The organism is Proteiniphilum sp. UBA5384, assembly GCF_002410825.1.
Lineage (GTDB): Bacteria > Bacteroidota > Bacteroidia > Bacteroidales > Dysgonomonadaceae > Proteiniphilum.
In genome coordinates this window covers 90,088-147,758 of record NZ_DHOS01000034.1, presented here as the reverse complement: position 1 = coordinate 147,758, position 57,671 = coordinate 90,088, and the positions used below count along the sequence as shown (strand labels likewise).

Sequence of the window (57,671 nt, the reverse complement as noted above, 5' to 3'; positions counted from 1 at the left end):
TCGCCATAGCAGCCTTCCTTTCATGAATAGTTGCCGTGACAATCATCTCGGTAAGACGTTTGTGTCCCCAACCGGCATCCACCATAAACTGTGGAATAATACCTTTCACTTTTCCTCCATTTTCCAGTACCGCATCATTCAATGCACCCATCAGTCCTTCGCTTCCGGCACCATTGACACAGGTGATACCTTCTTTGGCAAGCAGTTCACCCAATTTCGATGCAGCATCAAAATAGAGCTGATCGATCTTCCCGCTGGAGGCACAATAGACCACCACCTCCTTGTTTCCGTTTTCCATCTTTTCCTTTTAGAGCCAAGAACCAAGACTTATTCACTTAACCACTTATCCTACAATCCAAACTCTCTCCTGATTTTATCCACATAATCCAATTTTTCCCAAGTAAACAACTCCACCTCAACCCGTACCGGCTCAAGCATATAACGAGAATTGAACTCCTTCTTTACTATTTTCGGTTCACGTCCCATATGTCCGTAAGAAGCAGTTTCCCTGTAAATAGGATTTCGCAGTTTCAACCGCTGTTCAATGGCTTTAGGACGTAAGTCAAACAATAGTCCGATCTTCCTGGCGATTTCTCCGTCGGAAAGCTTCACATTACTCTTTCCGAAAGTATCAACATAAATATTCATTGGTTCTGCAACTCCTATGGCATAAGAGACCTGGATCAATATCTCCCGGGCGATACCTGCTGCCACCATATTTTTTGCGATATGCCGTGCTGCGTAGGCTGCCGAACGGTCTACTTTTGAAGGGTCTTTTCCTGAAAAAGCCCCACCTCCATGAGGGGCTTTTCCTCCATATGTATCCACAATAATTTTCCGGCCTGTCAATCCGGTATCACCATGGGGTCCTCCAATTACAAATTTCCCTGTCGGGTTTACATGGAGGGTGAACTCACCTTCAAAGAGACGATGCACATCTTTTCTTCCTTTGTACTGTGCCTGCACGCGAGGAATAAGAATAGTCTTCACATCCGACCGGATACGTGACTGCATTCTCCTATCGGCTTCAAGCACTGCTTCTTTCGTATTGTTCTTCGGCATTTCAAACTCATCATGTTGTGTAGAGATCACAATAGCATCTATACGTAGCGGGGTTCCCTCCTCATTGTATTCGATAGTTACCTGCGACTTGGCATCGGGACGCAAATAAGGCATTAGTTCCGGTTCATTTTTCCGGATATTGGCCAGTTCCTGTAACAAAGCATGACTCAAATCGAGTGCAAGAGGCATATAATTTTCAGTCTCATCGGTTGCATAACCAAACATCATTCCCTGATCACCCGCACCCTGATCCATAGGATCGGCTTTTTGATCTACTCCACGGTTGATATCATCCGATTGTTCATGTATACTGGAAAAGACCCCGCACGATTGTGCTTCGAAATGATATTCACTTTTGGTATAGCCTATCGAAGCAATCACATTACGCGCCACTTCGGCAACATCTACATAAGCTTTTGATTTTACTTCACCGGCCAGCACAACCTGTCCGGTTGTCACCAGCGTTTCACACGCCACTTTAGAATCACGGTCGTATGCTAAAAATTCATCGACCAACGCATCCGATATTTGATCAGACACTTTATCGGGGTGTCCTTCCGACACCGACTCGGAGGTAAAAAAATAATTCATTTTTAATCTGATATAAATTAGATGAACCGAAGCAATGAAGAGAAGGAAAATGCAATAAAGCGTTTTAGCATTTTTTTCTGTGGTTGCAAGCAGTTCAAATCTTTCCACACTTATTCTGTCGGGGCAAAGGTAATAATAAAACAGGCAGATAGTCTTGAATAAACGTTAAAATATAGTATTGATTCTTTCTATAAGACTATTAAACGAAATAAAATAATTATTTTTGGCAATGATCCTGTCAAAACATTTTCACAGCTCTGTTATTATCTTTTCATCACAGAATGAAAATATTGTATTTTGTATATGAAAGTTTATCTTTTTGGAAATATCCTATGCTTATTGTTATTGGGAACAACCTCTTTGGTCGCACAAGACACGGCCTATCCGAAGGCGGGGGATGGCATCCACTCGTTTCTGCGCCGATACGACAGGGTCGGGGATTCTTATGTGAAAGCGTTCAGGGAGCTAAACACAGGGAAGTTCACCGCCAAGGGAGGATTGATAATGGGCAGGAAATACATAATTCCTCCATTTCATCCGGAAGATAAACGAATAGCTGCTACAGAAGAGGGACTGATGATACTGCCGGAAGAGATGCAAGCGGTTCCCGCAGAAGAAGTACAGCCGGATTCCATACAAGAGGAACAACCGCTTTCCCCGGAAGAGATACAACCCATACCAGCAGAAAAGGCACAATCATTACCCCTTGAAGCAATATCCCGGGGAACCGATCCTTCTATTTTCGGAAAAAAACTGAGCAACATGCAACCGCAATCGGACCGGTTAAGAAATACTTGTTTCTATATTATCAGCGGTCACGGCGGCCCCGATCCGGGGGCTATCGCACGCGTAGGGAACAGGTTTCTCCATGAAGATGAATATGCGTATGATATTGCCTTACGGTTGGCTCGTAACCTGATGATGGAGGGAGCCACCGTGTACGTAATCATACAGGATCCCAAAGACGGTATCCGGGATGAAATGTACCTGAACAACAGCTCGAATGAAACATGTATGGGAAAAGCCATACCTCGAAACCAACTCGAAAGACTAAAACAACGAGTGGACAAAGTGAACGAATTCTATCAACGGGATAAAAATAAATATGATTATATCCGCGCCATCGACCTCCATGTGGACAGTCGCAGCAAGGGCAAGCGTATTGATGTATTTTTCTATCACTCCAATGATAACCAATCAAAAAAATTAGCCACTACCATGCGGGACTACTTTCGCATGAAATATGACACACATCAGCCGGGGAGAGGTTTTGGGGGATTCGTCGAGCAGCGTAACCTCTATGTTCTCCGCAACTTGCAACCACCCTCTATCCTTGTGGAAACAGGAAATATTCAAAATGACTTCGATCGTCGTCGCATTCTACAAAGTGATAACCGTCAGGCGCTGGCTAACTGGATGGCACAAGCTTTTTACGAAGATTATAAGAAGAATAACCGGAAATAGAGAAAATATATTATGGCAATATACTAAATTAAAACTGCTCTTTCCCTGAGATTTTTTTCGAGATTCATGCCCTCCGTCAGATGGATGGTCTGAAATCCTAATCGCTGCGCCGTCTCTACATTTGCATAGTTGTCATCGATAAACAACGATTCCTCTGCTTTTATCCCATAACGTTCCATTAATATCCTGTAGAGTTTCGGATCGGGTTTTATCGTTTTTTCTTCCCCCGAAACGACCATACCATCCAGATCGTTGAAAAAATCATAGCGCTCCACGGCAAGAGGAATTGTTTCTGCCGACCAATTGGTAAGACCATATACTTTATAATTTCCTTTCAGCAATTTAATCAACCTCACATTCTCGTCAATCGTTCCTCCCAACATCTCCTGCCATCGCCCGTAATACATGGCGATCTCTTTTTTATACTCCGGATATTGTTCCTGCAGGATCCTTGTTCCTTCGGCCAGGGAACGCCCCGCATCCTGCAGTATATTCCATTCGTAACGACATATATGTGCAAGAAACCAATCCATCTCTTCTTTGTCGAAGACCTTTCTATAAAGATAAACCGGGTTCCAATCGATTAGCACTCCTCCAAAATCAAAAATAATATTCTTTAATGGCTTCATTCTTCACTGCTTTATTTTTTCATCGATAAACCACTCTTCTCCAAAACCAGATTGGCTCTGGCAGGTTTCAAAGATACAATTTTTTATTTCCCTACCCTCCCTGCCGGCAGAATGATGTTGTTAAAAAACAAGAAGTACATCTGCTACAAGAACGATTTTGCTTATTTTTGTCTTTTAAATATGTCACTCTATAGCGTATTTTCTACGATATATAAAAATAACAGCCGGGTAAAGGTCACCTCCCTGGCTATTATATTACTCATCCTGACCTCATGCGGCACGGGAAAAACCGTTGTCTCCGATAACAAAACTTCCACCACGTTACAGGATGATATCATTCAATATGGAAGGCAATACCTTGGCAAGCCATACCGATATGCGGGAAAAGGACCCAACACTTTCGACTGTTCGGGTTATACCTCTTTCGTATTCAAAAAATTCGGCTACAGATTAGGCTCCAGTTCATCGGGACAAGACAGGCAAGTCCCCTCCATTACCCGGCGGGAAGAACTTCGAAAGGGAGATCTTGTATTTTTTGAAGGAAACAGGAAAAACGGGAATGTCGGACATGTGGGAATAGTGACAGAGACATCCACCAACGGTCAATTCAAGTTCATCCATGCCTCCATTACCAGTGGAGTGATTATATCATCTTCTACTGAACCCTATTACGCATCACGTTATTTGCGTGGAGGTAGGGTATTAGAAGAAAATGCATCTTATGTAACGCAACAAAAACCATCAAGCAGTAACAAACAACAGATATCCTATCCAACCTCAAAAACTAAAGCGCAAAACTATCGGGATATTCCGGAAATAAATCCCGCCAAAGAAGGAAAGACAACAAATGCCATCGTTACTGCACAACAGACAGAGAGCCATTCAGGGAACGGTGATGATCCTATTATTCTCGTACAGACCAATTCAGTCAAGAATCAACCAATCGACCCTGTCCCAAAGGGGAAAGAAAATAAAGATACGCTTCGGCAGGCAAAAAGAGAAATGGTGCTGAGGGAGGAAGAAGTCATGATTATCTCTTCTCCCACCAGAAGCCATACAGTACAAATGGGTGAAACGCTCTATTCCATTTCAAGACAGTATGGCTGTACAGTAGATCAGTTGAAAGAATGGAATCCGCAGTTAGGCGCGGTATTAAAAGCCGGAGAAAGACTCGATATTTTCAAATAATTATGGATATCCGTCAGACTAGACCCTATGCTGTCGAAATTTAAGGATCTTTTCTTAACTTTGCATCCTAAATTCAAAAACTGAAAAAAATCAATATGATAACGGCAGACCAACTAAAAGATGTGTTGGAGCGCGAGCACGCGCTGAGGGGGTATCTTTGACGTCGATGCAAAGCATATCCAATTAGAAGAAGAAGAGTTACGCACCCAATCCCCCGATTTTTGGAATGATGCCAAAGCGGCAGAGCAGCAAATGAAGGTAGTGCGTGAATTGAAATACTGGATCAACTCCTATCAGGAAGTGAAATCTGCTGCAGAAGAATTACAATTGGCATTCGACTTCGCCAGGGAAGGAATTGTATCGGAAGAGGAAATAGATGCCAATTACAACCATGCACTCCAGTTGATAGAGGAGTTAGAGTTAAAAAATATGCTCCGTCGCGAAGAAGATCAATTAGGCGCGGTATTAAAGATCAACGCCGGTGCCGGCGGTACCGAGAGTCAGGATTGGGCTTCGATGCTCTTCCGCATGTATCAGCGGTGGTGTGAAGGAAAGAATTACAAAACCACTGTCAGCAACTGGCAGGATGGTGACGATGCAGGCATTAAAACAGCTACCCTACAGGTGGAGGGCGACTTGGCGTATGGCTTCCTGAAAAGTGAGAACGGGGTACATAGGCTGGTACGCGTATCGCCTTTCAATGCGCAGGGTAAACGAATGACCTCGTTCGCCTCGGTATTTGTGGTACCACTGGTGGATGACTCTATCGAGATTGAAGTAAATCCGGCCAACCTGAGTTGGGATACTTTCCGTTCATCCGGAGCAGGAGGACAGAATGTAAATAAGGTAGAAACAGGCGTCCGCCTGCACTACCAGTATAAAGACCCTGACACCGGCGAAGAACAGGAGATTGTGATTGAGAATACCGAGAGCCGTTCGCAGATGGGAAACCGTGAAAATGCACTTCGTTTACTCAAGTCGCAACTCTATGAAATTGAACTGGAAAAGCGTCGGGCCGCACAGGCTGCTATAGAAGCCGGCAAGAAGAAAATCGAATGGGGGTCCCAAATCCGCAGCTATGTATTCGATGACCGTCGGGTAAAAGACCACCGTACTAACTACCAGACATCAGATGTTACTGGTGTGATGGATGGCGATCTCGATGGATTTATCAAAGCTTACCTGATGGAATTTGGGGGAGAGGCAAAATAATTTTCCAAAGACAACCCGAAAAGTGCAAAATCATATTTTACGGGATCATCAGGATCCAGAAGAGAAAGGTTTCGGGTAAGTTCCAATGCTGTTTTCCAATCGGTCTGTTTACGGGTAATCAGTCCCAACTGGCGAGCCGCCCTATCCACATGCAGATCGATAGGGCAAACCAGTGCATGTTGTGGAACCCGCTTCCAAATGCCAAAATCCACACCCTTGTCATCACTTCTCACCATCCATCTGAGAAACATATTGATCCTCTTACAGGCAGAATTACGAAACGGTGTAGCCACATGTTTACGGGTACGATGGGGTGTAGCCGGGTGATTAAAAAATCCTTGTTCGAACCGGATCAGTGAGTCCTCTATAGAATTAAAAACGCCTTCGTTCAGAAAAGCGTCTTCCAGCGTATGATGACGGGAATAGTGCCGATGCAGAAAATCCACAAAATAGAGTAAGTCGATATCATTAAAAGTACGATGTTTAAAGCCCAACAGACCTTTCAGGTCCTCATCGCCATGCTCCATAATGAAACGATAGGGCTCACTTCCAAACCTATGCACTAACTCATTACATTTGGCAATAATGGTTTTCCGCTGTCCCCATGCCAGAGTGGCTGCAAAGAAACCCATAATCTCCCGGTCCCGATTTTCCAGAAACAGGTGAGGAACAGATATCGGATCATTTTCAATAAATGAAATTTGATTATATTGATCTGCTTTTTCATCTAAAAAGCTTTTCATTCCATTCAATGGCATCTTCATCGCTTCTACGCTACTTTATGTAAATAATTTAGTGCAAATTTACTTCTATTCCTTAAAAAACCTTATATTTGCAATAGCTATTTCATTAAGCCAATTAAACAACATTCAAACATGTTTGAATGTTTTCATTCAATTGATTCCCATTCATGAGAAATGTTATCTCTCCTTTCCGGTTTATTCTGAAGAGTTGTCTTCTATTTATTTGCTCCGTCCTACTACAAACGGCAGTAGGACAGATTAGTTACGGTGGGAAACCACTACCCCTTCACGCAGGCATGGGAGCAAGATCCATTGGACAGCACACAGATATCTTTGTAGAAATGCCTGCCATAGACGGACAGGCGGAATTGCGGCGTTCGCTTCAGAATCAGACAAACTTCAAAAGTCTGGAATTTGCCTATAAGTTCCATCCTTTTCTTCGACCGGATAATTCAGGCGTTACTTTTATTACCGGCAATATGAGAGTATGGCGTGTAGGCATCCGTTCTAGCGGCGCATTCTCACTGAATATCCTCTTTTCTAAATTCAGATTGCCCCCGGAAGCTAAGCTGTTTGTTTATAATTCCGACCAGTCGGAAATACTGGGCTCCTATACAGAAAAAAACAACACCGAGTTGAACATGTTGCCAATACAGCCTATCACAGGTGATGCGCTGATTGTAGAATACCAGGAACCCCTGGAGCCTGGTTTTAAAGGTGAAATTGAAATAGGTGAAGTGAATCACGATTTTGTGGGAATCTTAAGAGCTTTAGAACCTAGGGACCCGGAACAGGATTGTCATCCCAACCTGATCTGTTATCCCGAAGATATTCAACCGGGAAGTGGTGTAGTGGGATTAATCATCAATGGAACATTCTATTGTACCGGAGTGCTTGTGAATAACACGGCGGAAGACGGCACTCCTTATTTGCTGACGGCCACTCACTGCCTGAATAACAACTATAGCTTCGGGTCAAGTAATCCGTCCTTATGGCAAAAATACGGGCAACGCGGAAGCTGGCATTATGATAAAGTAGCCGGAAGTATTGTTGCTTTTTTCAACTACCAATCTCCATTGTGTGATATGGATATCCGCGGCCCTATACAAATGACGATGGCTTCTGCAGATTCAGTGTTAATCAGCGAAAATCACGATATTTCTCTCTTAAAACTGAAACTGCAACCGGAGGAATCGGCCATCCCTGCGGAATACCAACCTTATTACCTGGGATGGAATGCAAATAATCCGGCTCGTGAAACGCCTTTTCATGGATTGCACCATCCCAATGGAGGAATTAAAAAAGTAGCCATTGAGGATGATCCGTTAACCATTGGCTCTTTCGACCTCCCCAATTATGATCAGGAAGCACCCAATGCCCATTGGGTGGTAAGAGCCTGGGATACCGGAGCCACGGAAGGAGGATCTTCAGGTTCTCCGCTGCTCGACAGGGAGAAAAGAGTGGTAGGCACTTTAACCGGAGGAAGTTCATATTGCTCTTCTCCAAAAGGTCCGGATTATTATGCCTCTCTTTCCAAATTCTGGAATGTGCAAGATACGTTACCCTACAATACAAACCCTATCAGCTATTACCTCGATCCGGAAAACCTGCAGACCAAACAAATAGGAGGGTTTAATCCTTATGCGCAAGATCCTTATAAAAAAAGTCATAATTTCAAGGAAGGTGACAAGGCAGTAAAGTATCATTTCCAATCGGTACCATTTTTCTCCACTAATAATACTTTCGGATATTCGGAATTTGCGGAACAGTTCGATGCCAAAAGCAAGGTACAATTGAGAGGCGTTTTCCTCTCTTCCCCATCCATCAACAGTATTGCGCAAATGGACATCCGCATAAGGGTTTACTCTGGTGAAAATGGGCCGGAACAACTCCTATACGAACAATCCTATAATTATAATTATGCGTATTACACCAATACAGGCTTCCCTACAGCCCCACGTGATATGCGCCACAGTGTAGAGAACTATATCCGGTTTGATGTTCCTGTAACTGTTTCAGGAACATTCTATATCTCCTATTATGATAAGAACGGGGTTTCTTCCGGTTTTTCCACATTCAATGCAGATCCCAGAAAGATCGGATCGGGATGGGTTTCCACAACGTGGATGAAAAACACGTTGGGATGGGTAAAATCTTCGGAGAACGTTGAAAATCCAATTAACACAGCGTTACTGATTTCACCTTATGTGATAGGGAATCTTGCCACTTCAGTAGAGTCAGAAAAGAAACAACCGAAATTATCAGTCTACTATTCCAAAGAGATGAAGAGGATATTTATTGAATCGAACTATGAGTTGGAAGAATGGGAAATATACTATTCGTCAGGAATTAAAATCCATCACGAAACTACTGATATAAGTCTGAACAGGACCTCCTATTCTTCTGCACACTTGCCTAAAGGCATATATATTGTACGAGTCAGGACCAATGATGGCATCACGTCTACGAAAAAGGTACTGGTAACATAGTTTATTCAGCGGAGCCTTCCTCTTTTTCCATTATATTCCTCTGTTCAGCTTTTTCAATCTGGCTTTTCAAATAAGAGGAAATGATGTCATTTCCCCCCGACGTTTTGTTACGGTTGTACTCCCGGGTTCCGGCTTCCAATTCGAGTTCTGATTCAGTCTCAACCGCTGATCCAGATGAAAGTTCGTTTTTATCTGCCGGTGGGGGTGCAGGTGTCCTCTTTTTGCCTACAATCAACTGTTTTCCTATACTAAGATTACTGGAACGAAGTCCATTCCATGATTTAAGCCGCGCTACTGTGGTACCATGCCTTCGGGCGATCGTGGAGAGGTTATCACCTTTCTTTACACGATAATAGATATCGGCTGTATTTCCCGATCCCGCTGAGACAGAACCATCCAGAAAAGCATCTGTCGTGGCCCTGTGGGTAAGGTAACGATCTTTCTGATAATTCAGGATGGTATCGTTTTTATCAATAAAAGCATACATTTTTTCCGATGGTAATACCAAGGCATACGGTTTGAAATCACCCGGTATCACATCTTTCCGGAATTGAGGGTTCAATCTCTGCAGTTCGCTCAATGGCACATCCAGGACTCCGGCAACCTGTTCGAGGTGCATCCGTTCTTTTACATGCACTGTATCTATCGCAACGGTAGTCAGCGAAGGAGAATAGGCCGGACAGATATTATGATCTGTGTAATGATGCATAATATAGTTGGCTGCAATAAATGCCGGCACATATCCTCTCGTTTCCCTCGGCAAGCGGTAGTAAATTTCCCAATAGTCGTGTTTGCCTCCACTTCGGGCAATGGCTTTATTTACATTTCCGGGACCACAATTATAGGCGGCTATCACCAGATTCCAGTCGCCATAAATGGCATACAAATCCTTCAGATAACGCGCAGCTGCATCTGTAGACTTATAGGGATCGCGCCTTTCATCTACAAGGCTGTTCACTTCTAACCCATAGCCTTTTCCTGTACGCAGCATAAACTGCCACAACCCTGTAGCACCGGCACGGGAAACCGCCACAGGGTTCAGAGCAGACTCAATCACAGGCAGATATTTTAGTTCCAATGGAAGTCCATACCTGTCTAATGCTTGCTCAAACATCGGGAAATAATAGTCGCCCAGTGCCAGCATATACCCGACCTGTTCTCTTTTCCGCACAGCGTACATCTCTATATAATTCTTGACTACGCTATTGAATGAAAGTTCCATCTCGGAGGGCAGATTGTGTAGTCTCTTAGTATAAATTGAATCGTGGAAGGTTACATTTTGTCCCCTTTTGCAATCGATCTCAGCATTCGAAAGGTCAAGTTGCCAATTGCGCAACAAATCGCTCAGTTTTTCCGTCATACTTTCGGGATAAACGATTGCGTTATCATCAATATTTTTTGTTTCGCCTGGCGAGATTTCCTGTCCTGTAAGGCTTAATCCATACCATACAGTTATCAATACAATCAAAATAATTCTTTTCATACCAAATAATTACCCACTCAGAAGATGAGCGGGTGATGTTCTTACTGCTAAAAATTAAAACTCCACTGTAATCCGTAGGACGAACTTCCAAGTTTATTACCCCGCTCTTCCCTGATAATCACAGGGGTCATACGCATTGATAAATCGGGGCTCATATTAAAATCGAATAACTGTGCATCTACATAGGCATCTATGATGGTAATCAAATAAACACCAAATGTGATGATAATACTCAAATCCCTATAATAGCGATAACGGTCTTTCTGCCGTTGTAAGACACTTGTAATCTGCTGGATATTTGCCGTCTCCGGATCCTGTCCATAGGGCAACATGCTATGCCAGCGGTTAGTTGCGGGATCATCATCCATAATATCTTTATAGCCTCCCAGATAATATTGATAATACCCATTATTCCATGTGATAGCATAGGTTAACCCTGCAACACCACCATACAAGATAGGCAGTTTCCAGTACTTACGGTTATAAATCTGCCCCAGGCCGGGAAAGAGAGCCGAATAAATAACCGCTTTACGCGGAGAAGGGCTAAACATATAGGAAGGAGCGAAAAATTTATCGGAAGTAATTTCAACGGGTAGTTTATCCTTTTTTGTCAGGACAGAATCTTGTTTCCCGGTTTCTTGTTTACTATCTTTCGCATTTATCGAGACGGAATCAGTCGCCTGCAAGAGCGTGGAATCTTCCACCAATACGGGAATAGAGTCCTGCAACTGTTGCAGTGACTGGATCTGCGCCTGGGCATTAACCGTACTAAAGAGGATCAACAGACAAATAATGATTCCGGGCACATTCATCATCGGCGATTATTTTTGCATTTTATCAAACATAACAATAAGACGCTCCAGATCCTCCGTAGAATCAAAAGGAATGGTAATCTTCCCTTTCCCTCGCTTGTTGCAACTGAATTGCACATCAGTCTGGAAATAGGAGGAGAGATGTTGTTTTAACGCATCAAAGTCGTCAGACAATTGTTGTGTAGCAGAAGTCTTCGTAGTTTTGTTTTTTTTGCTGCCGGCACCATTCAATTGTTCAATAGATATGCCTTCTTCTAAACCTTTCACTATCGACTCCACTTTCCGTACCGACAATCCTTCTTCAAGGATGAGGTTATATAATGAAAGTTGCTTCACCGGATCGTTCATGGTGATCAAAGCACGTGCATGCCCCATGTCGATCTTTTTATTTTTTACCCCCATCTGCACCTCGGCCGGAAGTTTTAACAAGCGCAGGTAATTGGTAACAGTGGTACGTTTCTTACCTACCCTCTCGCTCAATTGCTCCTGGGTAAGGGACAGGGAGTCAATCAAATTCTGATATGCCAGGGCAATTTCAATAGAATTCAGATCCTCACGCTGAATATTTTCAATCAGCGCCATCTCCATCATCTCTTCATTGTCGGCTGTCTTGATATAAGCCGGGATAGTGTCCAATCCGGCTATCTGAGAAGCACGATACCTACGTTCACCGGCAATGATCTGGTAGGTATCATCTTCTAATTTCCTTAATGTGACAGGTTGAATTACACCAATCGACCCGATGGATATCGCCAATTCCCGCAGGGCCTCCTCATCGAATGCCCTACGTGGTTGATCCGGGTTAGGAACAATCTTGTCAAGGTCCACCTCACTGATGGAAGAAGAGCCTTGAGTCTCACCGTCATTAAAGGTGATCAGAGCATCCAATCCCCGTCCTAATGCATTCTTTTTCGCCATAATCTATACCGTAAGGAATACAAAGTTACGAATTTTTTTCTATCAATTCCTGTGCAAGCTGTATATGATTTGTCGCCCCACGTGAATCGGCATCGTACATGAGTGCCGGTTTGGCATGACTCTGTGATTCGCTGAGGGTAATATTACGCTGCACAACCGTGGTAAATACCAATTCTTTGAAGTGATGCTTCACCTCTTCGTAGATTTGGTTATGAAGACGCAACCGGGAATCATACATCGTAAGGACAAAACCCTCTATCTCGAGCTTCGTATTCAGTTTTGACTTAATAATCTTTATTGTATTCAATAACTTGCTCAATCCTTCCAGTGCAAAATACTCGCATTGCACGGGAATCAGGACCGAATCGGCAGCGGTAAGTGCATTTACCGTAATAATGCCCAATGAGGGGGAACAATCTATCAGGATAAAGTCATACCGATCACTTACCGGATGCAAAAGATTTCTCAATCTCTTCTCCCTGGTTTCCATCTGTACCATTTCCAGCTCAGCGCCTACCAGGTTGATATGAGAGGAGATGATATCGATATTTTCGAATGGAGTATGCTGTACCGCTTCTTCGGGGGTACACTTACCAATCAGGCCTTCATAAATGGTGTTGGTTACCTTTTTAATGTCAAGGCCTAATCCCGAGGAAGCATTCGCCTGAGGATCGGCATCAACAACCAATACTTTTTTTTCCAATGCGGCAAGCGATGCTGCAAGATTAATTGTGGTGGTAGTTTTCCCCACTCCTCCCTTCTGATTTGCCAGAGCTATAATTCGACCCATAGTGTTTCTATTTTCATACAACAGTTGTCATGCTCGTTTCAAACCAACAAAATAAGTAATAAATCAGCGAATTCAATGTTAATTATTTAAAACATTGAGTTTTTTGTTGATAAATAGAAAAAAAGGAATGAATTCAGCCTCTATTCCCACATAAAATCATCATCTCTTTCATGCCTTCCCAACAGATTATCTTTCTGGAAGAAAAATTCTTTCTCTCCAAACGCCGGAGAGAGTTCATCAAACCATGTCGCTTTTTTATCGTATCTCGCAAAGAAAGGTATATCCACCAAGTCTGGATTACGGCACTGAAGAAAACGCAACACAAACACTTTCTCCCCGTTTACCTCTGTCACACCCAGGATTTGTATCTTTCCCGGATTGGCACTCATACTGGGTCCGCGGACAGTACGGCAAATACCGCTCACACTACGATAAGCCTTCCTGAAAATATTCCATGCTTTTTCCAGCGGCACTTCAAAGAAAGTTTTGGAACCGGTATCCCGTGCTACAAACATATAATAAGGTATCAAACCTTGCCTGACCTGCTCTTTCCACATATTAGCCCATGTCTGGGGATTATCATTGATATGACGCAGTAAAGGCGACTGGGTCCTAATCTGTGCTCCGGTATTGAGTATTCTCTGGATAGCTTGTTGCACTGCGTCGGTTGAAAGTTCTACCGGATGGTTAAAGTGCCCCTGGAAAGCAAGGTGCTTACCAGCCTTTTTCACCTTCTCAAACAAACGCAACATATCGTCTGCATCTTTGTCTGTCAGAAACCGGTATGGCCAGTAAGCCAAAGTCTTCGACCCGATACGGATATTCCGGATATGAGAGAACTCTTTTGTCAGAAGCGGCTCGATATAGGTTGCCATAATACTGGCCTTTGCCGTCAGCGGATCACCGCCTGTAAAAAGGACGTCCGATACTTTGGGATGTTTCAGCAGGTACTTGTGAAGCAAAGCAGCTTCTTTCATCGCAAATTTTAACTCATTCATACCTGAAAATTGCGGCCAACGGAAACAGAAAGTACAATAAGCATGACAGGTCTGTCCCTGACTGGGAAAGAAAAGGACCGTTTCCCGATATTTATGCTGCATACCATGTAATTTTACCCCGTCTACCGTCGGCACATTATGCTCCTGTCCTGCCGGATTGGGGTTCAACTTCATCCTGATATCGTATACTTTTTGTTTTAATGCCGTATCATCCCCCGCATCAATCAACTTCTTCACCTGCGCATAATGGGTTTTCGAGAGCATTTCCTCCCGTGGAAAAGTGAGCGTAAAAATAGGATCTTCCGGCACATTGTTCCAGTTAATCAATTCCTCCACCACATAATTATTTGCCTTAAAAGGCAGCACCCTGCCCACAACACCTATTGCCTCCCTTTCCTGATCGGATAAGGCACTCAATTGAGGTAAATCATTATAATTACGCAAAATGAAATTTCTATACTTTTTATTTTCCATATCAATTTGAATTATGTTCTGCTTGGTGAACCACAGGAAGTAAATAAGTGCCCGCGAAACGGGAAGTGAGGTCTAGATTGCAGTTCCAACTATGCAAAAATAAGACAAAAGTATCAAAAAGACAACTCAATTAATACATTTTTGTATTTTTTGTGGAAATAAAAAAACAGTTTGCCGTTTATAAAGAAAAAAACAATTATTTCGTTAAGTAATGGGTAGAAATAAATTTCTCATTCATTTGAATGCATCAAAGCCGATGTCAGGCATAAAAATAATGCAAAAGGACTGAAATAGTCTGATTTTAGTAAGTTTTTCACAGAAAAGAGTAACAAATACAAATATAATGATTACTTTTGCAGCCTGATGAAGATATACTTTTCACATATCCACTATCCCCAAGCAGCAGTCTTAGTCCGACGATGCTTTTGAATTATGCGTGAACTTCGGGTTCCGCACCTTTCCCCTTTTATCTTTTTGCCCTCGGGGCAACACTTTACAATCAACTCTCTAATTATTTTATTGTTTTAGGATGAATGTAATTATTCATATTGCCAATAGCGGCTACGTAGACTATGCGCAAGAGATTTGCGATCTTATTTACGAGTCTGCACAAGCACGCGGCACAGGTATTGCCAAACGCAGTGCTGAGTATGTAGCTGAAAAGATTGAAGCAGGCAAAGCGGTGATCGCCCTCGATGGTGATAAGCTAGTGGGCTTTGCCTATATCGAAACTTTTAGTCACAAGCGTTTTGTAGCTAATTCCGGACTGGTAGTACATCCCGATTATCGTAACCAGGGACTGGCCAAGAAAATCAAAAGAAAAATTTTTGATCTTTCCCGTAAACTCTATCCGAATGCCAAAATATTCAGCATCACGACCGGTCTGGCAGTAATGAAAATGAATACAGAACTGGGATTCAAGCCTGTCACATTTTCTGAATTGACCGATGACGAAGAGTTCTGGAAAGGATGTCAGGGATGCAGGAATTTTGATATCCTTCAACGTAATAACTACAGGATGTGCCTCTGCACAGGTTTACTCTACGATCCTAAGGTACAGCCGGCGATGCAGGCTAGCCCTTTCGCAAAGAAGGTGGTAAAACCGGTCATCAAAATAAAAAAAACCAATAAATTACATAAAAAATGAAGAAAAAAGTAGTATTAGCGTTTAGTGGAGGCCTCGACACCTCGTTTTGTGTGCCTTGGCTGATCAATGAAAAAGGACTGGAAGTACATACCGTTATTGTGAACACAGGCGGTTTTTCAAACGAAGAAGCAAAGTCAATCGAAGCACGTGCATTACAATTGGGCGCCTCCACCCACACTTGCATCGATGCTGTGGATGACTATTATAGCAGAGGCATCAAATACCTCATTTTTGGGAATGTATTAAAAAATAACACCTATCCGTTATCAGTCAGTTCCGAGCGTTTCTTTCAGGCAATGGCAATACTGGATCATGTAAAGGAAGTAGGTGCTGATTTCGTGGCACATGGGAGTACGGGTGCCGGGAATGACCAGGTACGGTTCGACCTGGTATTTGAAGTATTGGCACCGGAAGTACAGATTATTGCACCGATCCGTGAGTTATGCCTTTCCCGTCAACAGGAGATTGATTACCTGAAAGAAAAAGGGTTCGACTTTTCATGGGAAAAATCGAAATATTCCATTAACCAGGGAATCTGGGGAACCAGCGTAGGAGGCGTGGAAACACTGAAATCGTCCGGCGTACTGCCCGAAGAGGCATATCCCTCACAGGTAACCGACAGGGGAACGAAACGCATCACTTTAAAATTTGAAAAAGGCGAACCGATCGCGCTCAATGGTGAAAAGATGGCTCCCGTTGCATTAATCCATACGTTACACAAGATTGCTTCGAAATATGGTATCGGGCGTGATGTACATGTGGGCGATACCATTATCGGGACCAAAGGACGTGTCGCTTTTGAAGCTCCGGCTCCACTGATCATCGTCAAGGCGCATCACCTGTTGGAAAAACATGTACTGACCAAACAACAACTCTATTGGAAAGAGCAGCTCGCCAATTGGTACGGTCAACTGATGCATGAGGCACAATACCTTGAACCGGTAATGCGCAATATCGAGACATTCCTTAACGACACCCAGCATTATGTAACGGGTGAAGTAGAAATAGAATTACGTCCTTATCACTTCGCTGTATTGGGATGTTCCAGCGAATACGACCTGATGAATTCCAAATTCGGCGAATACGGAGAGATCAACAAATCATTCTCCGGCCAGGATGTAGTAGGATTCACAAAAGTAATCGCCAACCCGTTGAAAATTTATTATACAATTCACGACAATGATTAATGTAAGCATAGCCGGCGGAACAGGGTATACAGCAGGAGAACTGCTCCGTATCCTGCTCCATCACCCTGAAGTAAACATAGAGTCGGTGATTAGCACTACATCGGTGGGAACGCCGGTAGCGGAAATACATCGTGACTTGTTGGGCGACACAAATCTGGTCTTCAGCGAAACCTTCCATCAACCCGATGTGATATTCCTTTGTCTGGGACATGGGTTATCACGGGCTTTTCTAAGTGATAATAATATTCCCTCATCATGCAGGATTATTGACCTTGGCAATGATTTCCGTAATAATCCGGTGTTCAATAACCGGCATTTTGTATTTGGACTCTGCGAACAAAACCGGGAACAGATCCGTACCGCTATGAATGTAGCCAACCCAGGCTGTTTCGCCACGACGATTATGCTGGCGCTATTGCCCTTGGCATCCCGGAATCTGTTGAAAGAAGAAATACATGTGCATGCCATTACAGGTTCTACCGGCGCAGGAAAAAAACCGGGTGACACTACGCATTTCAGCTACCGTGACAATAATATTTCAGTATATAAACCCTTCACGCATCAACATCTGGAAGAGATCGGTAATACATTGAAAAGCGCAGGGAATAATAATCTGCCACAGGTCAACTTTGTGCCAATGCGGGGTGATTTCACCCGTGGTATTTTTGCCAGTGTCTATACGAAATGGAACGGCTCTCTGCCTGAACCGGAAGTAATCGATCTATATAAAGGATACTATCGATCCTCCCCGTTCGTGTTCATATCTCAACAAGCTATCAGTCTGAAAGAGGTGGTAAATACCAATAAAGGTCTATTGCATATCGAATTCCATAACGGCTATATCCATATCACCTCTATCATTGATAATCTAGTAAAAGGAGCATCAGGACAGGCTGTGCAGAACATGAACCTGATGTTCGGGTTGGATGAAACAACGGGGTTGCGATTGAAGGGAAACGCGTTCTGATGTAATGATGTAATGATAATTTAATCAGCTAATCTACAAATCAATTTTATCTTGTCTCGGATTTAATTTTTTATTTTTAACTTAAAAGGATGAACCTATTCGACGTATATAGTTTGTGGGATATTGAGCCTGTACAGGGTAAAGGTTGCCATGTATGGGACAATGAAGGAACGGAATACCTGGATCTTTATGGGGGACATGCTGTCATTTCCATCGGACACTCTCACCCTCATTATGTAGAAACGTTACAGCATCAGATAGAGAAGATCGGATTCTACTCCAACTCGGTACAGAACTCTTTACAGCTGGAACTGGCTAATAAACTGGGTGAACAATCCGGTTATTCCGATTATTCACTATTTCTTTGTAACTCCGGTGCTGAAGCCAACGAGAATGCATTAAAACTGGCCTCTTTTCATACTGGAAAGAAACGTGTGATCGCTTTTCGAGGTGCGTTCCACGGACGCACCTCGGGAGCAGTGGCAGTCACGGACAACCCGGCTATCCAGGCTCCTTATAATAAAGGACATGTAGTTACTTTTGTTCCGCTCAACGATATAGAAGCGGTAGCCACCGAAATCAACAAGGGGAATGTCGCCGCTGTCATTATCGAGGGTATCCTCGGAGTTGCAGGTATCTATACCCCCGAAAATTTATTTTTGCAGCAATTATCATCCCTCTGCAGCGAGAATGATGTAATATTAATCCTCGATGAAATACAGTCGGGATATGGTCGTAGTGGCCAGTTCTTTGCTCATCAATCAGCCGGCATACGACCCGACTTAATCACGATAGCCAAAGGGATGGGAAACGGTTTTCCAATCGGAGGCGTGCTGATCTCTCCCAAATTCGAAGCAAAAAAAGGAATACTCGGCACCACCTTTGGAGGAAACCATCTTGCCTGTGCAGCAGCCATTGCGGTGCTCAATATCATAAAAGAAGAGTCACTGGTAAAAAACGCAGAAAAGGTGGGTAGTTATCTCCGGCATAAGTTATCAGAAATTGAGGGCATTACAGAACTTCGTGGGCAGGGATTGATGCTCGGCATAGAGTTTCTCCCTGAATTTGCAGATATCCGCAACCAACTTCTCTTCGAAAGTCATATCTTTACCGGAGGGGCAAAGAATAATGTAATGCGACTATTACCGCCACTCTCGATATCAAAAGAAGACGTTGATTTTTTCATCACCGAACTAAAAAAGAAATTAATATGAGGAACTTCATATCCGTACACGACATCGGTAACCTGAAGAGTGCACTCGAAAAAGCCAGGCAGGTCAAAGAAAATCCTTTTGCCGACCAGGAGTTGGGCAAAAACAAGACTTTATTGATGATTTTTTTCAACTCGAGCCTGCGTACACGTTTGAGCACCCAAAAAGCAGGGCTCAACCTGGGGATGAACGTGATCGTGCTCGACATCAATCAGGGTGCATGGAAATTAGAGACCGAAAAGGGTGTTATTATGGATGGCGATAAACCGGAACATATCCTTGAAGCAATTCCGGTAATGGGATCCTACTGCGACGTGATTGGAGTGCGCTCATTTGCCCAGTTCGAAGATAAAGCATCTGATTATAACGAGGTTATCCTGAATCAGTTCATCCAATATTCCGGAAAACCGGTATTCAGTATGGAAGCAGCCACCCGCCACCCGTTACAAAGTTTTGCCGACTTGATCACGATAGAGGAATATAAAAAAACGGAAAAGCCGAAAGTGGTACTCACCTGGGCTCCTCATCCCAGGGCACTGCCCCAGGCAGTTCCCAATTCATTTGCCGAGTGGATGAACGCCACCGGATATGACTTCGTGATCACCCATCCCGTCGGATATGAGTTGGACGAGAAATTCGTTGGCAATGCCATGGTGGAATATGATAGGGAGAAGGCATACAAAGATGCCGATTTTATCTATGCGAAGAACTGGGCAGCTTTCAAGGATCCAAACTACGGAAAGATATTAAGCACCGATCGCACGTGGACAGTAGACCGAAAAAAAATGGCACTGACCAATAATGCATATTTCATGCACTGCCTGCCGGTACGACGTAATATGATCGTCAGTGACGAAGTGATCGACAGCCCACAATCGATAGTAATTCCTGAAGCAGCCAACCGCGTGGTTTCGGCCCAAGTGGTACTGAAAGAGATATTACTGGGACTGTAGTTAATGTAATGATTTACTGATGTGATTTGTTGATTTAACGATTTAACAAAAAGATGGCAGAGAATAAAAAAGCAACCCTTTCGATTGTAAAAATCGGTGGAAATATAGTAGATAATCCGGCAGCATTGGAATCCTTCCTGTATGACTTTCACCAATTGGATGGACATAAACTACTGGTTCATGGTGGAGGAGTGATGGCTTCAAAGATGGCAAAACAACTCGGCATAGAGACAAAAATGTTAAACGGACGACGTATTACCGACGAAGAAACGCTTAAAGTAGTCACAATGGTATATGCCGGATGGGGTAATAAAAATATAGTGGCATTACTGCAAAAAATAGGCTGCAACGCTCTCGGCCTTTCAGGGGCGGATGCCAACACTATCCCGGCAATACGACGCTCCTCTGTGCCCGTCGACTTTGGTTTTGTCGGCGATCCCGATCCGGATAAAACCAATACCGGCTTCATATCAAAATTGATCGAAAGCAATATTACTCCCGTTTTTTGTGCTATTACTCATGACGAGAACGGCTCACTGTTGAACACCAACGCCGACACCATCGCCTATACGGTAGCTACAGCGCTCTCGGAAAAATATAATGTTACGATCTATTATTGCTTTGAAAAAGAGGGTGTATTAGGGGATGTAAACGATCCGGACAGTCTGATACTTACCATGAATAGGGAAGAATATGCGGTTTATAAACAACAGGGTATTATCGTGGATGGAATGATTCCCAAATTGGATAACTCTTTCAAGGCGATCAACAATGGCGTATCACAAGTAGTGGTATTACATGCAAAAAACCTGTTATCCGGAAAAGGGACGAGTTTAATGTGATGATTTACTGATGTGTCAAATTAAAGGAGAAGTCTGAAATTGAGAAATGAAGAATTCATTGTCAATTAATAAAGTCTTATTCCGGATATCACTTTTAACTTTTAATTTTTTAATTTCTTAATGGATTCTTATATACAAAACGCAGTTGAGTTGCTGAGAAAACTGGTTTCTATACAATCATTCTCCGGAGAGGAAGGCCCTCGGAGTAACTTTCTGACAGGATATTTCAGTGAAAGAGGAATTTCCATAGAACGCATCGGCAATAACTTGATTGTTCGCCAACTTCATCACAACATATCAAAACCAACGTTAATGCTAAACTCGCATCTCGACACCGTACGCCCGAATACCGGATATACTTTCGATCCGTTTACCCCACCCCGTTCCAATACTCATGTCTACGGGTTGGGCAGTAATGACGCGGGCGCCAGTGTAGTCACATTATTACAAACATTTTTATACTTTTACGAGAAGGAATTACCTTTCAACCTCTTGTTGGCATTGTCGGCAGAGGAAGAGAATTCCGGTACCGACGGGATGAGATTGCTTTGGCAACATCTCTCCGAAGAAGTAAGTATGGCTATTATCGGTGAACCAACCGGCATGAAGGCTGCCATAGCCGAAAGGGGACTACTGGTGATCGACGGAGAAGCGAAAGGGGTAAGCGGACATGCTGCCCGTAATGAGGGAGTGAACGCGCTTTACATTGCGATCGATGATATCAACATACTTAGATCGACGAAGTTCAGTAAAATATCACTCACAATGGGAGAAGTGAAATTGACTGTCACCCAGATCAATGCAGGTAGACAACACAATGTAGTTCCCGACCGGTGTAGCTTCGTGGTGGATATCCGTCCGACAGAGATGTACACCAACAGCGAAATCATGGAGATCCTCCGGCCTATAGTGAAAAGTGAACTGAAAGCACGGTCACTAACCAATAGAAGTTCGGCCACACCTACTGGTCATCCGTTGCTGCTGTGCGTACAACAATTAGGTATTGAAAGCTACACCTCCCCTACTACTTCCGATTGGATGCGAATTACCTGCCCGGCCCTGAAAATGGGACCGGGAGAATCAGAACGATCCCATCGTCCTGACGAGTTTGTGAGGATCAAAGAATTGCAACAGGGAATTGAGGGATACATCCATTTTATAGAAAAATTGGCTGAACAACAATAATCACTTTCAACTCCCCGAAAAGAAATGTAAATTTGCAACCAATTATGCAAGGCTGTCTGAGGTTATACGAGATTATACGAAAAAATGCAGTTTCGGACAGGCAATAAAAAACATAAAAGAAAAAGAGATGGCAAAAATATGGGATAAAGGCTTTGATGCCAACAAAAAAGTAGAAGAATTCACCGTGGGGAACGACCGCGAACTCGACTTACGTTTGGCCAAACATGATATTCTGGGATCAATGGCACATATCAGGATGCTGGTCGGGATCGGCCTTCTGGAGGTGGAAGAAGAAAAGGCGTTGAGAGCTGAATTGAAAAACATCCTGAGGGAGGTTGAACAAGGCAATTTCAAGCTTGACGATGACGCCGAGGATATCCATTCACAAGTAGAAGCCATGCTGACAGAGAGATTGGGTGAGATGGGCAAAAAGATCCATTCCGGCCGCTCCCGCAATGACCAGGTATTGGTCGATATCAAGCTGTATCTCAAAGAGGAGATCCTACAGATCAAAGAAGAGGTCCTGGCTTTGTTTGACTTGTTGCAATCCCTTAGTGAACAACATAAAGAGGTATTATTACCCGGTTATACGCACGGACAGGTGGCGATGCCCTCCTCTTTCGGGTTATGGTTTGGCGCTTATGCCGAAACATTGGTGGACGATATGCATACACTTGCCGCAGCATGGCAAGTGGCCGATCAAAATCCCCTCGGGTCCGCGGCAGGTTATGGCAGTTCCTTCCCACTGAATCGGGAGATGACCACCCGGGAATTGGGTTTTGCCTCCCTGAATTACAATGTGGTCGCCGCACAGATGGGACGCGGCAAGACCGAGCGTATCCTCGCACAAAGCATGTCCAATATCGCCTTCACACTCAATAAACTGGCCGCCGACAACTGCATGTATCTTTCAGGAAATTATGGTTTTATCTCCTATCCCGATGCATTGACCACCGGGTCGAGTATTATGCCACACAAGAAAAATCCCGACGTATGGGAATTGATACGGGGTCATAGCAACCGACTGCAAAGCCTGCCCAATGAAATCACGCTGATGACCACCAATATGCCCCATGGATACCATCGCGATTACCAATTATTGAAAGAAGTACTATTCCCCGCACTGGAAACGCTCCATAAGCTTTTACAAATGACCTGTTTCATGCTTGAGAATATATCCGTCAACAAAAATATCCTCTCCGACCCACGGTATGAATACCTCTTCACCGTAGAAGAAGTAAACAACCGCGTATTGCAGGGCATCCCGTTCCGCGAAGCCTATCAGCAAGTAGGGAAAGAGGTACAGGCAGGTACTTTCCATGCACCCAAAGAAGTGCATCACACCCACCCCGGCAGCATCGGCAACCTCTGCACTAAAGAGATCAAAAAGAAAATGGAAAAAGCTTCAGCCCCCATCTAATAACTTCATGGATATAAGTAGTATGGGGATACTTACCCTGGCAGCAGTCAATATTGTGTCTTACTCTTTATCAACCACTTCCACTATCTGCTCATATAATTCAGGTATCTTATTTCTTATCACATCCCAGAAAATCAAATAGTTTAACCCATATAATCATGGATTAATCGGTTCCTTAGACATATTTCACCTCATTTAAAATTTGGGGACCAATATATGGGCTTAACCCATTTCTTGTTACTTTCTCAACACGCTGATCTTTATCAAGCTTTAATTTTCAACATACGTTCAATAGTTCCGATGAATTTTATCGTAATTATCTAAAAACTCTTTTGAAAAAAAATTGGTATCCTCCATTTTTTTTAGACTTCTACTGTGTTCATCCATATCAAGCCCCAAGTGGAAACGGGCAGTATCATTCTTACGTGTTGGCAGGTAACTCAATGAACTCTCCTCATCAGCCCACTTAATCACCCGACGAATCAATTGTTGAATTACTTCCTGATCTTTCTCTTTTGCGGAAGCAACTCGCTTTTCACTTTTCATATCAACCAATATACTGGTATAACTATAGCCTCTAAAGGCTAATACATTAGAGCTCCCAATCTTAATGTCTTCATTCAATTTATTTTATTCATCAAATTTATACCCGCTATTATCAAGCGGGGCAAAGAACTCCACCTTGCCACATTTGGGACATACATATAAGTCAAATGCTTCCCGATTCACAAAAATCTCAAATAAATCTCCTAAAATCCCCATTCTGGTTCCCTCATGAAATTTGAACTTTCCTGAAAACAGCATAGGCACATGACACCTTAAGCAGTCAATCAATCTTCCCCCATCATCCATGTCTTTGATATCAACTATTCTTTGTTCATTAAAACTGTAATTACAGTTCCAACATAACTCGAAGTTATTTTCAACTTCAGCATTGCAGTTTGGACAATTTTTCATCATTTCTTTATATTTAATCTATTTTTCAAGTAATCTAAACCTCATTTCTTCTTTAACAGATTCACACCGATAATTCCTACCAGTACCATGATGCCTCCGATAATATGATAAAGATGGAGCGTTTCATTCAAAAATAGCACCCCGGCGAAAACGGCTATCACAGGGCTGAAGTTATTGAAGATCGAGACCTGCGACGCCGGAATCACCTTCAAAGCGTTGTTCGTGAGGAATGAAGTCAGGAACGAAGAAAGCACTCCCAGATAAAGTATGGTCCATAAAAAGTCGATATTTTTGAAAGCATCAAAATAAAGCGGTAACGTGCCTGAATTCAGGTGATCTGTTACCGCAAGCAGGTTGAATACAACGCAAGCAACCACCGTCATGAAAAAAGTAATATCCATGGCATCGAACTGCTGGGTGACTTTCCTGCCCAACACAAAATAGATAGCCATCGATACCACAGACAATAAGATAAAAAAATCACCTTTCAACGTCTCACTGCTTATTTCCCCTAATCCATTTTTGTACATGATGTAGGCAATTCCTCCCACTGATAATAGCACAAAGATGATTTGCCAAAATGAGCTTCTCTCTTTAAGGAACAGTGCCGCAAGGATAATCGTGAAGATGGGAGTGGTCGCCGATAAAATGCCGGCTTCGGATGCAGTAGTAAATTGTAACCCCACCGTCTGCATCGAAAACATCAGCAACGGATAAAAAAGGGATGTCACAAGCAAGGGAAGCATCTTTTTCCCGCCAAGTTCAGGCCATCCCTTTTGCCGGAACAAGTAAAAACACAACAAGCCTACTGTGGCTGCTGTAAATCGATGTGCCAACAAATCAGTGGTGGATGCATGACGCAATGCGATCTTGACAAAGATAAAAGAAAACCCGATAATCACAGTCATCAACGTGAGACCTGCATACGCCGCCACTTCTCTTTTCAACGGTTTCATCCTTTTGCTTAATTAATTACTAATTATCAAATCCACCACCCCTTCTTTCCCCTAAAAGAACAAAGGTAACATACAAGTTTTCATATCCAAAAACAATTGACATTTTGTTATTCTATATGCTCTTTTTTTTGTACTTTTGCCGGAAATGTTGGATATTCTGCAATCGAAAATTGATAAGAATTAAAAGACCAAAACATACTTTTTACAATGAACTTACTTGATGATCTGATCAAAAGAGCTAAAGAGAACATACAGCGTATCGTTTTTCCTGAAGGCACCGAACAACGGACTCTCGCAGCAGCCGATCGACTGCTTCGCGACGGCGTAGCGAAAATCATCCTATTGGGAAGTACTACTGAAATACAGAAAGTTGCAAAAGAGTTGGGCCTTCTTCATATCGGAAAGGCTAAAATCATAGACCCAAAAGAACATGATAAAAAAGAGATTTATACTCAACTCCTTACAGAATTGCGTAAAAAGAAAGGAATGACTTATGAACAAGCATCCCAACTGGTGGAGGATCCGCTATATCTGGGTTGTCTTATGATCAAAGCGGGCGATGCAGACGGTGAGATAGCCGGGGCAAAAAACACGACAGGCGACGTACTCCGGCCGGCCTTGCAGATTATCAAGACTTCACCCGGCGTAAAAGTTGTATCGGGTGCTTTTATCATGTTCACCCAAACGCCACAATATGGGGAGAATGGCCTGCTCCTCTTTGCCGACTGTGCCGTGATGCCCAATCCAAATGCAGAAGAGTTGGCATCCATCGCTATTGCCTCGGCACAAACGATGAGGAGCATGGTGAACGTGGAGCCGCACATAGCTATGCTTAGTTTCTCCACCAAGGGAAGTGCCGAACATGAGATGGTAGACAAGGTTCGTGAAGCGACCCGCATCGTCAAAGAGAACAATCCGGAATTACAAATTGACGGGGAGCTGCAGGCAGATGCTGCCATTGTTCCCTCTGTCGGTGCAAGCAAAGCCCCGGGAAGCCCCATCGCTGGAAAAGCCAATATATTGGTTTTTCCTACGCTCGAAGCGGGAAATATCGGTTACAAGCTGGTACAGAGATTGGGCAATGCAGAAGCCGTCGGACCGGTGCTGCAAGGGATGGCTGCTCCGGTAAATGATCTTTCACGGGGTTGTTCAGTAGAAGATATTTATAATATGGTAGCCATCACAGCCAACCAGGCTATCGGGTTAAAACAAAACAAATAGTCTCCGGATATGAGCGAAATAATCATAGAACCTATTGATAAATACGGGCTTACGATTTCATCCGAAAGTAAGAAGAAACAGTTATTTTCAAAGATCGGAGTAGTCGGTGCCGGCAAAGAGGGTAGAACCATCATCAACATGGCCGCTACAGCCGGCATGGAAGTAGTTTTTCTGGATGAGTCACAAGAACGGATCGATTACGTGATGGGAGAATTACAAAAAGTCATGGATCAGAAGATTAGCAGCTGGGGGTTGACACCTTCAGAAAAAAAGATCATCATGAACCGTATCACGCCCACTCTTGTATATGAAGATTTTAAAGGCTGCGATTTGGTTATTGAATGCACCCGGTACTCAGAAAGCGGCCGGCGCAGTACTCCGTTGCGAAAAAATATCTTCAAACGACTGGAAGAGATTCTCGATGTAGATGCCATTATTGCATCCAACGGATCCACAGTGATTATTAGCGAATTAGCTGCCGACCTCGATCATAAGGAACGCTGTGTGAGCCTTTACTTCCCCGTGTCACATCCCGATGCCCGCATTCTGGAAATCGTGAGTGGTATGTACACCTCGGAAGAGGTTTATCACAAGATGGAGGTCTTTGCCAGACTGATCAAATACAAACCCCATCGCATCAATGAAAGCAATGGTAACGTAAGCCTGCGGATGCTGGGGGTCATGCTGAATGAGGCATGCCAGATCCTGCTGGAAAGGGTTAGTTCAATAGAAGATATTGAAGAGACTTTCACTATCATCTACGGACAACGGTACGGGATTTTCCGAATGGCTGACATCGTCGGTATCGAACGGCTTGTCACCCTTATGGAAGCTATGTTCAACGATTTCGGGGTGAAGCATTACAAGCCCAATCCTATTCTATGGAAGCTGTACCGGTCCAACCAATTGGGGGTCCGTACCGGTAAGGGATTCTATATTTATGATAATGACGGAAACCCCGTTTCCTTCAATAAAAATATTGTTTAATTAAAAGAACCAAGAGTCAAGATCCAAGAATTTTCTTAGGAACGAGTGCAGAGTCAAGTTTACTTGTTCTATGCCGAGTGACGACAGAAAATGGACAAAGTCAACCTAGACTGAAAGTCGGGACTATTTTGACGACATAAAGAATAAATAAGATGAAAATATTAGTCCTAAACTGCGGAAGTTCATCCATCAAATACAAGCTTTTCGAAATGGAGAGCAAAGAGGTGATTGCCCAGGGCGGTGTAGAAAAAATCGGGATGAAGGGTTCTTTCCTTAAGTTCACACTTGCCGACGGACAGAAAGTTATTTTAGAAGGGGAGATTCTGGAGCATCGTGCCGGCATTGAATATATCCTGGGTGTACTGCTGAGTGAAAAATATGGTTGCATTCAATCGTTGGACGAAATAGAGGCTGTAGGACACAGGGTAGTGCACGGCGGCGAACGTTTTAACGAGAGTGTACTCATTACCGACGAAGTGATTGAGATATTGAATGAATGCATTGAGTTGGCTCCTCTGCATAATCCTCCCAACCTGAAAGGTATTTACGCCATTCAGGAGCTGATGCCGGAAACTCCCCAGGTAGGCGTTTTCGACACTGCTTTCCATCAGACCATGCCCGATTATGCCTACATGTACGGAATACCCTATTCGTTGTACGAAAAATATGGTATTCGCCGCTACGGATTCCATGGCACCAGTCACCGCTATGTCTCGGAAAGGGTATGCGAGTTCCTGGGTGTCCCCTACGAAGAGCAACGCATCATTACCGCCCATATCGGTAACGGTGGATCGGTTACCGCCATCAAAAACGGGAAGTCCATGGACACCAGCATGGGGATGACCCCCGTAGAAGGTTTAATCATGGGCACCCGTTCGGGCGACGTGGATCCCGGCGCCATCTCCTACATTATGGAGAAAGAACACATGGGCACCAATGGGATATCCACCTTGTTGAATAAATTCTCGGGAGTGCTCGGTATTTCAGGAATATCTTCCGATATGCGGGAAATCAGTGCCGCCATTGAAAGTGGAAATGAGCGTGCAGCCCTGGCGATGGAGACCTACAACTATCGTATCAAGAAATATATCGGCTCTTATGCAGCCGTACTGGGAGGAGTGGATATTCTGGTATTCACCGGAGGTGTAGGAGAAAATCAGGCTGTCACCAGAAGGGATGTCTGCCGAAATATGGAATATATGGGAATTGAACTGGATGAAGCACTGAACGACGCCGTCCACGGCAAAGAAGCAGTAATCAGCAAACCCTCTTCCAAAGTAAAAGTAGTTATCATCCCCACCGATGAAGAGTTGACGATCGCCAACGATACGATAAAGATTTTGGAGAAAGGATAAAAGTATACACTACCCTTATTTATAGGATACCTGTGAAATGAACTGTATCGGGATTAATCTTGCGGAATTGGTGTAGCAGGGTGATCGCTTCAGGATACTTTTCTTCATCAAAAAGGACAATAGCCATATCATTGATAAATTTCGCTTCCATTCTTTTATTACCCGTACTGCGAGCCAATTCTTTTCCTCTTTGCTATATACCAATGAACTGTCGGCATTACCGGACAACAGAGAGGATTGTGCAACACGATGTAAACTCACAAGTTCTTTAGCGGGATTATTTACATATTTATCAACTGACTGTTGATAATAATCCGACGCTTGGCGGAAAGCTCTTTTATCAAAATAAAGCCCGCCCATATTATAAAACACCAGAGCTTGTTTCTCATCATCGTTGTGAAGCTGAGCCAATTCCAACGCACGTTTATATTCGGCTATGGCAAGGTGGCCCCGTTCCTGTTCTCGATAGACACATCAAAACAAGGAGATAAGCAATATGTAGTGTATGTCTCGCAAGATTGATCTATATTGATCAGGCAAAGCTATGCAAAGAAAGTGTATAAAAAAAGCTTCGGAAAATTCCGAAGCTCTTTCATATATGATGTGCAAATTCTTATTCAGCAATCACCTCAAAAGGAACATCTACTGAAACTTCCTTGTGCAATCTTACCACTGCATTGTAATTTCCTACCTCTTTCACTTGGTCTTTGATCACGATCAGCTTCCTGTCTACTTCAAAACCTTTTTCTTTCAATGCATCAGAAACCTGAATACTGGTGACCGAACCAAAAATAGTGCCGGTAGAACTGGTCTTTGCACCGATAGTCAAGGTAACACCTTCTATTTTTTCGGCAAGGGCTTGTGCGTCCGCCTTCATTTGTGCCAATTTATGGGCACGTTGTTTCTGGTTCTCAGCCAACACTTTTTTGGCAGATTCAGTGGCGATAACTGCCTTACCCTGGGGAATAAGGAAATTACGGGCATACCCTTTTTTTACATTCACCACATCATCCTTGTAGCCTAAACTCTGTATATCTTCTTTTAAAATTACTTCCATTTTTCTTCCTCCTTTTTATTTCATTAAATCGGTTACGTATGGAAGCAAAGCTATATGACGCGCTCTCTTCACTGCTTGTGCGATTCGTCGTTGAAACTTCAACGAAGTACCCGTAATCCTTCTCGGCAAAATCTTTCCCTGTTCGTTCAGGAACTTCTTCAGGAATTCAGGATCTTTATAGTCAATATACTTGATGCCATTTTTCTTGAAACGGCAATATTTTTTCTTCTTCACATCCACCGATAGCGGGGTAAGATATCTGATTTCTGTCTGTTTAGCCATTTCTTAGTCCTCCTTTTCTTTAAGTTCTACTTCCGCTTCCACAGCTTCTGCTTTTTCTTTCCTTACTGTCTTTGCAGTCTCACCGGCGGCATGTGCTTCATGTCTCTTGCCTCCCTTGTGGTTTCTTCTCTTTTGAGCATATTCCAGCGCAAATTTATCCTGTTTCACAGTCAAGAAACGGATCACACGCTCGTCACGACGGAAATTCACTTCAAGTTTTTCTATTACCGACGGATCGGCATTAAACTCCAGGAAATTATAAAATCCTGTCGTCTTTTTGTCGATGGGATATGCTAATTTGCGTAAACCCCAATCTTCCTCGTTTACAATTTCGGCCCCTTGATCCGTAAGGAGGGATTTGAATTTTTCAACCGCTTCCTTCATCTGAGCATCAGACAAAACGGGAGTCAAAATGAAAACGGTTTCGTAATTGTTCATACTAATTTAATTATTAATTCGTTATTGAAAAAATTTTGAGCGGCAAAGATACGATAAAATATCCAAACTTCAAACACTGAAAATAATAAATTACAGGTAATCATTATATCTATTTGACACTCTATATAATCCGGCCAAAATGAAATGAAACGTATACGATCAACTTTTTAGACCCATAATTGTTATTTTGATATCATCGAAACCCTATTATAAAATGAAGAAAACGACCAATCAGGCGCTGGTAATTTTTGGCGCATCGGGAGATCTCACATATCGCAAACTAATCCCCGCCGTATTCGACCTGTTTATGAATGGTTCCCTGCCGGAAGGATATGCTATTCTAGGAGTGAGCCGAACCGAATTCACCAATAAACAGTTCCGCAAAAAAATGAAAGAGGGTATCCGACAATTTGCCCATTCTAAGAATACAGATGAAAAGAAAATCAATAGTTTCCTTTCTTTACTCTTTTATTTGAGTATTGATACAGCAAAAGGAGAAGAGTATATACAGGTAAAAAAGAAACTGAGCGAACTGAATAGGCAATTCAACTTGGAACATAATTATATTTTTTACCTCTCTACTCCGCCCTACTTATACCCTATTATTCCTAAATTTTTATATGGGCAGGGGCTCACATTGCAGCAAAAAGGCTTTCGTAGAATTATCATTGAAAAACCTTTCGGGCACGATCTCTCATCAGCTATTGAATTGAATAAGCAACTGCTGGAATTTTTCCATGAAGACCAGATTTACCGGATAGATCATTATCTGGGTAAGGAAACGGTTCAGAACATGCTAGTGACACGTTTTGCAAATGGTATTTACGAACCGCTATGGAATCGCAATTATATTCAACATGTCGAAATTACAGCAGCAGAGAGCGTGGGAGTAGAAGATCGCGGCAGGTATTATGATGAATCGGGGGCCTTGCGGGATATGATTCAGAATCACCTGCTCCAAGTATTGTCGATAGTGGCCATGGAACCACCTAACAAAATAACGCCGGAAGAAATCCGATATGAAAAGATGAAGGTATTCCGCTCATTGCGTCCCCTAAATAAAACCGACTTGAAAAAAAATGTGATTCGTGGACAATATACCGAAGCAACCGTACGGGGAAAACATTATAAAGGGTATCGTGAAGAGACAAACGTAAAAACAGACTCCCGCACAGAGACCTATGCCGCAATGAAAGTCTTTATCGATAACTGGCGATGGGAAGGCGTTCCCTTTTATATACGCACCGGGAAAAGGCTCCCCACACAAGTATCGGAGGTAGTCATACATTTCCATCCATCACCTCAAAGGCTGTTTAAATCGGCCGAGGGAACGGTCCATTCAGATAATCAACTGATTCTACGTATCCAACCTGATGAAGGAATCTTGCTGAAGACCGGAATGAAGGTGCCGGGGAACGGTTATGAGGTGAAATCGGTCAACATGGATTTTCATTATTCGGAATTAAACGACCACTACATACCCGGTGCTTATGAAAGATTGATACTCGACTGTATGGGAGGCGATAATATGCTCTTTATGCAGGGTGCAGCAGCAGAAGTAACATGGAAATTCGTACAGCCTATCCTCGATTATTGGACAAATGACGCTGAGGAGGTACCACTCCATGGTTATCCCGCCGGTTCCTGGGGACCGGACGTGGCGGATGCCCTAATAGAAGGGAAAGAAAATACCTGGCGCTACCCATGCAAAAATCTGGCGGAAGATGGGATTTATTGTGAGTTGTGATGGAACAATGGAAAATGAATGATCAGATGATCTGTAATTGGGTAATAGGTAATTGAAAAAGATGGATATACAAGTTTTCAATACAAAGGATGAGTTGAACCGTGCATTTACCGAAAAGGTAAAGGAAATGGTATCCAACAAAAAAAAAGACGTGGTGACGATTGCCCTTTCGGGCGGCTCTACTCCAAAATCATTATTTGATTATTGGGCGCAACTACCTGAAAACGAAATAAACTGGGAAAAAGTCAAATTTTTCTGGGGTGATGAACGCTGTGTGCCGCCATCCGACGATGAAAGCAATTACAAGATGACCAAAGAGCATCTCTTTGATTTTGTGCCAGTACCCGAAGAAAATATATTCCGCATTCTGGGAGAAAATGATCCCGCAACGGAAGCCGGAAGGTATGGCGAATTGCTTAACCGGGAATTAGAAACGATGAATGGTATGCCTTCTTTCGACATCTTGATGTTAGGCATGGGAGACGACGGACATACTGCATCCATCTTCCCTCACGAAATAAATCTCTGGAATTACCCTGACAATTGTGTGACAGCCACTCATCCCGTGAGCGGACAGAAACGGGTGAGCCTCTCCGGAGAAGTAATCAATGCGGCAAAAAATGTATTTTTTCTCGTAACAGGAGAAAACAAGGCGGATAAAGTGAAAGAAATCATTGAACAACCGGATACGGCCAAGAAAAAATATCCGGCTGCGCTGGTACAACCGGAATCGGAAAATCTCCACTGGTTTCTGGATGGTGAAGCAGCCAAACTCCTCTCCCAGCCTACTTCACCAGACTGATCCTATAAGTGTAAAGTGCTTATATATTAGCAACAGGTAGCTTTAACTCCGTTGTTATTCTTTAGATGAAAGGTTTCTCTAAAAAATATGAACTTAAGACTTCATATTCAGTTATATTTATTATCTTTGAGTTGTATTTGATCCCGAAATTTTTGCGTTAAGATACAAGAAATTATTATCCCAAAAGGAAGCGCCTGACAATCAACATTCCCGAATGATTAGTGGGAAAAAGGTAGAAATCATTGTAAAGGAGGCAGAAAAAAGAAAACCATTAGGTTCGTTACCCGAAGATTTGAAAGATAAAGTATTTTGGGAGGACATTGCATTGGACACATCTTTTCCTTCTGTTGAAGAAAAACGTTCCACTGCTTGGCCCGCATACTACTTGACACCAACATCCTAATTGAAATTATCCGTAAAAACGGAAAAATAATTCGCAAACATGATGATTTGAGGCCAAGCACTCCATTACTCTTGCCGTCTTTATACGCTTAACACAAGGGATTTTCGCTTTATTCCCGGCATACTGCTCGTCGCTCAATATCGTTCTTATAATTCTCTTCCCCTCTTTCAAACATCTCAAGGACTCTCGAACAACCGAATCCGGAAGATTTCCTCTGACTCCTGAATAAAAACGCCTATACTTCTCATAGATAAAGAAGCTTCTATTGTTTAGTAGTAAAGCTTGAATTACCAATAGAAATTTCCCCATAGCATCGTGGATTTTCACAAAAGCCCCATCTAATCACACAAAACAACATCATTTCATTTTATTTAAATTAAAAAATAGATTTCTAATGCCCCTATTCTTATACTTTTGCATTGTGAGACATTTGAAAGACAAGTTCCTTGCCTATTGTATTAGCTTTTTCGCCAGATGGAAATTTTGAAGAAACCGACGACATGCCTTTGTGTGTAATTCAATGGATGAATGATACGAAAGAAATGGTAGATGCAGTGCGCTCAGGAGAAATTGAACCATTGGCATCGCCAATTAGACCTTTACTAGAGACAGAGTGGAACCAGGACGGAGCATTTAACGATCAAGTTCCTCTTTCCTGTGGCAATGACGAGGCTCCTGCCGGCTGCGTTGCTATTGCAATTGCTCAAGTTATGTATCATCACAATTATCCTGACGAATTTGATTGGAATGCAATGGATTTGACAGTTGGAACAACGGAATCCGCTCGTCTTATAGTCGATATTGGACAAAAAATAGGGATGAATTATGATTGTGCGGGCTCTGGTGCAAAGACAAAAGATATTCCTAATTTATTAAAGACGAATTACAACTATAGCTCAGCAACTTATTCAAGCAATATAAATCTTACTACTATGCAATCTAATATATCAGGGGGAAAACCTGTAATTTTATCAGGATTTTCTGATACCGTAGGCCATGCTTGGGTTTGCGATGGATATATCTCAACTAATATGTGTACATATACCACTATAAGATTTCACATGAATTGGGGATGGGGAGGCTCTAACGATGGTTGGTTTATTCTCGAAAATTTGAATCCCAAAGGAGGGAAGGGATATTATAAAGATAAAGCCATGGTATATAATATAAACAAATAGCACATTATGAAAACGAAACATCTATTTATTGTATTATCTTTTTTCACAATTCTTTCTTGTAAAGATAATTGTAAAGACACAATCTGGGATTTTATGAACTACGAGTTTTTTATTTCGGTAGTCAATGAATCAGGAGAAAATCTCCTTGACCCCGAAACAGAAAACAACTTACTGGATGGAGGCGTGTGGATTACTTATAAAGATAAAACTTATGACATAGTGGAAATCCAACCAATTGAAACTCGTGCGACTATGCCAGAACCCTTATCCTTAAGGCATTACCCTGAAGATGAAGAAAATCCGCGCAGTTTACTGTTAGGTTTTGGAGAGTTCAGTCCCACCGATGAACATAAAAGAGAAGAATTCACGATACATTGGGAGGATGGGACAAGTGACAAGGTTGCATTTGATTGTTACATCACAGGAAGCAACTGTAATCCCAAAGTGCAGAAAGCGCTTTATCTCAATGATAAGCTTATCTCCAATAAGGAATATGACGAACTTGTTTTCACTAAAAAATAAGACAGGTCAAATCATTCCCCTCGCTTTTATTTCCAGGTATTTATTGATACTGTCGATCGTGAGGCTTTCGGGAGAAGAGAGCACACATTGAATACCGTGCCGCGTTAGTTCACGCACAATCAACCGTTTCTCAAAAGCAAATTTTTCGGCAATAATCTTATCGTACACATCGTTCAGGTTTTCCGCTTTTTTATCAATCAGCCGGTTCAGTTCTGTATTTTTAAAAAATACCACTATGAGCAGATGATTTTTGGATATGGCTTTCAGGAAAGGGAGTTGCCGTTGCAACGCATCGGTCGTTTCAAAATTGGTATAAAGGATCAACAGGCTTCGTTGTGTAATGATTTGTTTGATTTCTACATACAACCGGTTGAAATCACTCTCCAGGAAGTTGGTTTCTATGCGGTACAATGCATTCATGATCTTTTGCATCTGTCCCGCTTGCCGATTGGCAGGAACACGGTCTTCCACTTTCTTCGAAAAAGTAAGCACGCCCGCCTTATCCTGTTTTCTGATAGCGATGTTGCTGAGCGCCAATGTAGAATTGACGGCATAATCCAACAGGCTCATCCCGTTGAAAGGCATTTGCATGCTTCGTCCCTTGTCGATAAGGAGATAAACCGGTTGCGATTTTTCTTCCTGGTATTGGTTCACCATCAATTGTGCTTTTTTGGAAGTCGCCTTCCAGTTGATGGTACGTATGTCATCACCCTGCACATACTCCTTGATCTGCTCGAACTCCATGGTATGGCCGATCCGGCGGATTTTCTTTAATCCATACTCAAAAGGGTTATGGGAAAAAGCAATCAGGTCATATTTCTTCATCTGGATGAAGGAAGGATAGGCTGCCACGGCCGCATTATCCGAAAAGACAAACCGCCTCATCACCAGCCGGAGCGGTGAAAGCACAAATATATTGAGTTTCCCGAACTGGTATTCTCCGCGCTGTACAGGACGCAACGAGTACGTATAGTCTTCTTCGGAGAACGATTCTATACGGCTCTCTATGAGGAAATCCCGTTTCTGATATTGAGCAGGAATTTCATCGATGATACGCAAACGGACGGGGATGCGATAGTTGCTCGCGACCTTTATCCGGATATAATTCTCATCACCATTCGAGAGCATTTCCGGCAAAACCCGTGATGCCGAAATACCATCCTTTCCTGAATACAACACAAATATATCTACCGTGAGAAATAATAATAAAACAATTAACAACCCCACCGCCACAGGATATAACCAACCCACGAAGAAAGAAACGAAGGAGCACACTGCCATACCCAGCAGCCACCAATAAAACAGTTGGTTTATGTATAATGATTTCAATATTTGCATAGAATTAAATATAGAGACAAAAATCAAGATACAAGATATCTTAATCATATTTCCGTATGGCACAATTCTGTTTGTTTTATCAGAAACATGAGGGGAAAATATTCTTACTATCGCGGAACTTCTATATGGGAAATTATTTCCGAGATGATTTGTTCAGCTTTGAGTCCTTCCATCTCCTTTTCAGGGGATACAATCATGCGGTGGCGCAATACCGGAATAGCCATTTCCTTGATATCTTCCGGTGTCACAAAATCACGGCCATGAAGGGCCGCCATTCCCTTAGCTGCGTTCAGGACTGCGATCGAGGCACGCGGAGAAGCGCCCAAGTAGAGGAACGGCGTCCGGCGCGTTTGCTGCACTATATTAGCGATATAAGCCATCAAGTGGCTTTCTACCACCACTTCACGCACAAGTAGTTGATACTTTACAATATCTGAACCGGCCACCACACTATTGATATTTTCAGTCTTGTTAAAACCCTTTGTTTCATGCTCCCTACGGATGATCTCAAACTCCTCCGCGACATTGGGATAATCGATAACGATCTTGAAGAGGAAACGGTCCAGCTGCGCTTCCGGCAAGCGGTAAGTCCCCTCCTGCTCGATAGGATTCTGCGTAGCAATCACAATAAATGGGTCCTCCATCCGGTAGGTAGTGCCATCGAGTGTCACTTGTCGTTCCTCCATGACTTCAAACATGGCTGCCTGTGTCTTTGCCGGTGCCCGGTTCACTTCATCCACCAGGATAAGATTGGCAAAAACAGGGCCTTTACGGAATTGGAAATCGGACGTTTTCATATCAAAGACCGATGTTCCCAGGATATCGGAAGGCATTAAATCAGGGGTGAACTGTATCCTGCTGAAAGAAGTATCCACCGCTTTGGCCAACAATTTTACGGCAAGCGTTTTGGCAATACCCGGTACGCCTTCCAACAGCACATGCCCGTTAGCCAAGAGTGCCACCAACAGATAATCAATTAATTTATCCTGCCCCACAATCACTTTTTGCAGCTCCGCCCTTACGGCATCCATTTTGTGCTGTAATCCACTCAAATCGATCCTCGATTCAAACCGGATATTCTCTTCTACCTTTTCGTTCGATTCCATATTTTATTCATTTTTAAAGACTTATTTAATTGAGAATGAAAGCTGCCTAAGGGGTGAAGTGATTGATCACATTGGCACATTAGTCCCATTAGTCCTCGTTCCAAAACTGATCTATTAGCGTACTCAATTGTACCAGTTGCTCTTTGTCACATTCACCCCGCCGTCTTATCTGCTTGATCAAAAAGAAAATTTCTTTGACCAGTCCGGGATCTTTTCCCGATTTCAGACAAACCCGATTGGCCAGTTCCTCCCCTTCCAACTGCGTATCTATATGGTAGGTTCTGCGTACCCTATCCATAAAATAAATAATCTTCTCCTGTGTAATATCAGAAATATCGCCTTCCTGAAAATAGAGATTGCCAATGGTCTGTGCAAATTCTACGGTGGTGTTCTGCAGTGGTTTGATGATGGGAACTACCCGTTGTTTGCGTTTGGCTGTAAAAACCATGAACACGATCAGTCCATAAAGGAAGACCAGCCAAGTCATCCTCAATGCCGGATATTCAAATACAACGTTCAGTGGGGTATTTCCGCTGTTTGAGCTATGCTGCTGCGACTGTACGAACCAGACAACCGGCTGGTCCGGCAAATAGCTCAGCACTCTTTCTGCGTACTCCTGTAATGCTTCATTCGAAAGCAACGAAAAGTTGGAGAAAATAACCGGTTGGTTATGCAAAATGATTTTACCTTCTCCAAAGCTGAACTCCATAAAATTGATGTACTTCGTCTCATCCTGAAATTCCATATATCCCAACGCCGTTGCCGAAGCTGTGTCGGCCTCCAAAAACACATACTGCCCGAAGACTGGAGAATAGGAATACTCCTCCCCACTCCATTCTTCTTTCGAAAAGGAGAGACGCAAAGAGTCTCTCTCTCCGGGCTTAGCGGTGAAACCAACCGAGTTCTGGAGAGAGGCATATTCACAAGAGGTACGCAGCGTGTCGGTCAGATAGGGCGTGAATCCGTCGGACGCAATAAAAAGGGTACTGCCTTGCCTTACGGCATGGAGCATTTTGTTTACCAACGCATCGTCTATATATGCATATTCCCGGATGAATAGATAGGTTTCCTTTTTCACGTCCAGGCTATCCTGTGGCTGAAAATATTCAAACGGATTTTTATCGTAGCGGACGACGCTGCCATTGAACAGATGGTCGATCTCACGGTCCATCACATATAAATCCAGCGGCTTCTTTCCGTCCAAGTAATAAGTCGGGGACCAGTCCAGCGGTTTTTCCCGCGACAGGTCTATCGCAATCATTACGGCAATAAGGACTGCAAACAGGATCAGATATATTTTTAATGCCCTACTCATTGTCCGGATTTATTTTTATGTGACGGAGAAACGTTTCACGGGTGCTCCTATATTCCGAATCGTTCAGCGAAAACTCACCATACCAGATGTAATTGTAGAGGTAGGAGAGATACCTGAATTCGTCCTGCAATGCCTTATCCTTTATTTCGACAAGATAATCGACGTTTGTCTTGTCGGGATTCCACACGATCACATTGTCGTCTGCCAATGTCTTCAACAGCCATAAGTAGAGCAGACGGACCGACTGACGCGCATCTCCGATCTGTTCCGCTTCTTTGAGAAGCGCACTGAAATCAGCTTCGTGGATATGCTGTTCTACATTCGAGAGGTTGACAGCCACAGATTCGTTTTTCTTTTCAAAAAACCAACGCCCACGGTGATTCATAAACAGCCGCACAAGAATATAGACCGCCACCAGAAAAACCAGCACCAGCAGTATATCCAAAATGATATCAGACAGATTATTAATTCTTGAGGAATCCGGCTTTCCAAGCAACCTGTCGAGCCATGACCCGATCATCTCTTTCAGTCGTTGCAAGAGACTCTTGTTGACATTCCTTTCGTAATTCAGCTCCTTGTCCGACGCATATTTCCCGACAAGATCTCCGTCGAAATGCCGCAAAGAGGTGATAGACGAACTATCTTTAGGGATCACATCGATAATGCTGTCACGCTGAAGTTGCGACAAGTTATTCGGATAAACGGTTTTGGCATCCGGAACAACGTGCAATGTATCGTCGATTATCTCGTCGGGGGCATGGGGAACAGACACAACGCTATCCTGCGGAAAAGCTCCAAGACAGGAGGTAATCCCGATAACAAAAAGGATAATCACTCGTTTATTCCACATTCTGTCCTATTAAATCAATTTCCGATAATGCCTGTGTATGGTTCACCTGTTCCAGCGTGCTGTAATATACCATCCCCTGGTTTACCATCAGGATATTCGACATGATATACGACAATATAAGTGCGACAATATACAAAACCGACATATACACACCTAAACTTGCGCTCAACGCTCCATTTCCGGATGACAATACCGAAAAGAAGATGATCATATAAGGAATCAGGGTGACGACGCTCTGGGCAATGTTCAATAAGATATAAATAACCGCTGCCGACCCGATGATATGCCAGAATTTCTTTGAGAAGAGGATTTTCCAGCCCTGCCGCATCGCATCGGTAAAAGATATATCGTTGAGCAGATAGGCATAGAACGTCTGCATAATCCAGACTGAGACAGCCGGCATGAGCAAAATCAGAACAAAAACACCCACCACCAATATAACCAGCACGCTCGCCAGGACAGTCGCCACGGTAATGAGCGGCAAGAACGTAATAAGTGAAAACAAGGCGAAACGAATGATTTTAGGGAAGAATTTTTTTATTCGCTCAAAAATTTCAGAGGCGGAAAAATCGGCCCTATCCGTCTCCTCAGTCATCTTCAGATAAACAACAGGATAGGCTGTGGAAAGAATGGAAAAGAAGATAGTCAGCACTATCGCCACAACCAGTAGGGACATAAACAGCAAAGGGTTATCTGTGAAATAATAACCTATATCATAACCGATGCCGCGATTGGACGTATTGAACAAAGCGGTAAAAAGATCGCGGAAGAGAAAGAAATAAAACAGACTGAGCAGTGCAAGGATACCGCCGGTGATGACAATATAATTTCCGAAAAAATTTTTCCAGTAGATTTTGAAAAAGGCGATAGTATCGCTGATATACGCGCTAAAATCTCTTTGTTTATACAACTGAAACATGCGATATAAATTAGATGATTGATTGTATATAGTGGGACAATTCTCTTCTTTTCCCCATTTTTCGGGAAAGGATAAACGGATAAACCATATAATAGAAGAAAATAAAAGCGAAAGAGCCCAAGATAATGATCAGATTCAATGAAAGGGGCATTGTATTGGAAAGTCTGGTCACAAACCCCTCAATAAATCCTGCGGCAACGAAGAACGGGAGGGTACTCAATATGATATAAAGGCTTTCCCTGAATCCCATCCTGAAGGAGTTGAAACGGGAATAAGTGCCGGGAAAAAGTACCGACGCCGCCAGAATAAATCCGGAGGCAGTAGCCACGATGATGCTGAAAATCTCCATTGCCCCGTGCAGCCAAATGCCCTGTAGGCTCTCAGCAAAAACACCCTGTTCATAGAAGAAGTATTGAAACGAACCGACCATGATACCGTTTGTCATGGCAATATAAAAAGTGGGAATTCCGGCGAGTATGCCAAAAATAAAAGCCCGCAATGCCACATTCACGTTATTTACCGTGATCCCTATAAAAGACCCCATACGTCCGCCCGATTTATATACCGCCATCGGGTCGCCTTTCTCAATATTTTCCAACGTCATGTTCACGTAACCGTCGCCTAGGATCAAGCGCACAAACGTATCGTCATATTTCGCTGAGACCGCTCCTAAAACAACAAAAAACAAAAACATCACAAAGGCGAACCACATCGTTTTTCGATGCTTGTACATCAACAGCGGCACATCGGTTGTGAAAAATTTCCGGAATCTGTTCTTTTCTAAACGCTTTGTTTTGTAAATTTTGCGGTATATTTGCGTGACCAGAAAATTGAGATAGTCCGTTGTCTTGCTTTTTGGGTAATAAGTCTGCGCAAAAGAGAGATCATTCAGCAGGTGGATATAGAGGTTCGCCATCTCGTCCGGGTTACGGGACTGATTGGAGGCCAACGACTGCTCAAACTCCAGCCACTTGCTTTTATTTTGTCTGATAAAGGCGACTTCTTTCATATCGCTCGCTAAATTAGTATAAAATGTCAAAGTTATACATAACAACCACACAAAATGTACCACTTTTTTTCAATACCGCATCAATAGGCGAACGGATGCTGGGCTATCTCATCGACATGATCATAAAAGTGTCCTACGCCATCAGCCTGTATTATCTCTTGAAATACCTGGGTGCCTTGGATGTAATTATCAATATGGAAATGTGGAACCGGAATGCAGTCATTTTGGTAATCTATTCTCCCGTAGCATTTTACTCGCTGATCAGTGAAAGCTTGATGGAAGGACGAACCTTGGGAAAGATGCTGGTCAAAACTCGTGTAGTGAAGATAGACGGTTACCAGGCATCCTTTACTGACTATTTTACACGGTGGATATTCAGGCTCGTCGATATTGATTTAGGATTTATAGCGGGTGCGGGGTCGATGCTGCTCAGCAAGCACACGCAGCGTTTAGGCGACTTGGCGGCAGGCACGGCTGTGGTCTCCGAGAAATCGAAATATAATTTGACCCACACCATTTTAGCAGAAATAAATGGGGACTATCAACCCCATTTCACCCGGGCACAGATGTTACGATTTAACGATAACGACATGCGCATCATCAAAGAAAATGCCGTCATCGCTATTCAGAGCAGGGATGAAGCATTGATGGATAAACTCACCATTAAAATAGAAGAGGTGATCCGTAGTAAAAACCAATTTTCCACAAGGAGAAATTTCATCGCAAAAGTAATCGAGGATTACAATTATTATACCGGAGAATAAAGCTGCTCAGAATTCAATTTAAAGACAACCATATCAATGCCATCCCTATTCTTTTCGTGCCGAGAATATAAAGTCAAAGAGTAAAATATTGTCAGAATCTTCAGTCATTTTCTTCTTGATATAATATTTACGTTGTTTGATAACATTCACTTCCGTCGATCCAAAACACAAAGCTTTGGCAAAAGAATTCAACGGTAAGAGAGAAAGACAACATAATTTAAGGTCATTTTGAGTGAGTTTGGCATGAATAGTACACAAATCTCTTTGAAAATTTGCAAAATGAATATCAAGTTCGCGTTGCAGGTGATCTTGTTTCTCATAAGTTAACACTCTTACATTTTTACTCCTATCCTGACACTCCAATTCTTTGATTTCCGTGTAAATAGGGATTTGTTTAAATATCTCCGCCTGCAGAAGATAGCTATTATAGGCGAGCGATTTATGTAACTTCTTCTTTGTTTGAATGGTTGAATTTAATTTCTCCAATTCCTTTTTCTTTCTTGTTGAATAAACAGAGACTCTCTTTTGACTTATATAAAACAGGAAAACAATGACAATCAGCAAAATGAGACTTGAAAGTATCACAAAGAAAAGCCTGACTTTATTTTGACGTCTTATCGAAGAAAATATATTATCAATATTATCTTTCTGATTACGAACTGAATCCTCAATTTCTATGGATCGCTGAAAAAGAAGCATAGCATTTTTATGGTATAATTCCAAATAATTGAGAGCAATATCATAGTTTTCAAGCCGGATCTCTATGAAATTCAGGTATAAATAGGATTCGATCCTTACCGGTATATCGGTAGAATTAGCACTTTGAAGCAAATAAACACGCGCTGAATCATAATCCAATCTCTCTATACAGTCTTTTCCTTTACGCAGATAAAGAGAATCTTGAAGAAAGTCACTCTTGGCCGTAACCAATTTTGTTCCGGGAGGATGATCATCATGCATACTCCCTAAACAAAGATGAGCAGAGGCTAAAAAAAAATATACAATATGCAGGACTCTCATATTGAAATCGTCTGTTTTTCAAAATCAAACTATTCAACTATTTCCCAATTCTCCTCATTCTGAACTTTCCGGTTTTGGTCAAATTCAAGATATCCTGAAATCCACATTTTCTTTCCCTCTACCTTCACTTCGTAGGTAGCACTTTTCCCCTTCCAGCTTGTCATTCCCGGCAACGCATATAAAATTTTTTCGGTATAGACACCATCTTTGAGTGTATAGATTCCCGATGCGCCAGAGATGATATTCCCCTCTTTATCAAACATCGTCCAGATGAAATGAGTGGATGTGATATGCTTTAGGACGGTATAACCTTCAGGGGTAGAACGCCCCGAGCTATCCAGAGATTTCCATGTACCTTGTATGTTCTGAGCACTTAAAGTACTAGTAGCTACAATCAATAGCAATGCAAAAAAGAATGTTTTTGTTTTCATACAATTAAAATTTAATTTTAAAACAATAGGCTTTTCACAGTGCAAAGTAAAGGATGTAAAAGGTATAATCAAAAAATAAAAGGCAATATTACCACTAAACAAAGAACTAAGTATCAAGCATATACAAAAACAGACGTAATATTAATATTTTTCTCTGATTAAATAAAAAATCAACATAAGCAATCGTCCCCAAAACTATCTCACCGTCCTTATCCTATACTCGCAGGCCACTTTTCCTTTTTCCATATTAGCCAGTTTACCTTTCACCATTCTCTTACGGAGTGGTGAAATTTTATCGACAAACAGGATACCGTCTATATGGTCGTATTCGTGTTGGATGACGCGCGCCCTAAAGCCGGAGAACACCTCATCGTGCGGTTGCAGGTTCTCATCCAGATATTGGATACGGATTTCCTCTTCCCTGGGCACTTTCTCATGGATACCGGGGATACTCAGGCATCCCTCTTCAACAGCGTCCAATTCCCCACCCCGTTCAATGATATGCGCATTGATAAAAGCTTTTTTGAAGTCCTTGAACTCAGGGTGTTCCTCATCCTCCAGCGGGGAGAGATCCACCACAAAGATACGGTCCTCCAAGCCCACCTGTGGACCGGCAAGTCCAATCCCGTCGGCATTATACATGGTTTCGAACATATTATCGATTAACTCCTTCAAGTTAGGATAGGTCTCCGGATCAATATCCTGTGCCACTTTCCTTAAAACCGGGTGTCCGTAAATATATATGGGTAATATCATAATCATTAAATCATCTAATCATCACATCAATCTCCTCTCCATATACCCCTGAAGGATAATGGCCGCACTGATTTCGTCAACCAGTTCTTTGTTTTGACGATCCTTTTTTTTCAGTCCGGCATTCCTCATTGTCTGCTGGGCCATTTTGGATGAAAACCGCTCATCCCAATATTCCACTGGAATTTGCGGGTATAATTTTTTCAATCGGTTCACGAAAGGCTCTATCCGTTTCATGTTCTCCGAAGGCTCATTGTTCATCTGTTTGGGTAATCCTACCACAATAGAAGATACCTCTTCTTTTTGGAGATACTCATCCAAGAAATCAAAAATCCGGGATGTTTCCACTGTCGTAAGGCCATTGGCGATAATCTGCAGCGGATCGCTCACGGCTATTCCGGTACGTTTTTTCCCATAATCGATAGAAAGAAGCCGCCCCATAAGTTTCAATGAACATCGAATGTACGTCTGCGCAATTCAAAATCGCGCCCCAGATATTTTTCCCTTACCACAGGATTATCCGCCAGTTCCTCCGCGGTTCCCTGGAAGAGCACTTTTCCCTCGAAGAGCAGGTATGCCCTGTCGGTGATACTCAATGTTTCGTCCACATTATGGTCGGTAATAAGAATACCGATATTCCGGTATTTCAACTGAGCCACAATCGACTGGATATCCTGCACCGCAATCGGGTCGATTCCCGCGAACGGCTCATCGAGCATAATGAATTTCGGGTCGATAGCCAGACAGCGGGCAATTTCAGCACGGCGGCGTTCTCCACCCGAAAGACGATCACCCGTATTCTTCCTAACCTTTCCCAACCCGAACTCGTTGATCAGGCTTTCCAGTTTTTCCTTTTGTTCTTTCGGTGACTTATCAGTAAATTCCAATACCGATTTGATATTATCTTCTACCGTCATCTTCCGGAAGATAGATGCTTCCTGGGCCAAGTAACCAATTCCGTTCTGGGCACGTTTATAAACCGGATAACGGGTAATGTTCCGTTCACCGATAAATATTTCTCCTTCGTTTGGTACGATCAAGCCTACCGTCATATAAAAGGTAGTAGTCTTCCCGGCACCGTTGGGACCAAGCAAGCCCACAATTTCTCCCTGTTTCACATCAATGGAGACATGATTCACAACTGTACGTTTGCCATACCTCTTCACCAGATTTTCGGTACGCAACGTCAGCGATTTCTCTTGTGACACACTATCCTGCGGTAGCGTATCAACCCCTTCGATCTCAATGCCGGATGCCATGCCATCTTTCGTTTCGTCCATTCACTCGAAATATTTTCGCAAATATAGTGAAAGCCGTGAGAATTGCCAAATCTGTTTGAGCATTTTCGAGGCGTATCCTAATTTATAAAAAGTTGTGAGTTAACAGCAGCTTCTATTTTCATTCTGAAATAATTACTGTAGACTGTTCCATCTGTCCGGATACAGGAGGATTCATTTTTGACAACGCCACTTCAATCAGGTTGATTTGCGGAAACGCCTCTTTTACTTTCCGTAAAATACGGTATGCCGCATTTTCGATTAACTTCGATGGTATCGACATCTCCTCTTTCACCAGTTCATACACTTCCGCATAGTTGACGGTGTCCACCACATCATCACTGGTACACGCCTCCGATAAATCGGCAGAAAAACGTAATGTCACAGAAAAATTATTTCCTTGAATTGTTTCATGCTCCAATACGCCATGGTAAGCAAAAAAATGCATATTTTTTAATTCGATGGAGATTTTCATAGAACATTTCACTATATTTGTTGATCTAAATACAAATATAATGAAAACAAGCGAAATTCCTCAAAGACTTTCAGCCATAAGACAATTTATGGAAGAAAAAAAGCTGGATGTGTTCATTGTTCCCAGTACCGATGCCCATTTAAGTGAATACCCTCCCAAACATTGGGAATCCAGGAAATGGATCAGTGGCTTCACCGGTTCTGCCGGAACCGCTGTGGTATCAAAAAAAGAAGCAGGCGTATGGACCGATTCGCGTTATTTCCTGCAGGCGGCTGATCAATTGAAAGATACCGGATTCGAGTTATTTAAAATGGGACAATCCGACACGCCCGACATGATTGATTGGGTTGTTGCACAGGCCGGTAAAGGCGGAACAGTAGGAATCGACGGGTTGGTATATGCTGCTGCTGATGCAAAAGCGCTAAAAGCCAAACTCGAGACAAACGGAATTCGGTTGGAGACTTCGCTGGATCCATTTTCTGTCATATGGGACAATCGTCCCGAAATCCCCAAAAACAAAGTCTTTACATTACCGGAGAACGTATCCGGTGAATCGGTAAAAAGTAAGATTGCCCGTATCAATGCCGAATTGAAGAAAGCGAATGCGGATGGATTGATCATCGTCACTCTCGATGCGGTAGCATGGACTTTTAACCTCCGCGGTAACGATGTAGATTATAATCCTGTCGCTTTGGCCTATGCCTACGTCTCGGAAAAAGAAACGGTATTATTTATTGACCCCGACAAGCTGACCGATGAAGTAGCCGGTTCATATAAAAAACAGGGAATCAAGATTACCGGTTACAATGATATCTTTGAATATATCTCCAGAGTCCCGGCAAACAGTACAGTATGCATCACCGGCAATAAAATTAATTACAAATTGCTGCAGACTATTCCCGCTTCTTGTGCAATCATAGATATACCCTCACCGGTAGACCTGATGAAAAGCATCAAAAACGAAACAGAATTGAAAGGATTCCGGAATGCCATGATCAAAGATGGGGTAGCGCTTGTAAAATTCTTTATGTGGTTAGAGAAAGCAGTACCCGCAGGAGAAGTGGAAGAGATAACAGTAGAAGAAAAGCTGTATGAATATCGTTCCCAGCAAGATCTCTTTGTGGGTGAAAGTTTCGCCACCATTGCAGGATATACTGGCAACGGTGCGGTTGTACATTATCACGCCACGCCCCAGACCAGCCAACAAGTACATCCCGAGGGATTGCTGCTGATAGACTCAGGCGCCCAGTTTAAGGATGGCACCACCGATATTACCCGTACGGTAGCAGTCGGGAAGTTGAGTCGACAGATGAAAAAAGATTATACATTGGTGTTGAAAGGTCATATCGCCCTTGCCACCGCCATTTATCCCGAAGGGACACGAGGCTCGCAGCTCGACATACTTGCCAGAAAATTCCTGTGGAATAACGAACTCAACTACGGTCACGGTACCGGGCATGGCATCGGACATTTCCTTAACGTCCACGAAGGACCTCAAAATTTCCGTACAGAAGAAAATCCAACCCAACTCAGACCGGGAATGGTCACTTCCGATGAGCCGGGAATATACCGTGCAGGTCAATATGGAATCCGTATTGAGAATCTGATTGTCACACAAGAATATAAAAAAACCAAAGAGTTCGGCACTTTCTATAATTTTGAAACCATCACGCTTTGTCCCATCGACACCAAACCAATAGAGAAAAAACTCCTGACTAAAGATGAGATTAAATGGCTCAACAACTACCATAAAATGGTATTTAAAAAGCTGAAAAAATATCTCACCGAAGAGGAAAAAGCCTGGCTGAAACGAAAGACAAAAGCGATTTAACAGTATGCCAATCTATCAATATGCCTATGTGCCAATTGAACAACCGTTCATTACAATTATTGGTCATATTAGTCTCATTAGTCATATTAATACATCATGCCCCTTATAAAATCAGTTCGAGGTTTCACTCCAAGAATCGACGAAAGCACTTATTTGGCAGACAATGCCACCATCATTGGAGATGTAGTCATTGGCCGTGATTGCAGCATCTGGTTTAACGCTGTGTTGCGCGGTGATGTAAATTCAATCCGTATCGGAGACAGGGTAAATGTACAGGATGGTACAGTCATCCATACATTGTATCAGAAATCGGTATCGATCATTGGCAATGATGTATCCGTCGGCCATAATGCTGTCATCCATGGCGCTGAAGTGAAAGACGGGGCGCTCATTGGGATGGGAGCAATCGTGCTCGACCATGCTGTGGTAGGCGAAGGCGCCATCATCGCCGCCGGCTCGGTGGTATTAAGTGGCACGCAGGTGGAACCCGGCAGTATCTACGCCGGGGTACCGGCCAGATTTGTAAAGAAGGTCGATCCGGAACAATCCAAGGAAATGAATCAAAAGATTGCGAACAACTATTTAATGTATGCAAGCTGGTTCAAGGAACAGGAATGATGGCGGTGCCTCCTAATAGCCGGTTGCAGATAAAGAGATTGGCGGCGGATTAATCTTGCAATACGTAGGAAATAGACTCGTTGCCGTCAGTATCTGTCAATATACCCGGCTGGGTGGATCCAGTCAGGGAAGTATTGGCGATGGGGCGTAATTCATACGTATGCACAGGATTATACTTCATTGTCCAAAGGAAAGGGACCAAAACAAAAACACCCCCGATAATGGCTCCCACGTCCGCACTTTCATTTCTTGACAAGAAAGTCTGAAAGGGCTGATATCCCTCTTTTTCCAACGTAAGATAGGTCACACTTCCCACAATTTTTGTATCAGAATAAGAGAGAGGTGTAACCCCCTTATATTCTCCATTCATATATACTTTTGCCCCACTGGGTTCAGATTGGATCAAGGTAGTATACTGGAACAACCGGCAAACAACATCGTGGCAGCCAGACACAGAGCGGCAGTCCTTATAAAGACAGATTATTGCACAATTCTTTAATTAATATTTATTAACCATCCTTGCGCAACGTTTATCCGCTTTCTGCATCTTATGTTATACAAACATATTTCCATACTTCAAACAAATATGAGCTTAAGATAAAACAGACATTCTAATATGAAAAAATTATTATTGCTGTCATTTTGTGCCTTTCTTTGTTCTGCTTTAGCTATAGAAGCGCAACAACAATCATCCCGTTTCCGTATCGGCGTTGAATATGGCATTTTCGAACTGGAGGGCAAAATCGATGACCGGTGGGAATTTCGTCAAACCAAAAAGAATCATCCCACTCACGATAGTTTTTCAGGAAATGAAAATGTGACAGGCAGAGGCGATGCGCGTTATACAGGCTTAAAATCGGAACTTTCCATATGGGACAATCGTGTCACGCTCTCCTCGGGATTGAGATATACCCTGATCAAGGAACGAATCTCCCCATCCATGAATTCTCAACTTTACCTGTTCCACCCGTCGACACAAGGAGTGGAACTTTTCCGTGTGCACGGAATGAGTGAATCCCTGGGCTATGTGGGTATTCCTCTGGAAGCGGATATACTATTATGGGGACGTCTTAGTAACTGGCAGACCTATGTGAAAGGAGGGGTGCAGGCTGGAGTAAAGGTATACGAGAATACCGGACTCGATTTTATTTCGAAAGAGATGGAAAAATACAAAAACGATATTCTTTCCACAGCCGGAAAGGCACCCTCTGATTTTTTCTCTTATGCCTATGGTAGCATCGGACTACGCTTGATTTTAAAGCACGGGACACGACTTGCCATTGAAGGGGTATTTCCTCCGGTTTATTTTACAAAAAACAATTTTTCCCTGCTTACGAACCAATCCTACGGAGGTGTACAGTTCCTGGTAACAACTCCGGTCGATTTTTTTCCCAGGAAATAAAATCCATAAAAGTTCCAATCATGAAATATCTCAATCTTTTTATCATCATATTTGTCATCACGACCGGATGTTCCCGCGATTTTGATTATCGTATTTCCAACTCAATATTTATTGAAGACCTCGAAAATCCCGGACTTCCCATCTATTCGGAAAAAGGATACAACAGTTTCGGCGTCTATTGGGGACTATCACCGTTTACCACTCAAATGCGCCACGATCCTTCAAAAATAGTAGTGCAAAATGATTCCTGTCATATCTACCTCTCCGGTAACACGGGGGAAGTGGCTCATACCTTGGTAGTATCTCTCCCGGAATATACACCTGCCACATTCATCGAATTGATCTCCTTGAATGGTAAAAAATTCAATTTGACGGGACCGGAATGCGCAGTCTCCCTCCTCTCCTGGGAACGTCCAAGGGAGTTAAAAATACTGGAGGGAGTATTCACTGTCAAACGGGTACAGAATCTTTATGTAGACAAAGAACTGGATAGTGTGATCTTATCCGGCACATTTTCATTTAAGGCTACTGTAGATAATACACCGGTCACATTTTCCAATGGCCGGTTCGATCTGCGTTTCGGCAATGAAAATTTTTATTACTTGCAGACAGATTGAGGCTGTCTCTCAAGGGCCCTACTTTCCTATCTCTCATGCGCTATCCCGTGCCGGTTGGCAGCTACCATCTTATAGAGTTGGTCGTTCGGGCGGATTTTTTTATCGGTCCTGATAGAAAAATAGTCTCCTTTTACTGCTTCGGATACAGTGACAAGATCTACCCTGATATCGTCGGCTGTGAGAAAAACGGCTCCGGTGGTAGGACCGGTAATTAACAGCTCATCCCCCGGTTTTACCGACTGGGTTTCCACAAGAAATTCGGTTACACCAAGCTTTCCGAAATGTTTAATGGCTTTCCCAACGTACACTTTTCGTTTGGTGGCCCCAGACCCATAACGATGTGTCCATTCACCCAGCCGCTGCCCCAGATAGTAACCATCCCAGAATCCGCGGTTGAACACGGTGGAGAGACGTTCATTCCAGTCGTTAATCTTCTCTTCGGCATAGGTATCATTGCAATACGCCTCTACTGCCTCCTTATAACAGGATGTCACCACCCGTACATATTCCGGTCCTCTTGCGCGTCCTTCGATCTTGAATACCCGTACGCCGGCATCCATCATCTTATTCATGAAATGGATGGTCTTCAGATCCTTGGGCGACATGATATATTCATTGTCGACCTCCAACTCTATCTCGCTGGTCTTGTCCTTCACTATATACCCCCGGCGGCAGATCTGGTTGCACGCACCCCTGTTGGCAGAGAGATCCTTTTCATGCAGGCTCAGGTAACACTTCCCCGAAACCGCCATGCACAGGGCACCATGGCAAAACATCTCGATACGGATCAATTCACCCGACGGCCCTTTGATCTGCTGGCCGACGATATCCCGGTAAATAGATGCTACCTGCTCCATATTCAATTCCCGTGCCAGCACCACTACGTCAGCGAACTGCGCATAAAACTTCAGCGATTCGGTATTGGTAATATTCAATTGAGTAGATAAATGCACTTCCACACCAATACTACGGGCATACATCAATACCGCCACATCAGCTGCGATAACAGCAGAGAGGTTCGCCTCCTTAGCCGCATCCACCACCTTTCGCATCAACACCAGATCGTTGTCGTAAATAATGGTATTGACCGTAAGATAGCTTTTTATATTGTGATCACGACAGATAGCCACAATATTATGCAAATCGGCAATAGTGAAGTTATTGGATGATTTGGCACGCATATTCAATCCCTCGATACCGAAGTATATGGAATCCGCACCACCCTGGATAGCCGCCGTCAGCGATTCATAAGATCCTGCCGGCGCCATTATTTCATAATCCTGAATAGATTTCATTCCTGAGCTGTAATTTGGAAGTGCAAAGTTACAAAAAAAATAAGCCAAAGATGTACAATAAAAAACGGATACACCTTTATAAGCACATCCGTTGACTTTTCCTACTATTGAATTGGATTCAATGAGAATAAAACCCGTTACAATTGAAAATCAGTTTTTTTTCAGCAGTACCTCCTCTATAGCTTGCTTGAAAGCATCTTTCGGGAGTGCTCCCTGAGCCATCTGAGGAGCTTCACCCATCGGCACAAAAAGCAAAGAGGGTATACTCCGGATACCAAACTCGGCAGCCAATTGTTGCTCTGCCTCGGTATCCACTTTATAGATATAAATTTCATCCTCATACTCATTGGCTAGTTCTTCAAGGATAGGTGCAATCATCTTGCAAGGGCCACACCAATCGGCATAAAAATCGATGATACAGGGTTTGTCTCCCAGATAAATCCATTGGTCTGGATTCGCTTCCAAATTGGCCACCTTTTTCAAAAAATCGGCCCTCGTTAATTGGATTGTTTTTGTTGATGTTGTCATATTATTTTCTGTTTTTGTTGTATTTTCGTCCCCATTATTTGAAGCGGCTTTCCTATTAGTATTACCACATGAAGCCACTATGAACATCAGGACCATTACCATCACTAAAAAATTATTTTTCATTGCTTTATAATATTAATTACTCTTTTTGATACTTTTATCCGATAACCCTTCTACTTTCTTCGGCTTGTTACCTCCCGAAAAGAGTTCAAAAATGAAATAACCAATCAGTCCGCCGTAAATTATCATTGTATGAGGGCGAGATGTAATAGGACAGGTTCCACTCACACATCCCACATAGTAATAATACAGGTAGCCGCCTAACGATCCGACCAATATTCCCACTATCCTCAACCAGTATTTCTTAAAAAAATATTTCATATAATTATTATCTATTACCCTCTTACTTAAAAAAATTCTTACCATCAGCAAATCTCACTACTCGTCCCGACTTGTCGGGATCAGCAAATCATCCTTTCCCGTGCAACTTATAATACATTTCAACACGTTCGAGAATCGCTTATTAGTCAGCGAATAAAAACTATTCTTCCCGCTTTTGCGGCAACGGAGGATTCCCTTTGCCCTCATATCGGTGAGATGATGCGATAGTAAAGACTGTTCACAATCCATCTGCTCCATCAATTCAGTTACAGACTTTTCACCGACCTGAGAAAGCTGCATAACCACACATAAACGAGTTTCATTGGCAAGTGCCCTCAGAATATATGCCGCCTCTTCAAATTGAGAACGGTCAATCTTATTCTTTTCCAATCCTATTTCTTTTTGCATATCCATCATACTGAACAAAACAAACAAATACATGAACATATATTCATCTATTTTTGTTCAACAAAAGTACAATACTTTTTCAGTTATACAAAATTTGAAGGCGATTACAGTGGAAGAAATTGCCAATTACCAGCCTTTCAATCTAAATCAACCACATCAGCCTCATTATCACATCAAAATATGCGAACATAATAGGTTAGTTTTACTTCAATCATGCGGAATGCCGATCTGGAAAAATACGCTGTATCATCCTCGTTTTGCTGACTACGGGCCGGAAAAATATCTCCCAATCCGAAATAATAGCGTCCTTCAAGATTAAAATCACCAATTCCGGTTTTAAATGCCATTCCTAACCCGGCAACCAGTCCATATTCCATCTTTTTAGGGTCGCTCATTCCTTGATACTGCATTCCGATTTTCATATCCGGATAATCGGCTCTCTGTTGATCCATATAATCAGACAAAGACTGACTCATTACTTCATTATCTCCCACAAGGAATGATATTTTTGGACCGGCATTGAAAATAAATTTTGTCTTTTCGCCAAAGTAGACATGCATTAAAAACGGGATTTCGATATAATTGAGTGTCCTGTTATAAGAAAAACCCGACGAAGTATCAAAATCCTCTTCCCATCCCCGTTGAACTAAATTGAGTTCCATTAAGAGTCCAAGATGCCTTTCCGAAATATACTTTGCGGCTATGCCTCCATAGATTCCCTGTTTGAATGCGGTCGACACTTTGGGAACAAAATCTACTTTAGAAAAAGTAGCGCCCGCGCCCGCGCCCAGATATAGTTCACCATTGAATACTTCTCTCTGAGCCTGAATAGGAAAAGTACTCAAATAGAAAGACACACAGACGACTATAAAAGATAAAAAGGATTTCATCGGCTTTTATCAGTTTTAATAATCCTATCATTTGCACCCCAATTTATGAAATACAAACCGGAATTAATAAATCCCCCCCAATTATTGGGTCTTACAAAATGGAACGGGAACTGGAGTGAATTCACCTTCACCTGTTCAATACTATGCTCGAAATGATTACCATACCTCTGGAGGGCTGTCAGGAAAAACAATCCGGTATCGTATCCCCACATCCCATAACTGGGATAAGTGTCCAATAGGTCTCTGCCATACCATTTACGGAAGTTGGTTTTAAAATCCTCCACATTGTTATCCTGGTCATTCACAAAGAAAGGAGCAAATATATAAGTACCAAACAAGGCGTAATCATTTTTTAGACTGGTATATGTCTGCCAATCGGGATATCCAAAGAGGGTGATAATCAAACTGGAATCGGACTCCTGGACTTTCTTCAATTCATCGATTATCTGGCGGAGAAAGCCAGAATCTCCACTGACGGGAACAATAAGATTTTCTTTATTTCGGCTTAACAGGGGAAGAACGGCAGTACTCAGTGTTGTAGCTGTATTCAAATTCTCATACCTGACGTTATTCTTTCGAAGGTCGTTTTGCAGCAAAGAAACAAAATCATTCTTATCGTTGCTGCCGCCCTGTACGAAAATGATATTCTCATTGCGAAACGTCTGTACGAAAACCGAAGAAGCTTTCGTATAAGTCATCTCCTTCATCGGGTTCACCTGGAATATATTTCCATTGTTCAGCACCTCTGCGTTGGTCTGCGAAAAGGGAACCACATATTTTATATCATGAGAGATCGAAAAATCAGAAAGCAACTTGATCTGGGCGTCACTTACTCCTCCAATAATAAGGTTAAGGGATTGCATTTCCAATGTACCCAGCAAACTACTCAATTTCCGGGTATCATCTCCCTTACCAATCTCAAAAACAAATAACTCTATACTGGCTCCTTGATTTTTCATTTTTTCTACTGCCAGCAAGAATCCCTCATAATATTCCTGAAGACGCAGGTGTGACCCTTTTGTCTCATCCAAAAACGGGAGTAGCAGTCCCACTTTCATTACATTGACTTTCTCTGAAGAAAATGACCGGCTAAGCAATCGGTTTGCTTCATTGGCTCCCGGTCCGGAATCTCCTTCCACTACACTTTTCTTTACAGGAATTAATATTTCCATATCGGTCTTTAATCCTCCCAACAGTATGGCATTCAAATGTTCAATATCCTGCACTTCCACATTATATTGCTTGGCTATACTGTAAAGAGTCTCGCCTTGCCGCACTTTATGAAGGATATTAGTGGTCTGCTGTTCATAGGGCAGTACCACCTCATACGACTCAAAGAATGGTATACGAATGGTTTTCCCTATCCGGAAAGTTTCTACTGATAATCCGGGATTTGCCCGCATCACGTCTTCCGGTTTCAACGAGTAGGTCCTTGATACGGAATATAGAGTTTCTTTCGGAAGTATTGTATGAAAGCGATAGTTCTCTTCTTTCTCTTTACTGATAACCCGACGTTGAGGAATGACCAGTACCTGTCCTTCACTGATTTTCTCCCTCGCTCCGGGATTAAGCCGGTATATTTCATCTACAGTCGTATGATACATCCTAGATATGCTGAATACGGTTTCCCCTATAGCCACAGTATGCGGGAAGGTAGTATTCTGGTCAAGTACCGGAGACGGGGAAGCCCGGGAGACATCAGTCCGCGACAACGATGCCGTCTTTCTCTTGTTCTGTCCGCTAACCGGGATCAATAATTTTTGACCATTCAATAAGCCTCTCTCCGCACCGGGGTTATGGCGCAAGATATCGGCTACGGAAACCGAGAAAATACGAGATACGGCATAGAGTCCTTCTCCGGACTGAACGGTATATTCGTAATAGGTCTGTCCATCCACCACTACAGTCTGATAGTTCAAATCCTGCGCCGGAAGAGAAAAAAGAGTTACGCACAAGAGAAGGAGAACCGCATATATTTTACTCATAATAAGAATATTATCTATATCTACCCCATTAACATGGGGTTCTTATACAACTTATGTAATTGAATGTTTTCGTTAAGCCAAATGAGCAAAGGATAAACTTGCTTATACTATGCCATAGCAAGAAAACACCCAATGAAATTGAACGTTTAACGCACAAAAATAGAAATATTATTTGGATTATCCTAAAATGGCAATGGGTCATTTCCCTGAGGAACAAGGCCGGATGAGGGAAAAGAGGAATCCGCCGGTGACTCGGCCGGCTTGGAATGGACGTTCATCCTTGAAGGGCGCTCCACATAATTCCTCCCCACCGCATAGTCGTCAAGATTCTGGAAACGGGCATATTCATTATCGAACCGCATACTGGCGATACCGGTAGGTCCATTACGATGTTTCGCCACAATAATCTCTGCAATACCCACCAGAGAGTTACCCCGTTCATCTTCAGTGATCCGGTAATATTCGGGACGGTGAATGAAACAGACAATATCGGCATCCTGCTCTATGGCTCCGGATTCACGTAGGTCGGCCAACTGTGGTCTTTTACCTTCCACTCCCTGGCGGTTCTCCACACCGCGGTTCAACTGCGACAGTGCGATGATGGGAATATTCAACTCTTTGGCCAATCCCTTCAATGAACGGGAGATCATGCTCACCTCCTGCTCACGACTACCAAAACTCATACCACTCGCATTCATTAACTGCAAGTAGTCGATAATCAATATTTGCACACCATGTTCGCGAACCAAACGACGCGCTTTGGTCCGCAACTCAAATACCGACAAACTG

At 42.8% G+C, this 57,671-nt stretch carries 60 protein-coding genes and 1 pseudogene (1 of these 61 running past the window's edge); 24 read left to right on the top strand and 37 right to left on the bottom strand.

The features are described from left to right. Together B4G81_RS07605 and metK are read right to left on the bottom strand one after the other, a co-directional pair. On the bottom strand, positions 1–298 hold the 5' portion of the coding sequence (locus tag B4G81_RS07605) for a TIGR00730 family Rossman fold protein (protein WP_294081393.1). 287 nt of this gene lie to the left of the window's left edge; only the first 298 of its 585 coding nucleotides appear in the window; it begins with the start codon at positions 296–298; its stop codon lies off the left edge, out of view. A gap of 50 nt (positions 299–348) precedes the next feature. Then, positions 349–1,653 carry a methionine adenosyltransferase gene (gene metK, locus B4G81_RS07600; protein WP_294081392.1) on the bottom strand — a complete coding sequence of 435 codons (1,305 nt, stop codon included), beginning with the start codon at positions 1,651–1,653 and terminating at the stop codon, positions 349–351. 303 nt (positions 1,654–1,956) lie between these two features. Between metK and B4G81_RS07595 the strand changes: the two genes are divergently transcribed. Beyond that, entirely contained in the window at positions 1,957–3,117 is a 1,161-nt protein-coding gene (locus B4G81_RS07595; protein ID WP_294081391.1) for an N-acetylmuramoyl-L-alanine amidase family protein, read from the top strand. Between the two features lie 23 nt (positions 3,118–3,140). On the opposite strand, the gene B4G81_RS07590 is transcribed toward B4G81_RS07595, so the two are convergent. Continuing rightward, positions 3,141–3,746, bottom strand: coding sequence for an HAD family hydrolase (locus tag B4G81_RS07590; protein WP_294081390.1), 606 nt, complete (start codon positions 3,744–3,746; stop codon positions 3,141–3,143). A 180-nt stretch (positions 3,747–3,926) separates the two neighbouring features. On the opposite strand from B4G81_RS07590, the gene B4G81_RS07585 reads away from it, so the two are divergent. Together B4G81_RS07585 and prfB are read left to right on the top strand one after the other, a co-directional pair. Continuing rightward, entirely contained in the window at positions 3,927–4,934 is a 1,008-nt protein-coding gene (locus tag B4G81_RS07585; protein WP_294081389.1) for a C40 family peptidase, read from the top strand. 95 nt (positions 4,935–5,029) lie between these two features. Continuing rightward, a protein-coding gene (prfB, locus tag B4G81_RS07580) for a peptide chain release factor 2 (RefSeq protein WP_294081388.1) occupies positions 5,030–6,146 on the top strand; the annotation gives its coding sequence in 2 pieces (ribosomal slippage) (positions 5,030–5,092 and positions 5,094–6,146; 1,116 coding nt in all). On the opposite strand, the gene B4G81_RS07575 is transcribed toward prfB, so the two are convergent. Beyond that, complete coding sequence (locus B4G81_RS07575) at positions 6,113–6,889, bottom strand: TIGR02757 family protein (protein ID WP_294081387.1); 777 nt, start codon at positions 6,887–6,889, stop codon at positions 6,113–6,115. The genes prfB and B4G81_RS07575 overlap by 34 nt on opposite strands. Before the next feature lie 167 nt (positions 6,890–7,056). Here B4G81_RS07575 and B4G81_RS07570 point away from each other — a divergent pair, with 167 nt between their 5' ends. Continuing rightward, positions 7,057–9,378: a trypsin-like peptidase domain-containing protein gene (locus B4G81_RS07570; protein WP_294081386.1), complete on the top strand. Its 2,322-nt coding sequence runs from the start codon at positions 7,057–7,059 to the stop codon at positions 9,376–9,378. Between the two features lies 1 nt (position 9,379). Here B4G81_RS07570 and B4G81_RS07565 read toward each other — a convergent pair whose 3' ends face one another. The 5 genes from B4G81_RS07565 to B4G81_RS07545 all read right to left on the bottom strand — a co-directional run bounded on the left by B4G81_RS07565 (position 9,380) and on the right by B4G81_RS07545 (position 14,853). Continuing rightward, positions 9,380–10,861, bottom strand: coding sequence for a lytic transglycosylase domain-containing protein (locus tag B4G81_RS07565; protein WP_294081385.1), 1,482 nt, complete (start codon positions 10,859–10,861; stop codon positions 9,380–9,382). Positions 10,862–10,908: 47 nt separating this feature from the next. Then, positions 10,909–11,676: a DUF5683 domain-containing protein gene (locus tag B4G81_RS07560; RefSeq protein WP_294081384.1), complete on the bottom strand. Its 768-nt coding sequence runs from the start codon at positions 11,674–11,676 to the stop codon at positions 10,909–10,911. A gap of 6 nt (positions 11,677–11,682) precedes the next feature. Then, on the bottom strand, positions 11,683–12,591 hold the full coding sequence (locus tag B4G81_RS07555; protein ID WP_294081383.1) for a ParB/RepB/Spo0J family partition protein: 909 nt from the start codon (positions 12,589–12,591) through the stop codon (positions 11,683–11,685). A gap of 25 nt (positions 12,592–12,616) precedes the next feature. Continuing rightward, on the bottom strand, positions 12,617–13,381 hold the full coding sequence (locus B4G81_RS07550) for a ParA family protein (protein ID WP_294081382.1): 765 nt from the start codon (positions 13,379–13,381) through the stop codon (positions 12,617–12,619). A 140-nt stretch (positions 13,382–13,521) separates the two neighbouring features. Next, entirely contained in the window at positions 13,522–14,853 is a 1,332-nt protein-coding gene (locus B4G81_RS07545) for a KamA family radical SAM protein (protein ID WP_294081381.1), read from the bottom strand. Positions 14,854–15,382: 529 nt separating this feature from the next. Here B4G81_RS07545 and B4G81_RS07540 point away from each other — a divergent pair. From B4G81_RS07540 to argH, 8 genes are all read left to right on the top strand, one after another. Further along, a complete protein-coding gene (locus B4G81_RS07540; protein ID WP_294081380.1) occupies positions 15,383–16,000 on the top strand; it encodes a GNAT family N-acetyltransferase in 618 nt (205 codons plus the stop codon). Beyond that, positions 15,997–17,187 (top strand): argininosuccinate synthase, encoded by a 1,191-nt coding sequence (gene argG / locus B4G81_RS07535; protein ID WP_294081379.1) that lies wholly within the window; start codon positions 15,997–15,999, stop codon positions 17,185–17,187. Before B4G81_RS07540 ends, argG begins: the two co-directional genes overlap by 4 nt. Beyond that, the gene (argC, locus tag B4G81_RS07530; protein ID WP_294081378.1) at positions 17,180–18,154 is read left to right on the top strand and encodes an N-acetyl-gamma-glutamyl-phosphate reductase; all 975 of its coding nucleotides are present in this window, start codon (positions 17,180–17,182) and stop codon (positions 18,152–18,154) included. The genes argG and argC overlap by 8 nt, the downstream gene beginning before the upstream one ends. 89 nt (positions 18,155–18,243) lie before the next feature. Beyond that, on the top strand, positions 18,244–19,368 hold the full coding sequence (locus tag B4G81_RS07525) for an aspartate aminotransferase family protein (RefSeq protein WP_294081377.1): 1,125 nt from the start codon (positions 18,244–18,246) through the stop codon (positions 19,366–19,368). Further along, entirely contained in the window at positions 19,365–20,318 is a 954-nt protein-coding gene (locus B4G81_RS07520) for an N-acetylornithine carbamoyltransferase (RefSeq protein WP_294081376.1), read from the top strand. Before B4G81_RS07525 ends, B4G81_RS07520 begins: the two co-directional genes overlap by 4 nt. Before the next feature lie 53 nt (positions 20,319–20,371). Then, on the top strand, positions 20,372–21,160 hold the full coding sequence (gene argB / locus B4G81_RS07515; RefSeq protein ID WP_294081375.1) for an acetylglutamate kinase: 789 nt from the start codon (positions 20,372–20,374) through the stop codon (positions 21,158–21,160). 120 nt (positions 21,161–21,280) lie between these two features. After that, entirely contained in the window at positions 21,281–22,345 is a 1,065-nt protein-coding gene (locus tag B4G81_RS07510; RefSeq protein ID WP_294081374.1) for a M20/M25/M40 family metallo-hydrolase, read from the top strand. A 127-nt stretch (positions 22,346–22,472) separates the two neighbouring features. Next, complete coding sequence (gene argH, locus B4G81_RS07505) at positions 22,473–23,765, top strand: argininosuccinate lyase (RefSeq protein WP_294081373.1); 1,293 nt, start codon at positions 22,473–22,475, stop codon at positions 23,763–23,765. Between the two features lie 288 nt (positions 23,766–24,053). On the opposite strand, the gene B4G81_RS07500 is transcribed toward argH, so the two are convergent. The 3 genes from B4G81_RS07500 to B4G81_RS07490 are packed head-to-tail and all read right to left on the bottom strand — an operon-like array spanning position 24,054 to position 25,678. Beyond that, positions 24,054–24,389, bottom strand: a complete 336-nt coding sequence (locus tag B4G81_RS07500) for a hypothetical protein (protein ID WP_294081372.1) — start codon at positions 24,387–24,389, stop codon at positions 24,054–24,056. Positions 24,390–24,395: 6 nt separating this feature from the next. Beyond that, the gene (locus tag B4G81_RS07495) at positions 24,396–24,725 is read right to left on the bottom strand and encodes a hypothetical protein (protein ID WP_294081371.1); all 330 of its coding nucleotides are present in this window, start codon (positions 24,723–24,725) and stop codon (positions 24,396–24,398) included. A 38-nt stretch (positions 24,726–24,763) separates the two neighbouring features. After that, positions 24,764–25,678, bottom strand: a complete 915-nt coding sequence (locus B4G81_RS07490) for a DMT family transporter (protein WP_294081370.1) — start codon at positions 25,676–25,678, stop codon at positions 24,764–24,766. Between the two features lie 207 nt (positions 25,679–25,885). On the opposite strand from B4G81_RS07490, the gene pta reads away from it, so the two are divergent. The 3 genes from pta (at position 25,886) to B4G81_RS07475 (ending at position 29,241) form a co-directional block, all read left to right on the top strand. Then, a complete protein-coding gene (gene pta / locus B4G81_RS07485) occupies positions 25,886–26,899 on the top strand; it encodes a phosphate acetyltransferase (protein ID WP_294081369.1) in 1,014 nt (337 codons plus the stop codon). Positions 26,900–26,908: 9 nt separating this feature from the next. Then, on the top strand, positions 26,909–27,886 hold the full coding sequence (locus B4G81_RS07480) for a 3-hydroxyacyl-CoA dehydrogenase family protein (RefSeq protein ID WP_294081368.1): 978 nt from the start codon (positions 26,909–26,911) through the stop codon (positions 27,884–27,886). A gap of 152 nt (positions 27,887–28,038) precedes the next feature. Then, positions 28,039–29,241 carry an acetate/propionate family kinase gene (locus B4G81_RS07475; protein ID WP_294081367.1) on the top strand — a complete coding sequence of 401 codons (1,203 nt, stop codon included), beginning with the start codon at positions 28,039–28,041 and terminating at the stop codon, positions 29,239–29,241. 19 nt (positions 29,242–29,260) lie between these two features. Here B4G81_RS07475 and B4G81_RS07470 read toward each other — a convergent pair whose 3' ends face one another. From B4G81_RS07470 to rpsF, 5 genes and pseudogenes are all read right to left on the bottom strand, one after another. After that, positions 29,261–29,392 (bottom strand): hypothetical protein, encoded by a 132-nt coding sequence (locus B4G81_RS07470; RefSeq protein WP_294081366.1) that lies wholly within the window; start codon positions 29,390–29,392, stop codon positions 29,261–29,263. 152 nt (positions 29,393–29,544) lie between these two features. After that, a pseudogene (locus B4G81_RS15315) lies at positions 29,545–29,700 on the bottom strand (hypothetical protein); the annotation flags it as partial. Positions 29,701–29,854: 154 nt separating this feature from the next. Continuing rightward, positions 29,855–30,298, bottom strand: coding sequence for a 50S ribosomal protein L9 (rplI, locus tag B4G81_RS07465; RefSeq protein WP_294081365.1), 444 nt, complete (start codon positions 30,296–30,298; stop codon positions 29,855–29,857). Between the two features lie 15 nt (positions 30,299–30,313). Next, positions 30,314–30,580 (bottom strand): 30S ribosomal protein S18, encoded by a 267-nt coding sequence (gene rpsR, locus B4G81_RS07460; protein ID WP_076931372.1) that lies wholly within the window; start codon positions 30,578–30,580, stop codon positions 30,314–30,316. Between the two features lie 3 nt (positions 30,581–30,583). After that, positions 30,584–31,018 (bottom strand): 30S ribosomal protein S6, encoded by a 435-nt coding sequence (gene rpsF / locus B4G81_RS07455; protein ID WP_294081364.1) that lies wholly within the window; start codon positions 31,016–31,018, stop codon positions 30,584–30,586. Positions 31,019–31,232: 214 nt separating this feature from the next. On the opposite strand from rpsF, the gene zwf reads away from it, so the two are divergent. From zwf to B4G81_RS07435, 4 genes are all read left to right on the top strand, one after another. Next, on the top strand, positions 31,233–32,765 hold the full coding sequence (gene zwf / locus B4G81_RS07450) for a glucose-6-phosphate dehydrogenase (RefSeq protein WP_294081363.1): 1,533 nt from the start codon (positions 31,233–31,235) through the stop codon (positions 32,763–32,765). Between the two features lie 61 nt (positions 32,766–32,826). Then, positions 32,827–33,567 carry a 6-phosphogluconolactonase gene (gene pgl / locus B4G81_RS07445; protein WP_294081362.1) on the top strand — a complete coding sequence of 247 codons (741 nt, stop codon included), beginning with the start codon at positions 32,827–32,829 and terminating at the stop codon, positions 33,565–33,567. Between the two features lie 849 nt (positions 33,568–34,416). After that, positions 34,417–35,148 (top strand): C10 family peptidase, encoded by a 732-nt coding sequence (locus B4G81_RS07440; RefSeq protein ID WP_294081361.1) that lies wholly within the window; start codon positions 34,417–34,419, stop codon positions 35,146–35,148. Positions 35,149–35,241: 93 nt separating this feature from the next. Continuing rightward, positions 35,242–35,670: a hypothetical protein gene (locus B4G81_RS07435; RefSeq protein WP_294081360.1), complete on the top strand. Its 429-nt coding sequence runs from the start codon at positions 35,242–35,244 to the stop codon at positions 35,668–35,670. A gap of 6 nt (positions 35,671–35,676) precedes the next feature. Here the strand turns inward: B4G81_RS07435 and B4G81_RS07430 are convergent, their stop codons facing one another. The 6 genes from B4G81_RS07430 to B4G81_RS07405 all read right to left on the bottom strand — a co-directional run bounded on the left by B4G81_RS07430 (position 35,677) and on the right by B4G81_RS07405 (position 42,207). Next, positions 35,677–37,008 carry a DUF58 domain-containing protein gene (locus tag B4G81_RS07430; RefSeq protein WP_294081359.1) on the bottom strand — a complete coding sequence of 444 codons (1,332 nt, stop codon included), beginning with the start codon at positions 37,006–37,008 and terminating at the stop codon, positions 35,677–35,679. A gap of 107 nt (positions 37,009–37,115) precedes the next feature. Beyond that, positions 37,116–38,114 (bottom strand): AAA family ATPase, encoded by a 999-nt coding sequence (locus B4G81_RS07425; protein WP_294081358.1) that lies wholly within the window; start codon positions 38,112–38,114, stop codon positions 37,116–37,118. Between the two features lie 88 nt (positions 38,115–38,202). Beyond that, positions 38,203–39,429 carry a DUF4350 domain-containing protein gene (locus B4G81_RS07420; RefSeq protein ID WP_294081357.1) on the bottom strand — a complete coding sequence of 409 codons (1,227 nt, stop codon included), beginning with the start codon at positions 39,427–39,429 and terminating at the stop codon, positions 38,203–38,205. Then, positions 39,422–40,279 carry a DUF4129 domain-containing protein gene (locus tag B4G81_RS07415; protein ID WP_294081356.1) on the bottom strand — a complete coding sequence of 286 codons (858 nt, stop codon included), beginning with the start codon at positions 40,277–40,279 and terminating at the stop codon, positions 39,422–39,424. The genes B4G81_RS07420 and B4G81_RS07415 overlap by 8 nt, the downstream gene beginning before the upstream one ends. Next, positions 40,269–41,189, bottom strand: coding sequence for a hypothetical protein (locus B4G81_RS07410; protein WP_294081355.1), 921 nt, complete (start codon positions 41,187–41,189; stop codon positions 40,269–40,271). Before B4G81_RS07410 ends, B4G81_RS07415 begins: the two co-directional genes overlap by 11 nt. Before the next feature lie 19 nt (positions 41,190–41,208). Continuing rightward, a complete protein-coding gene (locus tag B4G81_RS07405) occupies positions 41,209–42,207 on the bottom strand; it encodes a stage II sporulation protein M (protein WP_294081354.1) in 999 nt (332 codons plus the stop codon). Positions 42,208–42,230: 23 nt separating this feature from the next. On the opposite strand from B4G81_RS07405, the gene B4G81_RS07400 reads away from it, so the two are divergent. Further along, the gene (locus B4G81_RS07400; protein ID WP_294081353.1) at positions 42,231–42,971 is read left to right on the top strand and encodes an RDD family protein; all 741 of its coding nucleotides are present in this window, start codon (positions 42,231–42,233) and stop codon (positions 42,969–42,971) included. Between the two features lie 45 nt (positions 42,972–43,016). On the opposite strand, the gene B4G81_RS07395 is transcribed toward B4G81_RS07400, so the two are convergent. The 6 genes from B4G81_RS07395 to folB form a co-directional block, all read right to left on the bottom strand. Next, positions 43,017–43,991 (bottom strand): hypothetical protein, encoded by a 975-nt coding sequence (locus B4G81_RS07395; protein ID WP_294081352.1) that lies wholly within the window; start codon positions 43,989–43,991, stop codon positions 43,017–43,019. A gap of 29 nt (positions 43,992–44,020) precedes the next feature. Further along, positions 44,021–44,422, bottom strand: a complete 402-nt coding sequence (locus B4G81_RS07390) for a hypothetical protein (protein WP_294081351.1) — start codon at positions 44,420–44,422, stop codon at positions 44,021–44,023. Between the two features lie 195 nt (positions 44,423–44,617). Beyond that, positions 44,618–45,178: a peptide deformylase gene (def, locus tag B4G81_RS07385; protein ID WP_294081350.1), complete on the bottom strand. Its 561-nt coding sequence runs from the start codon at positions 45,176–45,178 to the stop codon at positions 44,618–44,620. A 21-nt stretch (positions 45,179–45,199) separates the two neighbouring features. Then, positions 45,200–45,616: a Holliday junction resolvase RuvX gene (gene ruvX, locus B4G81_RS07380; RefSeq protein WP_294081349.1), complete on the bottom strand. Its 417-nt coding sequence runs from the start codon at positions 45,614–45,616 to the stop codon at positions 45,200–45,202. Positions 45,617–45,621: 5 nt separating this feature from the next. Continuing rightward, a complete protein-coding gene (lptB, locus tag B4G81_RS07375; RefSeq protein WP_414703180.1) occupies positions 45,622–46,455 on the bottom strand; it encodes an LPS export ABC transporter ATP-binding protein in 834 nt (277 codons plus the stop codon). Positions 46,456–46,573: 118 nt separating this feature from the next. Further along, positions 46,574–46,927 carry a dihydroneopterin aldolase gene (gene folB, locus B4G81_RS07370; protein ID WP_294081348.1) on the bottom strand — a complete coding sequence of 118 codons (354 nt, stop codon included), beginning with the start codon at positions 46,925–46,927 and terminating at the stop codon, positions 46,574–46,576. Between the two features lie 40 nt (positions 46,928–46,967). Between folB and B4G81_RS07365 the strand changes: the two genes are divergently transcribed. Next, a complete protein-coding gene (locus B4G81_RS07365; protein WP_294081347.1) occupies positions 46,968–48,758 on the top strand; it encodes an aminopeptidase P family protein in 1,791 nt (596 codons plus the stop codon). 96 nt (positions 48,759–48,854) lie between these two features. Then, positions 48,855–49,376: a gamma carbonic anhydrase family protein gene (locus B4G81_RS07360; RefSeq protein WP_294081346.1), complete on the top strand. Its 522-nt coding sequence runs from the start codon at positions 48,855–48,857 to the stop codon at positions 49,374–49,376. Positions 49,377–49,425: 49 nt separating this feature from the next. Here the strand turns inward: B4G81_RS07360 and B4G81_RS07355 are convergent, their stop codons facing one another. After that, complete coding sequence (locus B4G81_RS07355; protein ID WP_294081345.1) at positions 49,426–49,746, bottom strand: hypothetical protein; 321 nt, start codon at positions 49,744–49,746, stop codon at positions 49,426–49,428. A 246-nt stretch (positions 49,747–49,992) separates the two neighbouring features. On the opposite strand from B4G81_RS07355, the gene B4G81_RS07350 reads away from it, so the two are divergent. Both B4G81_RS07350 and B4G81_RS07345 read left to right on the top strand, forming a co-directional pair. Continuing rightward, entirely contained in the window at positions 49,993–50,778 is a 786-nt protein-coding gene (locus tag B4G81_RS07350) for a hypothetical protein (protein WP_294081344.1), read from the top strand. Between the two features lie 20 nt (positions 50,779–50,798). Beyond that, positions 50,799–51,395, top strand: coding sequence for a hypothetical protein (locus B4G81_RS07345; protein WP_294081343.1), 597 nt, complete (start codon positions 50,799–50,801; stop codon positions 51,393–51,395). Positions 51,396–51,421: 26 nt separating this feature from the next. On the opposite strand, the gene B4G81_RS07340 is transcribed toward B4G81_RS07345, so the two are convergent. From B4G81_RS07340 to B4G81_RS07310, 7 genes are all read right to left on the bottom strand, one after another. Next, the gene (locus tag B4G81_RS07340; RefSeq protein WP_294081342.1) at positions 51,422–52,690 is read right to left on the bottom strand and encodes a peptidase U32 family protein; all 1,269 of its coding nucleotides are present in this window, start codon (positions 52,688–52,690) and stop codon (positions 51,422–51,424) included. A gap of 150 nt (positions 52,691–52,840) precedes the next feature. After that, positions 52,841–53,341, bottom strand: a complete 501-nt coding sequence (gene trxA / locus B4G81_RS07335) for a thioredoxin (protein ID WP_294081341.1) — start codon at positions 53,339–53,341, stop codon at positions 52,841–52,843. A gap of 12 nt (positions 53,342–53,353) precedes the next feature. Next, positions 53,354–53,599 (bottom strand): DUF6132 family protein, encoded by a 246-nt coding sequence (locus B4G81_RS07330; protein WP_294081340.1) that lies wholly within the window; start codon positions 53,597–53,599, stop codon positions 53,354–53,356. Between the two features lie 57 nt (positions 53,600–53,656). Further along, positions 53,657–54,007 carry an ArsR/SmtB family transcription factor gene (locus tag B4G81_RS07325; RefSeq protein WP_294081339.1) on the bottom strand — a complete coding sequence of 117 codons (351 nt, stop codon included), beginning with the start codon at positions 54,005–54,007 and terminating at the stop codon, positions 53,657–53,659. A gap of 173 nt (positions 54,008–54,180) precedes the next feature. Further along, positions 54,181–54,897 carry a porin family protein gene (locus tag B4G81_RS07320; protein WP_294081338.1) on the bottom strand — a complete coding sequence of 239 codons (717 nt, stop codon included), beginning with the start codon at positions 54,895–54,897 and terminating at the stop codon, positions 54,181–54,183. Beyond that, the gene (locus tag B4G81_RS07315; protein ID WP_294081337.1) at positions 54,894–56,882 is read right to left on the bottom strand and encodes a LysM peptidoglycan-binding domain-containing protein; all 1,989 of its coding nucleotides are present in this window, start codon (positions 56,880–56,882) and stop codon (positions 54,894–54,896) included. The genes B4G81_RS07320 and B4G81_RS07315 overlap by 4 nt, the downstream gene beginning before the upstream one ends. Before the next feature lie 182 nt (positions 56,883–57,064). Then, positions 57,065–57,671 (bottom strand): replicative DNA helicase (locus B4G81_RS07310; protein ID WP_294081336.1); only part of this gene is annotated, 607 nt, incomplete at its 5' end.

Coding starts and splice junctions, on each gene's coding strand:
- metK (WP_294081392.1), bottom strand. CDS start 1,653: ATGAATTATTTTTTTACCTCCGAGTCGGTGTCGGAAGGACACCCCGAT.
- B4G81_RS07595 (WP_294081391.1), top strand. CDS start 1,957: ATGAAAGTTTATCTTTTTGGAAATATCCTATGCTTATTGTTATTGGGA.
- B4G81_RS07590 (WP_294081390.1), bottom strand. CDS start 3,746: ATGAAGCCATTAAAGAATATTATTTTTGATTTTGGAGGAGTGCTAATC.
- B4G81_RS07585 (WP_294081389.1), top strand. CDS start 3,927: ATGTCACTCTATAGCGTATTTTCTACGATATATAAAAATAACAGCCGG.
- B4G81_RS07575 (WP_294081387.1), bottom strand. CDS start 6,889: ATGAAAAGCTTTTTAGATGAAAAAGCAGATCAATATAATCAAATTTCA.
- B4G81_RS07570 (WP_294081386.1), top strand. CDS start 7,057: ATGAGAAATGTTATCTCTCCTTTCCGGTTTATTCTGAAGAGTTGTCTT.
- B4G81_RS07565 (WP_294081385.1), bottom strand. CDS start 10,861: ATGAAAAGAATTATTTTGATTGTATTGATAACTGTATGGTATGGATTA.
- B4G81_RS07560 (WP_294081384.1), bottom strand. CDS start 11,676: ATGATGAATGTGCCCGGAATCATTATTTGTCTGTTGATCCTCTTTAGT.
- B4G81_RS07555 (WP_294081383.1), bottom strand. CDS start 12,591: ATGGCGAAAAAGAATGCATTAGGACGGGGATTGGATGCTCTGATCACC.
- B4G81_RS07550 (WP_294081382.1), bottom strand. CDS start 13,381: ATGGGTCGAATTATAGCTCTGGCAAATCAGAAGGGAGGAGTGGGGAAA.
- B4G81_RS07545 (WP_294081381.1), bottom strand. CDS start 14,853: ATGGAAAATAAAAAGTATAGAAATTTCATTTTGCGTAATTATAATGAT.
- B4G81_RS07540 (WP_294081380.1), top strand. CDS start 15,383: ATGAATGTAATTATTCATATTGCCAATAGCGGCTACGTAGACTATGCG.
- argG (WP_294081379.1), top strand. CDS start 15,997: ATGAAGAAAAAAGTAGTATTAGCGTTTAGTGGAGGCCTCGACACCTCG.
- argC (WP_294081378.1), top strand. CDS start 17,180: ATGATTAATGTAAGCATAGCCGGCGGAACAGGGTATACAGCAGGAGAA.
- B4G81_RS07525 (WP_294081377.1), top strand. CDS start 18,244: ATGAACCTATTCGACGTATATAGTTTGTGGGATATTGAGCCTGTACAG.
- B4G81_RS07520 (WP_294081376.1), top strand. CDS start 19,365: ATGAGGAACTTCATATCCGTACACGACATCGGTAACCTGAAGAGTGCA.
- argB (WP_294081375.1), top strand. CDS start 20,372: ATGGCAGAGAATAAAAAAGCAACCCTTTCGATTGTAAAAATCGGTGGA.
- B4G81_RS07510 (WP_294081374.1), top strand. CDS start 21,281: ATGGATTCTTATATACAAAACGCAGTTGAGTTGCTGAGAAAACTGGTT.
- argH (WP_294081373.1), top strand. CDS start 22,473: ATGGCAAAAATATGGGATAAAGGCTTTGATGCCAACAAAAAAGTAGAA.
- B4G81_RS07495 (WP_294081371.1), bottom strand. CDS start 24,725: ATGATGAAAAATTGTCCAAACTGCAATGCTGAAGTTGAAAATAACTTC.
- B4G81_RS07490 (WP_294081370.1), bottom strand. CDS start 25,678: ATGAAACCGTTGAAAAGAGAAGTGGCGGCGTATGCAGGTCTCACGTTG.
- pta (WP_294081369.1), top strand. CDS start 25,886: ATGAACTTACTTGATGATCTGATCAAAAGAGCTAAAGAGAACATACAG.
- B4G81_RS07480 (WP_294081368.1), top strand. CDS start 26,909: ATGAGCGAAATAATCATAGAACCTATTGATAAATACGGGCTTACGATT.
- B4G81_RS07475 (WP_294081367.1), top strand. CDS start 28,039: ATGAAAATATTAGTCCTAAACTGCGGAAGTTCATCCATCAAATACAAG.
- B4G81_RS07470 (WP_294081366.1), bottom strand. CDS start 29,392: ATGGAAGCGAAATTTATCAATGATATGGCTATTGTCCTTTTTGATGAA.
- rplI (WP_294081365.1), bottom strand. CDS start 30,298: ATGGAAGTAATTTTAAAAGAAGATATACAGAGTTTAGGCTACAAGGAT.
- rpsR (WP_076931372.1), bottom strand. CDS start 30,580: ATGGCTAAACAGACAGAAATCAGATATCTTACCCCGCTATCGGTGGAT.
- rpsF (WP_294081364.1), bottom strand. CDS start 31,018: ATGAACAATTACGAAACCGTTTTCATTTTGACTCCCGTTTTGTCTGAT.
- zwf (WP_294081363.1), top strand. CDS start 31,233: ATGAAGAAAACGACCAATCAGGCGCTGGTAATTTTTGGCGCATCGGGA.
- pgl (WP_294081362.1), top strand. CDS start 32,827: ATGGATATACAAGTTTTCAATACAAAGGATGAGTTGAACCGTGCATTT.
- B4G81_RS07435 (WP_294081360.1), top strand. CDS start 35,242: ATGAACTACGAGTTTTTTATTTCGGTAGTCAATGAATCAGGAGAAAAT.
- B4G81_RS07430 (WP_294081359.1), bottom strand. CDS start 37,008: ATGCAAATATTGAAATCATTATACATAAACCAACTGTTTTATTGGTGG.
- B4G81_RS07425 (WP_294081358.1), bottom strand. CDS start 38,114: ATGGAATCGAACGAAAAGGTAGAAGAGAATATCCGGTTTGAATCGAGG.
- B4G81_RS07420 (WP_294081357.1), bottom strand. CDS start 39,429: ATGAGTAGGGCATTAAAAATATATCTGATCCTGTTTGCAGTCCTTATT.
- B4G81_RS07415 (WP_294081356.1), bottom strand. CDS start 40,279: ATGTGGAATAAACGAGTGATTATCCTTTTTGTTATCGGGATTACCTCC.
- B4G81_RS07405 (WP_294081354.1), bottom strand. CDS start 42,207: ATGAAAGAAGTCGCCTTTATCAGACAAAATAAAAGCAAGTGGCTGGAG.
- B4G81_RS07400 (WP_294081353.1), top strand. CDS start 42,231: ATGTCAAAGTTATACATAACAACCACACAAAATGTACCACTTTTTTTC.
- B4G81_RS07395 (WP_294081352.1), bottom strand. CDS start 43,991: ATGAGAGTCCTGCATATTGTATATTTTTTTTTAGCCTCTGCTCATCTT.
- B4G81_RS07390 (WP_294081351.1), bottom strand. CDS start 44,422: ATGAAAACAAAAACATTCTTTTTTGCATTGCTATTGATTGTAGCTACT.
- def (WP_294081350.1), bottom strand. CDS start 45,178: ATGATATTACCCATATATATTTACGGACACCCGGTTTTAAGGAAAGTG.
- ruvX (WP_294081349.1), bottom strand. CDS start 45,616: ATGGGGCGGCTTCTTTCTATCGATTATGGGAAAAAACGTACCGGAATA.
- lptB (WP_414703180.1), bottom strand. CDS start 46,455: ATGGACGAAACGAAAGATGGCATGGCATCCGGCATTGAGATCGAAGGG.
- folB (WP_294081348.1), bottom strand. CDS start 46,927: ATGAAAATCTCCATCGAATTAAAAAATATGCATTTTTTTGCTTACCAT.
- B4G81_RS07365 (WP_294081347.1), top strand. CDS start 46,968: ATGAAAACAAGCGAAATTCCTCAAAGACTTTCAGCCATAAGACAATTT.
- B4G81_RS07360 (WP_294081346.1), top strand. CDS start 48,855: ATGCCCCTTATAAAATCAGTTCGAGGTTTCACTCCAAGAATCGACGAA.
- B4G81_RS07355 (WP_294081345.1), bottom strand. CDS start 49,746: ATGAATGGAGAATATAAGGGGGTTACACCTCTCTCTTATTCTGATACA.
- B4G81_RS07350 (WP_294081344.1), top strand. CDS start 49,993: ATGAAAAAATTATTATTGCTGTCATTTTGTGCCTTTCTTTGTTCTGCT.
- B4G81_RS07345 (WP_294081343.1), top strand. CDS start 50,799: ATGAAATATCTCAATCTTTTTATCATCATATTTGTCATCACGACCGGA.
- B4G81_RS07340 (WP_294081342.1), bottom strand. CDS start 52,690: ATGAAATCTATTCAGGATTATGAAATAATGGCGCCGGCAGGATCTTAT.
- trxA (WP_294081341.1), bottom strand. CDS start 53,341: ATGAAAAATAATTTTTTAGTGATGGTAATGGTCCTGATGTTCATAGTG.
- B4G81_RS07330 (WP_294081340.1), bottom strand. CDS start 53,599: ATGAAATATTTTTTTAAGAAATACTGGTTGAGGATAGTGGGAATATTG.
- B4G81_RS07325 (WP_294081339.1), bottom strand. CDS start 54,007: ATGCAAAAAGAAATAGGATTGGAAAAGAATAAGATTGACCGTTCTCAA.
- B4G81_RS07320 (WP_294081338.1), bottom strand. CDS start 54,897: ATGAAATCCTTTTTATCTTTTATAGTCGTCTGTGTGTCTTTCTATTTG.
- B4G81_RS07315 (WP_294081337.1), bottom strand. CDS start 56,882: ATGAGTAAAATATATGCGGTTCTCCTTCTCTTGTGCGTAACTCTTTTT.